We start from the raw sequence: 57,671 nt of genomic DNA, 5'->3' as shown, positions 1-57,671 counted from the left end.
TTAAAATTGAAGCGTATATAAAGTAATCATTACATAGTAGTAGGTATTAGTTTAGGGGAAAAGCCTCTCGTTTAATTACGAGAGGCTTTTCATTTATAAGAGGCTCATACTATTAAATATTTTTATTCTATAGGTAATTATTTTTAGCATATCTCCTATTTTTGCAAGATGCAAAGTTCGATATCTAATCACATTTCAGAATATATCTCTTTAACTCCAGAGGAAAAGTCTTATTTTTTTAGTCTTTTGACTCCGCTTACTTTAAATAAAAAAGAAACTCTAATTAATGCAGGCGACGAAGTGGATGCTCAATATTTTGTTGTAAAAGGATGTTTAAAAGCCTATGAAATAGACAGCCAAGGCGACGAACATATTTTACAATTTGCTATTGAAGATTGGTGGATTAGTGATTTCAAAGCTTTTTTCCATGAACAGAAGGCTACTCTCAATATTGATTGTATTGAAGATGTAGAGTTATTAAAAATTACGAAAGCCGATTTAGAATTGCTATTTGAAAAAGTACCTAAATTCAATAAATTCTTCAGAATAAAACTTACAAACGCCTTTTTAGCTATGCAAGACAGAATTTTATCTGCCTTAGATAAAGACAGTGCAGAAAGGTATCTAGATTTTCTAAACACATATCCTACTATTGAACAACGCGTTCCAAATTATCTAATTGCAAACTATCTAGGCATTAAGGCGGAAAGTTTGAGCAGATTAAGAAGGAAATTAACAAATCTCTAGTTTATAAAAACAAGTAAGCAAAAAGGAAACTTGAATGACTTACATTCAATTAGGAGTCAGCTTTTATAAAATAGTCTAATAGTATTTATAATTTTGCAAAATCTGATTATTAACGCGTATCTTTTAAATTATATTTACATTTATAAAAAAATCCAGAATCGCATGAAAAATATAACCCTACTTATACTTACTCTTATTTTTATTTCAAGTTGTAAAAAAGAAAAAGAAGTAACCGCTGCTGCTTATAATCCATTAGAGGAAATTGCATACGCTAATGGTTTTGAAAACTGGGATACTGTTGAAGAAATAAAATTTACTTTCAACGTAGACCGAGACACCACCCATTATGAAAGAAGTTGGATATGGAAACCTAAAAAGAATGATGTTACCTTTATAAAAGATGGTGAAGAATTAACTTTTAATAGAAGTCAGATTCTTAGTGATGCTGAACTTTCTGCCGACAAGAACTTTATAAATGATGTATATTGGTTACTTGCTCCATACAAACTTATATGGGATGACGGCATTGAATATACAGAGCCTGTTATGGAAATTGCTCCAATAAGCAAAGATTCTCTTCAAAAGGTAACAATTACTTACAGCAATGAAGGAGGATATACTCCTGGAGATGCTTATGATTTTTATGTTGATAAAAATAAAGAAGTAAAAGAATGGGTATATCGTGAGAACAATAGCACATCAAAATGTATGATGACTACTTGGGAAGACTACAAAGATTTTAATGGTATCAAAATAGCTACGATGCATCAAAATGAAAATGGCATTTTTAGACTGTACTTTACAAATATTGATGTAAAAACAACTAAGGAGTAAACTATTTTTTCTTTTGTTTCAAATAAAATGCCGTAAGAAAGACAACTCCTGCGGCAAATAGTAATACAGTATAACTAAGTCTCAATGAAGATATATCTGCCAAAAAACCTAAAATAACAGGGCCAGATAAAAAACCAACATAGCTTATTCCTGCAATAAAAGATATTCCTTTTGCAGGCTCAACTCCCTCTACTTTTCCTGCTAAACGGAATAATTCTGGGATAATTACCGAAAACCCAAGTCCAACGAGACCAAAGCCTAATAGTGCTGCGTATGTATTTGCGGTTAGTACAAAAGCATAACCTAAAACTCCAATAAAAGCGCCTCCAATTATTATTTTTAAGGCTCCATATTTATCGCTCACATAATCTCCAAAAAACCGACCAATAGTCATTGTAGCAGAAAAAATGGTATACCCCAATCCCATTAAAATTGTGGAGTTAGTAAGTGTGACATTTTCAAGGTAAAGACTACTCCAATCTGCAATAGCTCCTTCACTGGCTAAAATTAAAAAACCAATAACACTCAATCCTATTAATGGTTTTAAATATTTAAGCTCTAATCTTCCACTTGCTTCTGTAGAACCTTTTACATGAACATAATATTTAAAAAGTATCAGGTTTGTAAGAACTACAAAACACATTACATACATTATATGATGTAAGGGCGCATCTAAATACAACTTTAAGAAACTCCCTATCCCTGCTCCTATAACACCTCCTAAGCTAAAAAAACCATGTGAAGCTGACATAAAGGTGACATTCTCGTCTTTTTCAACTTGAGATACTAACGTGTTCATTGCAATATCTGTAAATCCAGAAGTTAAACCTACCACAAAAAGAGAAGCCCCCAAAATAAAATATGAATTTGCCAAAAAAGGCAACAAAAAGGAAATAGCATAAAGTGAAACGGCAATAATTGTTGCCCTTCCCAAGCCTAACTTTTTTATTATAATTGGAGTCATAGGAATAAAAACTAAAGTCCCTAGAGCGAAAAAGAATAAAGCTATACCTAATTGCCCTTCTGAAATAGCCAATTTCGATTTTATATCAGGAATATAAATTGCCCAAGTACCAAACATTATATTTAATGATGCAAACACCCATGCTGGAGCAAAATATTTCTTATTGCTTAGAATTAATTGCAATGAATTCATTTATATATTGATTTTTCAGGGTGTTTATAATACTTTTAAAGACTTTTCATTGTGTAAGAAAATCTACAATTTTACGTCTAAATAACAGTAAATATAATTAAAAAGAGATGAAAACAACATTATATAAAGCAGACACTAGAGGACATGCTAATCACGGTTGGTTAAACGCATACCATAGTTTTAGTTTCGCTAATTATTTTGATCCAAAACGAATGAATTTTGGAGTTTTAAGAGTTTTAAATGATGACACTATTGCTCCAGGAATGGGGTTTGGAAAGCATCCTCATGATAATATGGAGATCATTACCATTCCACTATTTGGTGATTTGGAACATGAAGACAGTATGGGGAATAAAAAGGTCATAAAAGAAGGTGACGTACAGTCAATGTCGGCAGGAACTGGTGTTGTACATAGCGAGTATAATAAAAATCGCGATAAAGAGGTAAAACTTTTACAAATATGGCTAATGCCGAAAAAAAGAAATGTAACTCCTTTTTACGATCAGATCAGTTTAAAACTAGAAGACAGAAAAAATAAATTCCAGCAAATAGTTTCTCCAAATAGTGATGATGATGGTGTAACTATTAATCAAGATGCATGGTTTAATATTACTGAAATGGATGCAGGAAAGGAATTGGAATACAATTTACATAATCCAGAAAATGGAGTTTATGCTTTTGTTTTAGAAGGAGATATTTCTATAAATAATGAAAAATTAAACCGTAGAGATGCCTTAGGAATCGAAGCATCTGAAAAGTTAGAAATAATTGCAGATACTAATGCTAAATTACTTTTGATGGAAATCCCTATGGCTTAACACATCCTAAAAGCTCAAAAAAAACACCCCAAAAAGGTTGAAAACCTTTTTGGGGTGTTTTTTTTGAGTATGTCCATCTTAAAATAAAGATACAGATTACTTAAGGCCAGACAGTATTACTATTTAGTTTCCTAAAATTCCTTGCTTTAGAATTTGACCAAAACGATACATCTCTTCAAAAGAGTTATAAAATGGTGTTGGCGCTAACCTTATAACATTAGGCTCTCTCCAATCGGTTATTACCCCATTTTCCATTAAATAATCAAACAATGCTTTCCCTTGACCGTGTAAAAAAACCGACAATTGGCAACCACGATCTTTAGGTGTTATAATTTCAAATGTATTCGAAGTTCCTAATTCAGCATCAATTGCCTCCAAAATAAACTCTAAATAAGCAGTAAGAAGCTTACTTTTATCTATTAAAGCATCCATATCTACCTCATCAAATAAAGATAGAGAGGCTAAATAAGGCGCCATAGCCATCACTGGAGCATTGCTAATTTGCCAAGCTTCGGCATTTGACATAGGATCAAATTCAGGTTCCATTAAAAAACGGGTTTCCTTTTTTGTTCCCCACCAACCTTCAAAACGAGGGATATCTTTTCTTCCTAAATACTGCTCATTTACATAAATCCCAGAAGCATTCCCTGGGCCGCTATTCATATACTTATAACTACACCAAGCAGCAAAATCTACATTCCAATTATGCAGTTCTAATTTTATATTTCCTGCTGCATGAGCTAAATCCCAACCTACAAAAGCGCCTTGCTTCTTACCTGCTTCTGTGATTTTTTGCATGTCAAAGACTTGTCCGTTGTAGTAATTCACTCCACCAATCAGTACAAGCGCTAATTCATCTCCAACCTCTTCTATGGTTTTTACCACATCTTCGGTGCGCCAAGAATGTTCTCCTGCTCTCTTTTTAACCTCAACAATGACATCTTTTGGGTCGAAACCATGAAAACGAGCTTGACTGGCTAGCATATATTGATCTGAAGGAAAGGCCTTCTCTTCACAAATAATTTTATAGCGCTTCTTTGTAGGCCTATAAAAAGAAACCATTAGCAAGTGAAGGTTTACAGTAAGCGTATTCATTACAGTTACTTCTTCTGGCTTCGCCCCTACTACTTTTGCTAAAGGTGCAGCTAAACGCTCGTGATAATCCCACCAAGGTTTTTCTGCTTTGAAATGACCTTCTACAGCTAGGCCTCCCCAATCGTTCATTACATCGTTTACAAATTTCTGACTCCTTTTAGGCTGAAGTCCCAACGAATTTCCAGTAAAATAAATTACTTCTTTCTGATTTATAACAGGAAAAATAAACTCGTTTTTATATGCTGCCAGCTTGTCTTTAGCGTCTAATGACTTTGCAAACTCGCTTGTATTTTTAAATTCCATCGGATCGAGGTTTTTACAAAAATAATGACTTAATTCGGAAGCGCGAAGTTAAAAAACCTAAGTTGCCTAAACCTATATTATGTATTACATTTACAAAAATACACCTACAAAACTTACTAGCCCTGATTGAGGCGACTACCCCGATTGGCTAGTAAAACTAGACAGGCGTGTAGTGACGAAAGCAGGCAACAACACTAGCTATTACACAACATATAATGAGCTTCAAAAAAATAAAAACAATGAAAATATATCATTTACTAAGCATTTCAATTTTCACACTTTTCGTCCACAAAGCAGGTATAGCTCAAGAAAAATATAGCGAAGAGATCCTTATTGGAAAAGGAAACCCAGAATTATTTGGAGACGGAATAGGCTTACAAGACCAGGCCTACAAAGCATTTTTAGAGATGCAATCTGCAGCAAAAAAAGACGGAATTTCGATAAGAGTTGTCTCAGGATATCGAAACTATAGCAGACAAAAAGCTATTTATGAGCGTAAATATAATTTGTACACCAAAGATGGATTAACCCCTGAAGCTGCTATTGAAAAAATAATTAGATACTCCACAATTCCGGGTACATCGAGGCATCATTGGGGAACGGATATTGATATTATTGACGGTTCAAAAAAAGTAACTGGCGATGTTTTAGTACCTAGTAAATTTCATGGTGAAGGTCCTTTCTGTAAGCTAAAAGAATGGATGGATAAAAATGCCAGTGATTATGGTTTCTACATTGTTTACACAGATAATCCGAATAGAAAAGGCTTTAAATATGAGCCTTGGCATTACAGTTATCAGCCAATTTCTAAACCTATGCTGGATGCATATTTAAAGCTCGATATTATAGAGATTTTAAAATCTGATAATCTTTTAGGGAGTGAATCTCTTACCTCAGAATTTATGAATACTTATATAGAAAATAACGTGTCGGATATTAATCCTGCGCTAAAATAACAGCTTTTTTTTCGTAAATTTATAATGTTTATTCGCTTCTAATTAATTCTTAAAAAATGCGAGGAAAAAGTAGAATTAGGCTTTTTATTGGGCTTGCTATAGCCTTATTTGCGGTTATTAAATATTGTGCATCTTCTGATGAGAACCCTTATACGGGCAAAGATCAACATATTACTTTATCTCCTGAAGAGGAGATTGCAATTGGTTTACAAAGCGCCCCTCAAATGGCACAGCAATATGGAGGTTTGTATCCAGACAATAAATACCAGGCTCATGTAGATGCTGTTGGTGAAAAGTTGGTAAAATATAGTATTGCTTCTGAAAGTCCCTATCAATTCGATTTCCATCTCTTAGGAGATTCGGAGGTAATAAATGCATTTGCTCTTCCTGGAGGGCAAGTTTTTATCACTTACGCATTGTACTCTAAATTAGAAAATGAAGATCAATTGGCTGGCGTTTTAGGTCATGAAATTGGTCATGTCGCAGGAAGGCATTCGGCTGATAGAATGTCTAAACAAGGACTTACACAAGGTATTTTAAGTGGAGTTGCTGTAGGGAGTGAAAGTTTATCTACAACACAAATAGCAGCTATGATTGCCAATGTTGTTAATATGAAATACGGTAGGGATGATGAATTAGAAAGTGATAATCTTGGAGTAAAATTTATGATTGAAGCAGGGTATAAACCTGAAGAAATGATAAGTGTTATGAAGATTTTAAAAAGTGCTTCCGGACCAAATAGCGTTCCTGAATTTCAAAGTACACACCCTGATCCTGAAAATAGAATCGAGAAAATCCAAGAAGCAATAGAAATGTATAAAACCCTATAATATTGCATTTTAACTAGAAATATTGTACCTCAACGTTTCTTAAACTTTAACACTTTTTATCTACATTAAAATACTTTAGTTTTATGGGAGTAAACCAATTTTTAGTCCCTACACTCTAACTCTGTAATAATCTATTTAAAGCTAAAAAATCATTTATTAATTAGTTTTAAATATTTTGTATGACAACACTTCTACTCTTAAAAGAGCTATATCGTAGTTCTTTTTCTGATCTAGAAAATGCTTTTGCCGCCAAAATTTTAAAAGTCTTCGCATGGTTATGCTTTGCTTTTATTTTGGTTGCTATCTATGCATTTTTCTATCGCTTATTTACCGGATTCCCAATGTAGCATGAGCTATATTGGAAGAAACTGCTTTGTTGGTAAGAACTGGCAAGGAAGTTATTAAAAAGAAAAATCCCGCTCATTGCGGGATTTTTTAGATCGCTAAATCAAATAAATTAAACTCTGAGATTAAGAATTTAATGCTTTCTCCAGCACAGCTTTTGCATCTTTAGCATTAGATAGCTCTGCATAATCCATGGCTGTAAATCCTTTTCCTGAACATTTAGTTTTTAAATTTGCCTCATTAGAAATAAGCAATTCTAAAATGTCTACACGATTAAATTTTGCTGCATACATTGCTGGTGTTAATCCGTTAGATTTAGAATTTACATCCGCTCCTAAATCGATTAACTTTTTAACTGTTTCAAAATCTCCCTTTACAATAGACATACAGAAAGGTGATACTTTTGGTGTTGTCTTAATTAGCGAAACCTGATGAGTAGTTTCTAATGCTTTTTCGTTTTTTGATGTGTGTGCAAATGTTACTCCTACTACAAGGAACAAAGTGGCTACAAATACTAACTTTTTCATGATTACTAGTTTTACTGGTTATATTGAAAAGACGCACGGAGAATTATAATGTTTCACCAAAAAGAAGGGTTTAACGTATCTTTAACTTTAATGCTAACAGATTGTTACATAACTATTGATTCTTTAAAATTATTTTAAAGTTTGCCATGTTTTGTAACAAAGGGGCTTCCAGCTTTCCATAAAATCTATTATAATGCTATCTTTGAGTTATAATAAATTATGAAATGGAAAAAAAAGTAATACTTATGATTTTGGATGGATGGGGAAAATCTCCAGATCCAAAAATATCAGCAATAGAAAAGGCAAATACTCCTTTTATAGACTCTTTATATAAAAAGTATCCTAATGCAAACCTTCTAACTGACGGAATGAATGTTGGTCTTCCTGAAGGGCAAATGGGAAATAGTGAAGTTGGACATATGAATTTGGGAGCTGGTAGAATTGTATACCAAGATCTTGCAAAGATAAATCTAGCTGTAGAAAAAAACACTTTAGCTAAAGAAGAGGAGCTTAAAAAAGCTTTCGAATACGCTAAAGAAAACAACAAAAAAGTACATTTTGCAGGTCTTTTAAGTGATGGTGGAGTACATTCTCACATTAAGCATTTGGAAGGGCTTTTAAACGCTACTAATTCTTACGGATTAAAAGATGTATATGTTCATGCTTTTACTGATGGCCGCGATGTAGATCCGCAAAGTGGTAAAGGTTTTATTGAAGAAATCCAGAAACATTGTGCTAAAACAAACGCAAGATTAGCGTCTGTTATTGGTCGTTATTATGCTATGGATAGAGATAAAAGATGGGAACGTATAAAATTAGCGTACGATCTTATGGTAAATGGTCAAGGTGCTGCTTATAAGAATGCACTAGAAGCGATACAAGAAAGCTATGATAATGGTGTTACCGATGAGTTTATTAAACCAATTTCTCTTCAAGATGCAGATAATAATGCAATAGCAAAAGTAGAAGAAGGAGATGTTTTAATATTCTTTAATTTCCGAACTGATAGAGGAAGACAATTATCGCAAGCACTTACTCAGCAAGATTTTCCAGAAGAAAACATGCATAAGTTAGATTTATATTTTGTTACGATGACAAATTATGATGAGACTTTTAAAAATGTTCATGTCGTTTATAATAAGGACAATATTGTCGACACGCTAGGAGAAACAATCGCTAATGCTGGTAAAAATCAGATTAGAATTGCTGAAACCGAAAAGTATCCTCATGTTACTTTCTTCTTTAACGGAGGTCGCGAAGAGCCTTTTACTAATGAGAAGCGCTTACTTTGTCCTTCTCCAAAAGTTGCTACTTACGACTTAAAACCAGAAATGAGCGCTTACGAGATTCGTGATAGCATTGTTCCAGAACTTAAAAAAGGAGACGTAGATTTTGTATGCTTGAATTTTGCAAATCCAGATATGGTAGGACATACCGGAATTATGGAAGCTGCTGTTAAAGCTTGTGAAGCGGTAGATAAATGTGCACAAGATGTAATTACTACCGCTACAGAAAATGGATACACTACAATTGTAATTGCCGATCATGGAAATTGTGATACAATGATAAATCCAGATGGGAGTCCAAATACAGCACACACTACAAATCCAGTGCCTTTAATTTTAGTAGATGAGAATATTAAAGAAATTAAAGATGGTGTTTTAGGAGACATTGCTCCTACAATTTTAAAGCTGATGGGAATTGAACAACCAAAGGCTATGACAAGACACGCATTGGTATAAAAAATAGTTTCAGTAACTTAGAAATATTATCCCTAAGGCTATAATAAACTAAAACCATATCTCTTTGAGTGGAGTTGAATAAGTTTTACTAAAATTAGTAATTAGTAGGTTTTCGATTCCACTCAATCTGATGGTTTTAAAAGGTAAAATTACAACATACAAGCCTATTAACTATCTTTTTTAAATGTAAGGTTCTAAGCTTTAAAAAGACTGTATATAGGAATCTATTATGTTTCTTTTTTCAGAAGAAAAACAATAAAAAATTTTATGAAAAAGCAATTTTTAATATTAGCATTGGCAGCAATTACATTTTCATGTGGTACGAAAACTAAAAAAGCTGAGAATGCCACCCCCAATACTACAGTAGTTCAAGAAGAAAATACTGAAGAAGATATCCTCATAGGATTTCACACTAGAGAAGACCTAAAAGAAGAACCGCATAACGAATGGTTTGAAAGTACTTACAGTGAATACACTCCAGATGAAGAAACTGTAAATGCACTAAAACCCTTGGTGAAAAATCAAGAAATTAAAATTTTTATGGGTACTTGGTGTAGTGATAGTCAGCGCGAAGTTCCTCATTTTTTTAAAATAATGGATCAAGCTGGTTACACATATGATGATTTTAAATTAATAACAATGTCTCGTGAGAAAACTACTCCAGACAATTTAGAAAAAGGATTAAACATCACTAATGTTCCTACAATAATATTTTATAAAGACGGTAAAGAAATAAACCGAATTGTAGAATATACTATCGATAGTTTAGAAAAAGATATGCTTAATATTCTTGAAGGAAAGGATTACAAGAACGCTTACGCCGAATAATTTAATTTGATTCGTTAAAAGTTTTTATTTTTGGTAATAAACTTCATTATATTTGTAATGACTTAAAGGTCGACAAAAAACAAAAAGTATGTTTTTATTTATTAGCGGAGGAGAAGTTGTATTCATCCTATTTTTAGTAGTGATGATTTTTGGTGCGGACAAAGTCCCTGAAATCGCAAGAGGATTAGGAAAGGGTATGCGTCAACTTAAAGATGCAACTAATGAGGTAAAGTCTGAGATACAGAAGAGCGCAGACAAAAATGGAGTCGACACTAGTTTTACAAAAGACATTCAAAAAGAAATAGGGCAAGTAAGAGACGATATTGAAGACTTTTCTGGTTCTGTAAAGCGTAAACTTTAATGCTAAAGAAACTCCTGGAATATGACCGGGATGTTCTCATTTTCTTAAACAATCTCGGTGTTGAAGATCATGATGGGTTTTGGAAAATCATAACAGAGCCCCTTACATGGATTCCCTTTTATATATTTATTATAATCTTAATTTCCCTTACTTACAAGAAAGCTCGATTATATAAAACACTATTTTTAAGCCTTGCTGTTGCTCTTACTACAAGCGGATTTACACATCTTGTAAAAACTACAATTGGAAGAATTCGCCCTACTGGAAATGATGAATTTTCTGAAGCGCTACGAATCATCATAGAACCTACATCTTATAGCTTTTTCTCTGGACATGCAGCCAATTCTTTTGCTGTTTGTACATTCTTTGTACTCATCCTAAGGCATAAATATAAATGGATTTACATTTGCTACTTGTGGCCTATTTTATTTTCAGCTAGTAGACTTTACCTAGGAGTTCATTACCCATCAGATATTTTAGTTGGTGCCTTGGTTGGTGTATTAATGGCTTTAATATTTAATAAAATTCATCAAAAATGGGTTTTAGAGAACCCTGCTTAAGGTAAGACCGTCTCTAATAGGCAGCAATACCGTTTCTACTCTTGGGTCTTCTTTTAGTCTTTTGTTGTATTCTAGTAGTGCCTCTGTACTTTTATCTCCCTTTTTGAGCTCCTCTACCACTTTTCCACTCCATAATACATTGTCTGATAAAATTATACCTCCAGGATTCATCTTATCTATAATAAGATCAAAATAATTTACATAATTTGGCTTATCTGCATCTATAAATACAAGGTCAAATTTAGTATCCAGCTCAGGAATAATTTCCAACGCATCTCCGACGTATTGCTTTATCTGATCACCAAAACCGCTTTTGTCAAAATATTTACGCTGTAAATCGTGTAACTCCTCATTGATATCTATCGTATATAGCGTACCATTTTTCGCCATTCCTTCCGCCAAACAAATAGCAGAATACCCTGTAAAAGTTCCTATCTCTAAAATTGCTTTAGGATATATCATTTTAGATAAAAGACTTAAGAAACGACCTTGGAAGTGACCACTTAACATTCTTGGCTGCAAGGTTGTTAAATTTGTTTCCCTATCCAATTCTTTTAAAACTGCAGGTTCGTTCTCAGAATGCTTGGTAACGTAATCTTCTATATCGTCTGATAAAAAATGCATAGCTAAATTTTATTGCAAAAATAATGGTTTTTACGAAAGCAAACTAACCAATAGAAGTGGTTTGGAATTCCTAAAAAGCTTTAATCATTAAATAATGAAGTCCTACTTTAGGGACTATAAAAGAATCTCCATAGATCTCGTACCCCATTTGCTTATAAAAGGGAACTGCAATTTCTCTTGCATTGAGCCAAATAAAACGCCCTCCACGCTCTTGCATGATTTCCTCTGCTTTATTTACCAATAAAACCCCTAATCCTTTTCGCTGCTGATCCTGTAAAACTGCCATCCCACGAAGTTGGTATTGATTATCAGCAGAAAAAATAGCATTCACTTTTTTAATTAAAGTGACTGTACCAACTGGTTTCCCATCAATAGTTACACCTACATGAAAAGTATCCTCATAATCATCATCAGGAAAAATAGCAGATTCAAAAGGTTTCCCTTCTCGTAAAACTGGATGGCGTACTGTATGCGCTTCCGCCGAACTAATTTCTCTTACTGTATACAAACTAATCTATTTAAACGAGTATGTCGTGATATTCCTTATTCTTTTCGATCTGTGCTTTTGCAAACGGACATAGTGGAATCACTTTTATGTTTCTACTTCTTACATATTCCACCAATGCAGCTAATAACTTATGCCCTACTCCCTGTCCTCTTAGTGTTTCACTCACATCAGTATGATCTATAATTATCTTATCTGTACCAGCCACAGAATATGTCATTTCTGCCAATGTTTTATTACCTTCTTCAATATAGAATCTACCTTTACTGGCCGATTCTTCTTGCTGAATATTAAATTCCATGATTTTTAATTTTAAAACTTATTAAAGGTAGTGCTATTCTTTAAAATGTAAAATACATAATCAGCAATATATAGCATTGGAAAGATTTTTTTCTTCTGAAAAATGATAAGCATCCATAAAACAGCACGTATTCATTCCAAATTCAGATAAAACCCATTAGACGTATAATTTTAATCTACAAGCAGTTGACTAATTTTATCTTTTAAATAATTAAAAACAATTGATATTCTTTAAAAAAAATCACGATTTTCTTTGGATAGAAAAGAGGAGTTTCTTTATATTTGCCCTCACGAATGCGAGAGTAGCTCAGTTGGTAGAGCGTCAGCCTTCCAAGCTGAATGTCGCGAGTTCGAACCTCGTCTCTCGCTCTAAAAGCCTAACTTAAAAGTTGGGCTTTTTTTATGGAAAATATGTACCTTTAAGGGATATGGAAAAGGAAGTAACAAGAATCAATAAGTATTTAAGCGAAGTAGGCTACTGCTCTCGTAGAGCTGCCGATAAACTTATCCAACAGCGACGTATTACCGTAAATGGATCCATACCAGAAATGGGAACTAAAGTTAGCGCTGATGATGAGATTCGTGTTGACGGTAAACTTATTGCAGAACCTAAAGAAGATTTTGTATATATCGCTTTCCATAAACCTATCGGCATTGTTTGCACTACCGACACCCGCGTTGAAAAAGATAATATCATTGATTATATAAACTACCCAAAGCGCATATTTCCTATCGGGAGGTTAGATAAACCTAGTGAAGGACTCATCTTCCTAACTAATGATGGAGATATTGTAAATAAAATTTTACGTGGTAGAAATAAACACGAAAAAGAATACATTGTTACTGTCGATAAAATAGTAACGGATGACTTCATTAAAAGAATGGGAAATGGAATCCCGATTCTAGATACGATTACTAGAAAATGTAAGGTCGAAAAAATAGACTCCAAAACCTTCAAAATCATCCTCACACAAGGATTAAACCGACAAATTCGTAGAATGTGTGAGTTTTTAGGCTATAATGTAACTGCTTTAAAGCGTACTCGCATTATGAATGTATCGTTGGATATTCCCGTTGGAGAATGGAGAGACCTTACTAAAGAAGAGCTTAGCGAAATAAATAGGCTCGTAGCTACTTCTTCAAAAACAAATCAGATTAATTAGAGTTTATAGCTAACTTTAAATAATACCATTCTAGGAAGAATAAACGTTCTTGAATCTGAGATTAAGAAGTCTGAAAAAGAGTTTGTTCGCTTGTACTGCACATCAAATAAGTTTGTAGCCTTAATCTCAAAACCCCACGCACTATCTTCTTTCTGATAATACAAAGAAGTATTTCCTATATCAAAAATGTTCTTTATGTCCTCTTCTTTATTTTGGTATTTAGCCCTAGAATAATCAAAAGTAAATTTAAAATCCTTTAAAAAATCATATTCTAATTCTCCAAAGAATTCATCGTTCGTAAACTCTGTATTAAAGCTAGGTGTTTTATAATTATTAAAATCTTTTGTGTATCCCACATTTAATTCTGGCCAGTGCTTATTAAAATATGTATTTATACTTGCTGTAAAAGAAGTCTGTTCAGAGTTATTTTGGGTAGTTATATCGTTTACTAGCTGATAAAAATCATTATAGCTATAACTTGCCCTTATTGTATATTTTAAACTATTTATTTTTTTACTAATTCTACCATTTGCTGTAAAATTATTCTCAGGATTCGTAAACATTACCAATGTAGAGTATTGTTCTATCCCGTCTAAAATAGTTTGACTCTTAAATGATTTCTCCTTTCTATTATACCCTAATCTCCCATTTATCATTAAATTTTTATATAAGCTAAACTTATAATAACTCAATGAGAAAGAGTGATAAAGGCTATTTTGTAAAAGTGCATTCCCTCTAAAAACAGAATTAAAACTGCTTAACCTATTTCTATCTGCTAACTCACTCGCCGATGGAAAACTTGCTTTTAGTCCATACTTAAAATTCACCTTTTCACTATTCCTTATTTCAGCTTTAAAAGTAAACTGAGGCAATAAAAGTCCTTTTGAATTATTTTCACTATCAACTTGATAGGTCTGCCAATTATAAAAATGATAATATAATGCAGGTTTAAATATATATATTCCACGTTGGAATTTATATTCCATTCCTATAAAAACATCTGAAAAATTAAAATCAATATCATTCCCAAAACTATTATCTACAAAACTATTTTCTTCTCCAGAACTTACTCTTTGATATTCATCTGAGAAAAAATTGCTACGTTCAAATTTCATACCTAAAGAGGTATATAAATGATTGAAATTATTTAATACCCAATAGTCTTTCACAGCAGCATCGAAATTAAACCGTTGACTGTTTTTATTTTGAATGATATTGTATAAAGAATCATTTTCTAACGGCAATATTCCTTGAAGAATTTCTTGATTTGTCAACCAATTAGTTGTTGGAGTGCTTTCATTATAATTAAAGTTAGATTGAAGTGTTCCCGTGTGATCTTTACTTAACTTTCGTGTATAACTAATATCTTGTGTAAAATCAATACTTTCAATAGCTGTCTTAGTTGCTATTTCGTTGTTTTGAAAAGGATTTACCGTAGTGATTGCTCCATCTGCATTACTCTTAGATAATTTTATAGTACTATTAAGTTTTAAATCTTCTTCATAAGAAGGCTCATAATCTAATGTTACTTTCCCTAACAAAAAAGAATTATCAATGCGGTTTTGATTATTTCTTTCCTCTAAAAACTCCTCTTCAGACGTATACTCATTAAAGGTCGTTGTTTGCGTCTCTGTTTTTGAATCCGATGCTATCACATATGCATTAACATCAGTTACATCGCTGAATGACTGCCTAATATTAAAACCTCCAAAGTTATTAGTATTACTTTTATAGTCCTGATTACTCAAATACTTAGCAAAATCGCTGTTATAAAGATCAAAAGAAGCCCCACTATCGCTCATTAGACTTGCATAGCCACCCTCAAAATCTATATAATCTTTAAAAGTGAAGCTTTTCTCCCCCGTATTATTAAAATCCCCTATTACGTTCACATTTGTTTTTGGACTGTAATAAAATAAATTAGGATGCACTACGTAGCGATCTTTTATACCTCCACCTACTTCTATATCCCCAAAAATAAAGTCTTTCTTATCTTCTTTTAGCTTTATATCCATTGCCATTTCATCGGAATCTTGCAAGCCTTTTAGCATCGGTATCTCGCTGTAATTATCGAGGACTTCCACTTTATCTACCGCATCTGCTGGTATATTGTTTACAGCCAACTTACTATCTCCAGTAAAAAACGTTTTACCTTCTACCAATACTTTAGTTACTTTTTTACCCTGCACAGTAACATTCCCCGCTTTATCAACCTCCACTCCTGGTAGTTTTTTCAGTACTTCTCTAAGCTTGCGTTCTTTGCCGTCTGTAAAACTCTCTACGGAATATAGAAGTGTATCTTTTTTTACTACTAGGGGTATCTTATAATTAAGTACTACCTCATCAAGCTCGTTTGCGCTTTCTTTTAATATAAAATCTTTTATAATGTTTTCTTCAGAAGTAGTTACAGAAAACTTAATAGGATGATACCCCAAATAACTAATTTGTAATTCATAAGAAGCATTTGCTTGTAATGTCAATTCATAAACTCCATTTTGGTTGCTTATAGCAAAAGTCATTTTTACATTTTCGCTTGACGGAATTGCCAAGATATTGGCATTGGGTAAAGCATTTAAACTATCTTTTATAAACCCACTTACTTTTATCTCTTGAGCTGAAAGCACGAAAGAAAACCCTAACAAAAATATTAGGGTTGTATGAAATTTTAAAATAGAATAATTCTTATTTTGCATTAATCTCTTCCGTAACTTTCTCTGAACCCTGCAACCTTATCTTCTGCCATTTTCAGAAATTCAGTCTCCGTAATCTTAATCCCCTGTGTAGGTGGTTCTATCTCCCCTTTCTTTAAACTCTTAATTTCTGCCAATTGAAAAGTTGTATTTTGAATAGATAACTCAATAATTAAGCCCGGAAGCCCTACAAAGCCTAAAGGCCCATGGTTCATTGCTATTTTTGGGGTATACCACGCTTCCACATCTCCTTCCTGTAAACCATTCGAGCCTATAAAGGTTCTTGTTGTTTTTGCCTTATATGCTTTGTAACCTCCAATTATTTTAGTTTCGTTTGTTAAAACCCATGGACTCTCTTCAATGTTATTACTTATAAGGAATTTTTCACCAAAAATCTCTCTATAACATAATTGAATATTATTGGAGGCATCAAAATACCATTGTTGGTCAGCATGGCACATAGCTATAGCGATTAAAGATATTCTTTCATTATTAGAGTCATTATCCAAACTTTTTTTCTTCTTAAAAGTAGATTGATTTTTATTAACTACCAATTCGAATTCATAGTTTGAAATTTCATTTTCAACCTCTAGCATCATTTCTTTTACTTGATTTATCTTAATTTTCCCAAAATCTATATTTGATGTAACACCATAAGTAATAACATGTGTTTGTTGGCCATATATTGAAAATGTAAAAATTAAGAGTACTACATTAATATAATTCTTTAACCTCATTCCTTCATTTAATTAAAATTAGGTGCTAATGAGATTACAAATCAAGAGCACCTAAGTTAAGATTTATTGCTGACTCCAACATGCATCGAATGCTGCTGCAAAAACTACATGATTTTGTGCTCCTCCTGAACATGCGGCTTCTGCCGCTTCTGCTACAGCCCAACAGTCTGTACTTTGCATTACAACAGATGCACTCAAACTACTACTAGAAAACAATACTACTGCCAAAATTCCAAATACTTTTTTCATAATTTCTAAATTTAAAAGGTTAATTAAATAATTATTAAACCATCTATAAAGTGCACTTTTATTAATGAATTACTCAAGCTTAAAAAAAAAAACGAATTAAGAAAATTTTAAGAATCAAATTTAGTATATTTTCGAAAAAAGGGCGTTTTTCCCCTAAAAACACAAAATAAACATACATTCTTATGGTATTTTAAAACTTCACCTCGCTCCCACTAGCTATTTCATAAGGCTCTTTGCCTTGCTCAAAGATTCTAGCTTGCAATGTCCCTCTCAAATAAATACGTTCATCTTTTACTTCCAACCAACTCCCTTCTCGGAGGCCAATTACAGGTTGCGTATTAATTGTATGAAATTCTTTAATTCTAGTTTCTCGAGTTTCCCCTTTATGAGTGCTCTTGGTATCAGGATCTAAATAATGCGGATTTATATTAAAAGGTACCGCTCCTAAAGTCTTAAAACTCGGAGGATAAATAATAGGCATATCGTTGGTAGTTTGCATCGTTAGCCCAGTTATATTAGCTCCTGCACTGGTTCCAAAATAATGCATCCCTTCAAAAATACGCGCTCTTAAAACTGCCATTACATCATTTTTATAAAGCTGAGTTACTAATAAGAATGTATTACCTCCCCCTGTAAATACTGCTTTTGCTTCCTTTAGAGCTTCAACTGGATTAGAAAAGGTATGAAGTCCTATAATTTTTTTACCTATTGTAGCAAATCCCTTCTGGGCTACCGCCGTATATTCATCATGAGAAATTCCCCCTGGGCGAGCATACGGAATAAAAATAATCTCATCTATATCTTTAAAGAATTCTGATAGGTCGCTTAAAATATATTCTAAATAACTGCTCCCATGCACGGTAGAAGTACTTGCTATAAGTAAATTTTTCATGTTTTTTGCTTGAAGATTTTTTGTAAATTTATGTAAGAACTTTTATAAACCTTTTTAATTATCTAAAAATATCTCTGTAACTGTTATTTTCGGACTAGAATTCACACTAATACATATAGCGTGATTTAACAAAAGATTACCACGACTTTCTTTTATATTTCATCGGGATATGATTTATTTACTTAACAAAACTAAACTAATGCAAAAACAATTACTATTACTTCTATTCGTTTTAAGTCCTATTTTTATCTTCTCTCAAGATGGAGCAACTACGTTATTAAGAGGAAAAGTACTTTATAGAAATACAAGTGTTGCGAATGAAAACGTAATTAATATATCTACTGAAAGAGCTACTATTACAAATGAGCAAGGGGAATTTGAAATAAGAGTAAAAAATGGAGATAAGCTTGCTTTTACAGCTATGAATTACCAAATGAAAACGGTAGAAATTACGGAAGAAATCCTAAAGAATAATCGTTTAGTAGTTGAAGTAAATGAGAAAATAACAGAATTAGATCAAGTAATTGTAACTCCAGAAGACAGACAGGCATACATAGAACTGAAGAATGAAGAATTTAAGCAAGTAGATTATTATACGGATAAATCTACTGAGGTAACAAATTATGCAATTCCTGTGAGCCAGAGAGGGATGAAAAATGGAATCAATTTTGTAAACATCTACAAAGCACTATTTAATTCTAACAAAGATAAAAACCAGGACCAGTCGAAAGTATTACTACCAAGCCAAGTATTAAGACAGGTGTATGATGACGAGTTTTTTGTGATGGATTTAAACATCCCACAAGATCAGATTGATGAATTTCTATTTTATGTAGACGACAAACTTCCGTCACAGACATTGATGAAAAGGAGTCATGAATTTGAACTCATCGATTTTTTAGTTGACCAAAGCAAAGATTTTAACACCCTTAAAGCCTCTGAAGAATAAACTATCCTTTATTTTCCTTTTTGCATGTAGCATTGCTTCCGGACAAATTTTTAAAACGAGTTTGAAAGGTAAAATCACGAATTCTAATTCGGAGGTCGAAGGTATTTATATCCTTAATAAAACAGCAAATATTTCAACGATTACCGATCATGAAGGAGTTTTTGAAATCGATGTGAGTGCTAAAGACACTCTAGTATTTTCAGCACTTCAATACAATATCAAAATAATTCCTGTTACGGAAGAAATACTAGAAAGTAATTTTTTAGAAGTACTACTTTCAGAAAAAATAAACGAACTATCTTCAGTAACCATTACTCCATATAGTTTGTCTGGAGATTTATCAAAAGACATCAATAACAACCCAATAGAAAACCCCATAAATTCTGTATCACTAGGCCTTCCAAACGCTACTGTAAAAAAGAAAACACATGCGCAAAGAATGCTATACACTGCGTCTAGCGGTCCACTAGATCTACTCCTAAATACTATAAATGGGAAGATTAAAAAAATAAAAAAACTTATAAAACTTCAGAAACTAGATGCCAAGACCGCAGATACAAAAGAGATTTTTGAGGTTGACTTTTATGTTAAAGATTTAGAAATTCCAGAAGACTATATTGATCGCTTTATGTACTTTTGTGCTGTTGACCCTATTTTTGAAGAAATTCAAGATAAAGACGCACTTACCATTTTGGAATATATGAAAGCCAAAAGTTATGACTTTAGACTTTTAAATGAATTAGAATAGAAATGAAAAAATATATAGTTCTCTTATTAATCCTTCCTTTACTTAGTTTTGGTATCTATCATAAGTTTTATCTAAGTGTAACAGATATAAACTACGCTGAAGAGGATCAAGCTATACAGATGATATCGCGCTATTTTATAGACGACTTAGAAAAGCTCTTTAAAGAACGCTACGGGATCGATGCGCAACTAAAAACTAAAGAAGAACTTAAAAATATAGATTCTTATATTGAAAAATACCTTCATGAAAAGTTTATTGTCTCTATAAATGGAGAAGAAGTTACTTGGAATTTTATTGGAAAAGAATACGATGTAGATGTTATGAAATGTTATCTTGAAATTCCGAAAATAAAATCTAAAAAAATAAAATCTATCAGTGTAGAAAGTAAAGTTTTATTTGATGTTTATCCAGAACAACAAAATGTAGTACACATTAATATCAATGACCATAAGAAAAGTTTTATGCTGATAAAACAGAATGATAAAGCTATGTTAAAACTGTAAGTTTAGCCCTATAAAAAGTTCAAATTATTTAATTTTCAATCCTAATTTATTTCTAAACAAACTATGCACAAATTCAAGTACCTATTAGCAGGCTTTTGCTTCTTGTCTTTTAGTATTGTTTTCGCTCAAGAAAACGGTAATAAAGAACGAGAACAAGGCCACACAAACACAAACAAATTCCGACAAATGTATGAGGAGTTTGCAACTCCAAATATGTACCGTACTGGTTCTGGAGCTCCAGGTCCTGCTTACTACCAACAGCAAGCAGACTATAAAATGGATATCGAATTAAACGACGATACTCAGAAGCTTACCGGAGAAGAAACTATTACTTACACAAATAACTCTCCAGATAAATTAGAGTTTTTATGGGTTCAGTTAGATCAAAACGTAAGAGCTAAAGATTCTAAATCTCCACTTAGAGATGGTGGCGGTGTTCCTCCAGCAGAAGAAACTGCTAGTTTCGCTAGTAAATACTACAAAGCTCCTTTTGATGGTGGTTTTAACATCCAACATGTAAAAGACACAAAAGGTAAAAACTTACCATACACAATCAATCAAACGATGATGCGTGTAGATTTAGACAAGCCACTTGCGCCAGGAGAAAAATTCTCTTTCGAAATTAAGTGGTGGTATAATGTAAACAACCACCTTGTAGATAGAGCAAGAAGTGGATATGAAGAATTTCCTGATGGAAATAAAAACTACGTAATCGCTCAGTTTTTTCCACGTATGGCTGTTTATAACGACGTAGAAGGATGGCAAAACCATCAGTTCTGGGGAAGTGGAGAATTTGCACTTCCGTTCGGAAACTACGAAGTTAATATTACGGTACCTTCAGATCATATCTTAGATGGTACTGGAGTACTTCAAAATCCTAAAGATGTACTTTCTGATGCGATGTATGATCGTTATGAAGATGCTAAAAAATCATACTCAAAACCTGTTTTTATCGTTACTGAAAGCGAAGCTAGACAAAACGAAAAAGGACATTCTACTGATAAAAAAACTTGGAAATTAAAAGCAGAAAACGTTCGTGATTTTGCTTTTACTACTTCAAGAAAATATATTTGGGAGCAGCAAGCTGTTAAAATGAATAATGGAAAAACAGTAATGGCTGTTTCTATTTATTCTAAGGAAGGGAATCCACTTTGGGAAGAATATTCTACAAAAGCAGTTGTTCAAACATTGAAAACATATTCACACCACACATTCGATTATCCTTATCCTAAGGCTATTTCTGTTCATGCAAAAAATCAAGGAATGGAATATCCTATGATTTGCTGGAATTATGGTCGTCCTGATGAAGACGGAAACTATAGCGACCGTGTGAAGTACGGAATGATAAGTGTTATTATTCATGAAGTAGGACACAACTATTTCCCAATGATTGTAAACTCAGATGAGCGTCAGTGGGGATGGATGGACGAAGGTATCAATACTTTCTGCCAGTATTTAGCAGAGCAAGAGTTTGCAAAAAACTATCCAGAAGCTGTTGGTCCAGATGGAAAATATCCTTCTAGAAGAGGAGAGCCATCTAAAATTGTAGATTATATGAAAGGAGATCAAGATTTTATCGCTCCAATCATGTCCAATCCAGAGAACGTTTACCAATTGGGAGCTAATGCATACGGAAAACCTGCTACTGCTCTAAATATACTTAGAGAAACAGTAATGGGACCTGAGTTATTCGATTATGCATTCCAGACATACGCACAACGTTGGATGTTTAAGCATCCTACTCCAGAAGATTTCTTTAGAACTATGGAAGATGCTTCTGCAGTAGATTTAGATTGGTATTGGAGAGGATGGTTCTACAGCACAGACTTTGTAGATATCGGTGTTCAAGATGTTAAGAAATACTATGTTTCTTCAACTCCAAACGCTCGTATCAGAGAGATTTTAGAGCAAAGAGGAATGTCAGAATCTGAACTTCCAGATTTAGTTTACCTTGTTGCTGAAGATAGTGATGACTACAAAAATGAAGTTGCTAAAAAATCTGAACAAGAAAACTTCAAGTCTGTTAATGAGTATTTAATGGATAATTTCACTCCACAGGAAAGAAATAACATGGAAGCTCCTAAGTACTTCTACGAAGTTACTTTTAACAAACCAGGAGGAATTCCAATGCCACTTATCGTAGAATATACTTACGAAGATGGTACTACAAAAAACATTACATATCCTGTAGAAGTTTGGAGAAAGAACGACAAAGAGGTTAAAAAAGTGATCGCTACAGACAAAGCAATTACAAGCATTGTGGTAGATCCAAAAGCAGAAACTGCAGATATCGATACGGAGAATAACTCATGGCCTAAAAAACAAGGAGATTCTGATTTCGATAAATTCAAAAAGAAAGTACAGAACTAATACTTTCTATAACTAATTTTAAAGGACTATTTCAATTTGAGATAGTCCTTTTTTTATACCCTTTTGCTATATATTTTCAGCTTTTATAAGGAGCCCTAACATACATAATACAGCAGAAGCTGTTGCCTGCCTTCACCACTACACGGTAGTTGGCTCTGTCAGGGCTATAAGCAATCGCTTGCGAGTCTATCTAGCTTTTTTAATTGTTACCGCCATACTCATTCAAAACAAAAAATAATACTTATTTTTGCACCTTGGTATGAGATTAACAATTCAGAAAATAATTCTCAGTTTAAAAAAACGCACTATGATTCAGATAAAATCACTCGAGGAAATTGAATTAATGAGAGAAAGCGCCCTTATTGTTTCTAAAACATTAGGAATGTTGGCTACAGAGATAAAACCGGGTGTAACTACGAAACATTTAGATAAAATTGCAGAGCAATATATAAGAGATCAAGGAGCAGAACCTGGGTTTTTAGGTTTATATGGTTGTCCATCTACCCTACTTACAAGTACAAACGAAGCGGTAGTTCACGGACTTCCAACCGATGTTCCATTAAAAGAAGGAGATATAGTTTCTGTTGATTGCGGAGCTTTAAAAAGTGGTTTCTATGGAGACCACGCCTATACCTTCGAAATAGGAGAAGTAGCACCAGAAACCAAAAAACTTTTAGATATCACTAAAGAATCTCTTTACGTTGGAATCCGAGAGTTTAAAATAGGTAATCGCGTTGGCGATGTAGGTTTTGCTATTCAGAATTTCTGTGAAAAAGAAGGCTACGGTGTTGTTAGAGAACTTGTAGGCCATGGCTTAGGTAAAAAGATGCACGAAGATCCAGAAATGCCAAACTATGGTAAAAGAGGTCGCGGTAAGAAATTTGTAGAAGGAATGGTAGTTGCTATCGAGCCAATGATAAATTTAGGAACACACCGCATTAAGCAATTAAAAGACGGTTGGACAATAGTTACTGCAGATGGTAAACCAAGCGCTCACTTTGAGCACGATGTAGCATTAATAAACGGGAAACCTGAAATTCTTTCTACTTTTAAATATGTCTATGATGCTTTAGGAATTACAAGCAACGAAGAAGACGAATTTAAAAATGTAGTAACCGAATAGATTCTCTTTTGAAAAAGCTCTTCAAATTCGTTTTAAACACGGTTCCCAGACCTTTACTAATTAGACTAAGCTATTGGGTACGCCCACTTATTGTAGCTATTTATAAAGGCAATACATATACAGATCCAATAGACGGCAAAAGCTTTAAATCGTTTTTGCCGTATGGATATGGCCAACAAAGAAATAATGTGCTAGCCCCAGGAACATTGTCTTTAGAAAGACATCGCTTGCTATGGCTTTATTTAAAAACAGAAACCGATTTCTTTTCTAAGCCTTTAAAACTTTTACACTTTGCCCCCGAACAAGCGTTTTACAAACGTTTTAAAAAGCTAAAAAACTTAACGTATACAACTACAGACATAGAATCTCCTTTAGCAGATGTTAAAGCAGATATTTGTGATCTTCCCTTTGAAGACAACTCTTACGATGTTATTCTTTGCAACCATGTTTTAGAACACATTAAAGACGATAAAAAAGCGATGGAAGAGCTTTTTAGAGTCCTAAAACCTGGAGGTTGGGGTATTTTTCAAATTCCTCAAGACATCCAAAGAGAAAAAACCTTTGAAGACGATAGTATTGTAGATAGAAAAAAACGTGCTGAAATTTTTGGGCAATACGATCATGTGCGTGTATATGGCCTAGATTATTTTGATCGACTTAGAAATGTAGGTTTCGATGTCCATGAAGTTCATTATGCCAAAACAGAATTGACCCCAGAACAGGTAGAAAAGTATGCCCTTAATCCAAATGAGATTATTCCCGTTTGCTTTAAGCCTATCAAATAATTTAAAGAAGTTGCTTCTTTACTCGATAAGTAGCTCTTGGAATCCTTTTGTTTTATACTCTACAAGATCTCCATCTCTATCTGCACTAATCATATAGGCTTCGATTTCTGGAGTCTCTTTTAAAAGTTCCTTTGCTTTATCTAAAGGCATTACCATTAATGCTGTAGCATAAGCATCTGCTACCATACATGTTTTTGCAACTACAGAGACACTTAACACATTACTTTTTTGAGGATATCCTGTAAGCGGATTTATAATGTGCACATAATGCTCTCCTGTTTCTTTATCCACTCTAAATTTTCTGTAATTCCCGCTTGTAGCCATCGCCTTATCTTTTAATTGCACTTTGGCAATTAAAACACGCTGTTCATTATCTTGAACTGGACTATCTATAGCTACAACCCAATTTTTTATTTTGTTCGTTTTCTTACTGTTTCCTCTAGTTAGAATCTCCCCTCCTAGTTCAATTAAATAGTTATCTACACCATTTTCATCAAACATTCTCCCTATTAAGTCGATAGTATACCCTTTGGCTAGTGCATTAAAATCTAAGTAGATATCTTTATTTTTCTTAACCACTGTATGCCCTTCAGACATAAAAACTTTATTAAAACCCGTTAATTGCAACAGACTATCAACCTCATGAGCTTCCATATGATCTATTGCCATCTCAGGACCAAAACCCCAAGCATTTGCTAAAGCACCGATTGTAGGATCAAAAAAACCACCTGTTTTTCTCCATACTTCTTTTGCCTTCATAAAAACTTCTACAAAATACTTATCTACCACAACAGTGGTATCTCCTCTATTGATTGCAGAAATATCTGAGGTTGGTAAATAGGTAGACATTGATTTATTTACCGTATCAAAAACGGCCTCTATCTGAGGTTTAAGACTTACACTATCGTTTTCAATCTCATATTTTATAGTATATGTAGTCCCTAAAGCATAGCCTTGTTCTGTTTTAAAATTAGGCTCACTCTCTGTCTGCGAACACCCTATAAAAAATAAACTTAATATAAATATTAACGAAAAGCCCCAGTTAGATTTCAATGATCCCATTATAATTAGTTATATATTTTTCTCCTTTTTTAATTGGCGCCTCATAATCTTTTGCATTTGCAATTCCCACTCCAGCAAAAAAAGTACGCGCCTTAAATTTTAACGCATGCGCACGCATGGTTTCCATATAAGTAACGTTGTATTTTTCAGGATTATCAGGATAAAGAATAGCTTTTACAACTATAAAATGAAGCTTCTTATTTTTTAAACATACAAATTGAGGATCCTTTTTAAGCTGGCTATTTACAGAGATAAACTCAAACCCTTGCTTCTCTATATCTTTACCAACAACATTCATAGCTAAATTATGAAGTTCTTGTTCTGTAAATTCCTCTAACATAATAATATCTTTTCAGTATACTGATTTATTGCGCTATTACTATTGCCTTTTGCACATATAAAATATGTCGCAAAAATACATAAATCTTTCTGATATACTCCCAATTCTATTTGCTCCGTAGCAAACTTTTTTAATAATCCTTTTCACACAAGAAACATTCGCATTTTTTATTTGGCACAATACTTGATTTTCCTCAATAAACTGAAAATCTTTATTTTATGAAACCATTATACATTCTTCTATTCTCACTAGCCACTACTTTAATGAGTGCGCAGACAAAAACTATAAGCGGAAAAGTAACCGATGCAAATGATGGCACAGGGCTGCCGGGGGTGAATATTCTGATAAAAAACACTAAAACAACTGCTCATACAGACTTTGATGGTAATTACACTTTAAAAGCTGAAACTGGAGATATTTTGGTATTCTCCTATATTGGGATGCTTACAAAAGAGGTGAAAGTAAAATCTAATGATAAAATTATAAATGTAAAACTCGAAGCTGATCAAGTAGAACTAGAAGAAATTGTAACTATAAATGATCAAATTAGAACTACCCCTCCACCTCCAAGAGCTTCTGAAGCAATCGTAGTCGTTCAAGACCAAAAATTGATGAAACAAAGCTTAATTGGCTATGAAACGCAACCTGTAAACACTGAAAGTTATGCTGAAATAAATGAAAATGGATTTCTTCAAGTAAACTATAAACCACTTTCTACATTTTCTATTGATGTAGACAAAGCTTCGTATAGCAATATGAGAAGAATGATAAATAACGGAGAGGAAATCCCTACAGACGCTATAAAAACTGAAGAGCTTATTAATTATTTTAATTACGATTATAAGCAACCTAGCGGGAAAGATCCTTTTTCTATTGAAACAACTTTAAATAAAACTCCATGGAATGAAAAACATGAGCTAATCAAAATAGGAATCAAAGGAAAAGAAGTCCCGTTAGAGAATATTCCAGCTTCTAATTTAGTTTTTCTAATAGATGTCTCTGGATCTATGAATGCTAGCAATAAACTTCCATTATTAAAATCAGCATACAAACTATTGGTTAATCAATTAAGACCAGAAGACATGGTTTCCATTGTTGTATATGCAAGCGCATCTGGTTTGGTATTACCTCCTACATCGGGTAAGGATAAAAATAAAATTTTGGAAGCTTTAGACAAATTGGAAGCTGGAGGTTCTACAGCTGGCGGCGAAGGTTTATCACTAGCTTATAAAACTGCGGAAGAGAATTTTATTAAAAATGGGAACAATAGAATTATTCTAGCAACAGATGGAGATTTTAATGTAGGCCCGTCGAGCGATAAGGAAATGGAAGATTTAATAGAAGAGAAACGTGAAGGTGGCGTATTCTTAACTTGTTTAGGATTTGGAATGGGAAATTATAAAGATTCTAAAATGGAAACATTAGCAGACAAAGGAAATGGAAATTATGCATATATCGACACCATGCAAGAAGCGCAACGCGTATTGGGAACAGAATTTGGCGGTACACTGTATACAATTGCTAAGGATGTAAAAATACAAGTGGAATTTAATCCTAATAAAGTAAAAGCATATCGTTTGATAGGTTATGAAAATAGACTGCTAAACGATGAAGATTTTAAAGACGATACAAAAGATGCTGGAGAACTTGGGAGCGGACATACAGTAACGGCTTTATATGAACTTATTCCTGCTGGAGTAGATAGTAAATACTTAAAAGGTATAGATAGCCTTAAATACACTAAAACAAGCCCTACAAATAAATATAATGACGAATTGTTAACCGTACGCTTTAGATATAAAAAACCTGATGGCGATACTAGCAAAGAAATTATAGAAACCGTAAAGGATGAACATACAAAGACTAATAGCGATTACAATTTTGCAGCAGCTGTTGCAATGTGGGGAATGTATTTAAGAGATTCTGACTACCTTAACGGAGTTACAAAAGATGAAATTATTAATATAGCTGAACAAAACAAAGGAAAAGACAACCAAGGATACCGTTCTGAATTTATTCGTCTTATGAAGAGTTATAATTACAATCCAAAACAGGAAACCAAATAAAAATAGCATTAGCTACTAGCCCCGATTGAACGTGCTACCCCACCAGACTTTTTTTAGTCTGGTGTGTAGTAGGAAAAGCGGGCAACAGCAACTGCTAATACAAAACAAACATCATGCTCCCATAAAATAAAGAGAGAGTAACTACTACAGGTGATTATTAAAAACAAAATCGGCTACTATTTCTAGTAGCCGATTTTAATAATTTATATACTTTGTTTATCCTCCAAAGTCATCGAAACGTACATTCTCTGGTGGAACACCAAAATCGTCGCACATTTTTTCAACGGCTTTGTTCATTAAAGGAGGTCCACAGAAATAGAATTCTATATCTTCTGGAGCTTCATGATGATCTAAATAGTTGTTTATTACCACTTGGTGAACAAACCCTACAAATCCATCTCCTTCATCGTCTATATTTTCTTTTACTTTCCAGTTATCTTCCTCTAAAGGTTCTGATAAAGCGATGTAAAATTTAAAGTTAGGGAAATCTCTCTCTAAAGCTCTAAAGTGCTCAGTATAGAAAAGCTCTCTTTTAGAACGACCACCATACCAGTAAGTCACTTTTCTACCCGTTTTTAATGTTTTGAATAAGTGATACAAGTGAGAACGCATTGGCGCCATACCTGCTCCACCACCTACATAAAGCATTTCTGATTCACTTGGATTGATGAAGAACTCTCCATAAGGTCCTGAAATTGTAACCTTATCTCCTGCCTTCTTAGAGAAGATAAAAGATGAAGCAACCCCTGGGTTTACATCCATCCATCCATTTTTATTACGATCCCATGGTGGAGTCGCAATACGAACGTTCAACATGATATCTCTTCCTTCTGCAGGGTAAGAAGCCATTGAGTAAGCTCTCTCTACAGTTTCACTATTTTTCATTTTTAATGGCCATAAGTTAAACTTATCCCACTCCAATTGAAATTTCTTAGGATCGTCATGCTCCTCTGGATGCGCAGTAATATCGAAATCTTTAAAGTCTACTTCTACTGGTGGTATTTCAATTTGAATATACCCTCCTGCTTGGTAGTCCATTTCTTCTGGAAGACGTACTACAAACTCTTTAATAAAAGAGGCAACGTTCCAGTTACGAACAACTTCTGCTTCCCATTTCTTGATACCGAATACCTCTTCAGGAACTTCGATTACCATGTCTTGTTTTACTTTAACTTGACATCCAAGACGCCATCCTTCTGCTATCTCTTTACGTGTAAAGTGTGGAGCTTCTGTAGGAAGGATTTCTCCTCCTCCTTCTTCTACAACACATTTACATTGGATACAAGTACCACCACCTCCACATGCAGATGGTAAGAATATTTTATTGTCTCCTAATGTTGATAATAACGTTCCTCCTGAAGAAACCTCAACATCTTTTTCTCCGTTAATTTTTAAGGTAACAGGACCAGAAGGTACCAGCTTGGCCTTGGCAAGTAATAATATAATAACCAATAAAAAAATTAGTGTTAAGAATACTATTAAACTTGCTATGATTACTGAATAATCCATATGCTTTTACTAATAAGATTTATAATTTAATTCCCATAAAACTCATGAAACCAAGTGCCATAAGTCCTGTTATGATAAAAGTAATTCCTAATCCTCTTAATGGAGCTGGAACATTTGAGTATGTTATTTTCTCTCTAATTGCAGCAATTGCAAGAATTGCCAAGAACCAACCCACTCCAGAACCTAATCCATAAACAGCAGCTTCGGATACTCCTCCGAAATCTTTCTGTTGCATAAATAAAGAACCTCCAAGGATTGCACAGTTTACCGCAATAAGTGGTAAGAAAATACCTAGGGCTCCATAAAGTGCTGGTGCAAATTTCTCTACAATCATCTCTACTAACTGTACCATGGATGCGATTACCGCAATAAACATGATAAAACTTAAGAAACTCAAGTCGATATTTGCATATTCTGGACTTAACCAAGTTAAAGCTCCAGGTTTTAATAAATAGTTATCTAACAAGAAGTTTATTGGTACTGTGATTGCTAAAACGAAAATTACAGCAGCTCCTAAACCTACTGCAGTTTTTACTGTTTTAGAAACCGCTAGATAAGAACACATCCCCAAGAAATAGGCGAAAATCATGTTCTCAATAAAAATACTTCTTACAAAAAGGTTTACGTATTCCATTTTATTATTTTTTGATAAGCGTGCTACTTAATTTTTTTCGATTAGTTCTCTATTTCTAGAACGTTGGATCCAGATGATCACCCCTACTACTAATAGAGCCGCTGGAGATAACAACATCAATCCGTTGTTTTCATACCCCATAGCATATAATCCTGTAGATTCTGCTACTGTAGCTCCTTTATGTCCTAGAACTTCAAATCCTAATAATTTTCCTGACCCTAATAGCTCACGGAAAAAAGCAACGATAATAAGAATTAAACCGTAACCTGCTGCATTCCCTATTCCATCTAAGAATGATCTCCATGGTTTGTTTGCTAAAGCGAAAGCTTCTAAACGTCCCATTACAATACAGTTGGTTATAATAAGTCCTACGAATACCGAAAGTTCTTTACTCACATCGTAAGCATATGCTTTAAGCACCTCGTTTACCAAAATTACCAAAGCCGCAACAATTACCAACTGAACGATAATACGAATACGATTTGGAATTAGATTTCTAATTAAAGAAACGATAACGTTACTACAAGCCATTACCACCATAACGGCAATTGCCATTACAATAGATGGTTTTAATTGAACCGTAATTGCTAGTGCAGAACAAATTCCCAATACCTGAACAGTAATCGGGTTATTATCATTTAAAGGATCCGATAATAATTTTCTGTTTTTCTTAGAGAAAAGTGGCTCTTTTTCTTCAGCTACAAAAAGCACCACAGGTGATTTCTCTTTTTTGTTTTTAGTATCAGCCATCATAATTATTTTAAAGCTACTTTAGAATTCTCTTTTTTAAGATAAGAAAGGTAATACTTTAACCTTTTTTGGATCATTTGCGTAACACCATCTCCAGTAATTGTTGCTCCGGAAATAGCATCTACAGCATTATCATCCTTGTCATTACCTCCAGAATATCCTTTCTGTACAGTGATTCCAACGAAGTTACCAGACTCATCATAAATCTTTTCTTCCTCAAATCTCTTTTGAAACCAAGCTTGTGTAATTTCTGCACCAAGTCCAGGAGTTTCCCCTTTATGATCAAAAACTGCTCCTTTTACTGTATTGATGTCTGATTCTAAAGATACATATCCCCAAATAGCGTCCCATAGTCCGGCACCTCTAAGTGGAATAACATAATATTTCTCTCCTTCAACATCTGCAACATACAACGGAAAACGCTGTTTGTCTTCGTCTTTTTTAACCTCTTTGGCTAAGTCAATTTTAAATGCTTCCACATCTGTTTTAACTTCACCTTTGTTATCTAATGCAATCTCTTCTTTAATATACTTATGGTATGTTTCTTCTGCCTCTTCTTTAGAAGCTTCGATACCAATAGTAGCAAGAATGTTTTGCATTTTTTCGATTTTTATATTCTTAGCTTGAATAGGCTGTAAAGATGTTGCAGCAAAGGCCAAAGCCGAAGCAACAATAACAACCATAATTCCTGCGAATATAAAAGTATATGCGTTACTATCTCTATTCATAATTAAGCTGATTTAACCGTAGCGGTAGATAAACGTTTCTTTCTTCTAGTGATGCTTGATTGAATAACATAATGATCTATTGTTGGAGCAAATACATTCATCAGTAAAATTGCCAACATTACTCCTTCTGGATATGCTGGATTAAATACACGAATCATGATACTAAAGATTCCAATCAATATTCCATAAATCCACTTTCCTTTTAGTGTTTGAGCTGCCGATACTGGATCTGTAGCCATAAACACAAGTCCGAAAGCGAAACCTCCAACTAGCATTTGTTGATACCAAGGAAAAGCCATCAAATCGTTAGCACTCCAAAGGTTGAATAAGAACCCCATAAATGCAGCTCCAATTGCTCCTCCTACCATAATTCTCCAACTTCCAATTCCTGTAAGGATCAATATTGCAGCCCCCACTAATATCCATAGTGTTGATGTTTCTGAAATAGACCCTGGAATTGCTCCAGAGAACATAGACCATGAGTTATATGCTACTTCTTTCCCAGCAGCTAACGTTCCTAATATTGTTTCTCCAGAAATAGCATCTACATTAGTTGCTTCCGAAACCCATACTTTGTTACCCGACATAAATGTAGGATATGCAAAGAATGCGAATGCTCTTGCTGTTAATGCTGGATTTAAAATATTCATTCCAGTACCTCCAAAAGCTTCCTTTCCAATTAATACTGCAAAAGCTACAGAAACAGCTACCATCCAAAGTGGAATATCTACAGGCATAATCATTGGGATTAACAACCCAGTAACCAAATACCCTTCATTCACTTCGTGTCCTCTGTAAATAGCAAAAACGAATTCTATTCCTAGTCCTACTATATAAGATACAGCTACCATTGGTAATACTTTCCATGCTCCATGAGCAAAAGCATCCCAAAAAGTAAATGCTTCTCCTAACTGAGAGAAGTGTTGGTAACCTGCATTATATATTCCGTAAATTAAAGCTGGTATTAGCGCTAAAACTACGGTGATCATTGTTCTTTTTAAATCTACTGCATCACGAATATGCGCCCCTTGTTTGGTTGTATGATTTGGCACAAACAAAAAGGTATCGAATGCATTAAAAGCAGGTGCCATTTTCTCCCACTTCTCACCTTTGTTAAAAGGCTTTTTTAGTTGATCTAACTTTTTTCTTAAAGCGTTCATATCTTAGTTTTTATTAACCAACTTCTTTTATCATTACATCCAAAGCTTCTCTAATAATAGCTTGTGCTTCAAGTTTGGAAGTACTTACATAATCTACTAATGCAAAATCTTCAGGAGCTACTTCGTAAATCCCTAAGTTTTCCATTTTTTCAATATTAAGTACCATACACTCTTTAAGAAGTTGCATAGGATATACATCCATTGGTAATACTTTTTCCATTTCTCCAGTAACAACTAAAGCTCTCTCTTCTCCATTTAAGTTGGTATTAACCGTATATTTCTTATTTGGAAATAACCAAGAAAGTGATGTTTTAGACATACTAGGAATATTATTATCTTTAAATGGCAACCATCCAAACATTCTATAATTATCCCCTTCTGGAATTAAAGTAATTGTATTGCTATAATACCCAACAAAAGCATCATTAGCTATCTTATCTCCTGTAAGGACATCTCCGCTAATAATTCTAACATTTGCAGGTAATTGACCAACTACATCTTTAACATTAGATCCTATTTTAAGCCTGTAATATTGAGCTTTAGGCGCTTCTGTTCCAGCTACGGCAACTACACGAGTTGCATCGAATTTTCCGGTTTTAAACAACGAACCAATAATAGCTACATCTTCAGGATTAATTACCCAAACACGTTCTCCAGCATTTATTGGATCTATGTGATGTATTTGAACCCCAACATTCCCCGCAGGATGTGGACCAGATACTTTATGCATCTGCACACCTTTTACCTCATTAAAAAATGAAGCCGATCTTTTATCAATCGAGAGATGTGTTTTCCCTGTAGTTAGTTTTGAAATTGCATTCAATCCAATTTGGAATTCCTCTTTGCGTTTTCCTAATGCAAACTCAACATCAGCTGCCAATGGCGCTGTTGCTAAACCTGAAATAAAAATCGCCTTAGGGGCATCATCTGGATTTGCTACAATATCGTAAGGTCTTTGCTTAATAAAAGGCCAACACCCGCTATCTAGGATGTGTTGTTTAACTTCTTCTCCAGACATACTTTCGATGTCTTTTGAACCAAAATCCTTGTACGTATCCGCTGCATCAGCTTCTACAACAACCTCTAAAATTCTTCGCTTTGCGCCTCGCTTTACTTCTTTTAAAGTACCACTTACAGGTGAAACAAATTTCACTTGCTCATTGTACTTAGAATAAAAAATAATATCTCCAGCTTTTACAGACTCTCCCACTTTAACAACCATCTTTGGTGTTACACCATGGAAGTCAGTTGGCTTAATAGCGAAGTTTTTAGATCTTGGCGCATCAGAAATTAATTTTTCCGCCTCACCTTTCAGCTTAATATCTAAGCCTTTTCTAATCTTAATGTCGTTTGACATGCTATCTATCTAATGAAATTAGTTAACTCAAAAATTCGTGCAAATTTAATAATTAAAACATAGTTCGCATAATAAAAACCTATATTTTTAAGGAGCATCTTACTACATTGTAGCCTTGGTAGGTATTTTATGTATATTTATCCTCAAATTTTTTTACTAATGAAATTCAACTATAACCTTTTCGTTATACTTTTTTTTATAGGAAACATCTCTTTTTCTCAAGTACAAATCGAGATGCCGCCTCCTGAAAATATCAAGTCTATTGTGCTTAAATCTAGCGCAGAAGGAGACCAGTTTCCTATCGTAAAAGTTGGAGAAACTATCACTCTTACTTTTGATGATTTATACGCTGACGAAAAAGATTATTATTATGAAATTGAACATTGTAATTACGACTGGACACCTTCTAAACTCCTAAAATCACAATTTCTAGTTGGGGTTGATGATCAACGAATTATAACATACGATAATTCTTTAGCCACCATTCAGCCATACACCAATTACCAACTCACACTCCCTAACCAACAGACGAAGCTTCGTGTTACCGGAAACTATATTTTAAAAATAAAAGATAATGCTGGAAACCTGATTTTCTCTCGCCGATTTATTGTTTACAAAGACGCTGTTAATGTTGGTGTTATAGCAAAACGGTCGAGAAACATGAAAAATATTGACAAATTACAGCGCCTTGAGTTCCTTATTAATTCTCCAGATTTCGAAATTATTAATCCGCAACAAGAGGTTAAAGTAGCCATCTTACAGAACAGCAATTTCAATTATGTAATCACTGGAATTAAACCTCAATTTATGTCGCAAAACCAGCTTATTTACAAATACGATATCGAAACTTCTTTTGAAGGCGGCAACGAGTATTATTGGTTTGACACTAAAGAAATAAGAGTTGCCAACAACAGCATTGCAAGAGTAAACCTCACTAACAGATATAATCATTATTTATACACAAACGAACCTCGAAAAGAACTTGCTTACACCTATAATCCAGATATTAACGGAGACTTTTATATCCGCACAATAGATGGCGACAATCAAGATGTAAACCGAGAAGCAGATTACTCTTTTATACGCTTTAGCCTAGCCTACGACAACACCATAGGATTGGATAAAATATACGTTTACGGGAAATTTAATAATTACGAATTATCAGACGAAAACCTACTAAAGTTAGACCCAAAAACAAACACGCTAAAAACTGCAATCCTTCTTAAGCAAGGGTTTTACAACTATAAATATGTGAAAGTTTCAGAAAATGGCATTGCAGACTTAAACTTTATTAGCGGCAGTCATTGGGAGACGGAAAATAACTATACAGTCATTGTATACTATAGAGATTTTGGAGACATTTATGATAGCGTTATTGGTGTTGGAAGCGCTTCTTCTGTCAACATATCTAATTAGTTTTTTTACTGAATGGAAAAGAGACACGCACCTTCTTTAAAACACAGAACAAACAAGTGCCTTAATTGCGAGATGCCTCTCGACAAGAGCGATGCTTTTTGTCCTAACTGCGGACAAAAAAATAGTTCCAAGAAGCTTTCTATATTTCATCTGATTGAAGAGTTCCTATCTAGCATTTTCTCTTACGATTCTAAGCTCCATAAAACCCTCGCCACATTAATTTTAAAACCAGGAAAAATAACAAGGGATTACGTAAATGGAAAGCGAGCAACCTACACCAATCCTTTTCGGTTTTTTCTTAGCATCACTATTTTATACTTTTTAATGATAAGTTACAGTAGCGATTTTGACCAAGCAAACAATACAATAAATGAATCTATTATAAAAGACAGCCTATTCATTGAAAATACTGTCAATTCTCTTAAGAAAACAATGATTTCTGAAAATGAGAAAAATACAATTGACTCACTTTTAAAAAAATACAGTCCAAAACGAGAGATTAACACTACGGACCCTCCATCTGTTTTTTTTGAAAAATTAAACGAAAAGCTTTTCATAAAAAGGATGTATGAAAAAACGGAATATTTTTATGAAGACATCCAAAGGGATAAGTATTTTAACTACGATAATGCTATTACCCAACTAAAGATTTCTCCTTCAATAGAAAACAGAGTAACTTTTAATATTGCAAAAAGTGCTCACAAAACATATCATAATCCTGGAAGTTTTTTTGCTAATTTAATATCAAAACTTCCTTTCATTATTTTCTTCTTTTTGCCATTTTACTCGATCTTTATATGGATTATTTACTCATTCGAAAAGTACCAATACATAGACCATTTAATCTTTAGTTTTCATACACAAACACTATTTACACTTTTACTAATAGTATGCCTAATCACAAAATGGGCATTTAATCAAGATTTACACATTATAGCTTTCCTCGCCTTTCTCATCTACCTTTACAAGTCCATGAGGGGTTTCTATAAAGAGTCTAGAATTAAAACAATTGTTAAATTCATTTATATTAATACAATTTTCCTTATTTTAGCTACAATATCAATAGTAACAATAGTTCTAGTAGGCATTTACACATACTAATTTACATGATTACACAAATAACTAAAGGCATAAAAATTTCTGTCAAGACTAGTTTTGAAGGTGCATTCTTCAAGAACTACAAGATGCATTATGCTTTTGGGTATAAGATTACTATTGAAAACCAAAGCAAGGATTCTGTACAACTTACCTCTCGCCACTGGCAAATATTCGACGCGCTTAATGACGTTGAAATCGTTGACGGAGAGGGTGTAATAGGGAAAAAACCAGTTTTAAAACCTGGAGATTCACACACTTACACTTCAGGCTGCTTACTAACCTCTCCAATTGGAGCTATGAGAGGTCATTACAACATGGTAAATTTCACTTCTACAAGAAAATTTAGAGTTATTATTCCTACATTTAAATTATGCGCTCCTTTTGCTCTTAATTAGGGATATATTCTTTAACATTATTTTACTTTTTAAACCCTTCTGCATTTAGTACCTTTGATTAAATTATTTAATTCAATAAATACAGAAAGTATGGGTAAAGGCTTTTTTAATGTCCCTCCGGCAATCAACGAACCTGTTAAAACTTACGCTCCAGGATCTCCTGAGAGAGAATCAGTACTAAAACAGTACGATGAAATGTTTAACAGCACAGTAGACATCCCACTTTACATTGGAAGTGAAGAAATTAAAACAGGAAACACCAAACCTCTGTCTCCTCCACACGACCATCAGCATATAGTTGGTAAATACCATCTTGCAGAAAAGTCTCATATTGATAAAGCTATAGCTAACAATCTTGAGGCTAGAAAAAAATGGGCTGCTTTAAATTGGGAACAACGAGCTGCAATTTTCTTAAAGGCTGCAGATTTAATCGCTGGCCCTTACAGAGCTAAAATAAATGCTGCTACAATGATAGCGCAATCGAAAAATATTCATCAAGCGGAGATAGATTCAGCTTGCGAGTTGATCGATTTCTTGAAATTCAACGTAGAATATATGGCAAAAATCTACAGCGATCAGCCAAAATCTGATGATGGAATTTGGAATCGTGTAGAATACAGACCGCTTGAAGGTTTTGTATACGCTATTACTCCTTTTAACTTTACTGCTATTGCTGGAAATCTTCCTGCTAGTGCAGCTATGATGGGGAACGTTGTTTTATGGAAGCCTAGCGACAGTCAAGTATATTCTGCAAAAGTAATTGTAGATATATTTAAAGAAGCTGGATTACCAGACGGTGTGATTAATGTTGTATATGGAGACCCAGAAATGATTACCAATACTGTTATTGAAAGTCCAGATTTTGCTGGAATTCACTTTACAGGTTCTACAAATGTCTTTAAAGGAATTTGGAAGAAAATTGGAAATCATATCGACATCTATAAAACATACCCGAGAATTGTTGGAGAAACAGGAGGTAAAGATTTTATCATTGCTCACCCTTCTTCTAATCCAAAACAAGTAGCTACTGCTATTTCTAGAGGTGCTTTTGAGTTCCAAGGACAGAAATGTAGCGCTGCTTCTCGTGTTTATTTACCTAAATCTATTGCTGATGAAGTTCTAGATTACGTAAAAACTGACGTTGAGTCTTTCAAAATAGGAGCTCCTAATAATATGGAGAACTTTATTACTGCCGTAATTCATGAAGGTTCTTTTGACAAGCTTGCTAGTTATATCGATCAAGCTAAAGAAGATAAAGACGCTAGAATTCATGCTGGTGGTACATACGATAAATCTAAAGGATACTTTGTTACTCCAACGGTTATCGTTACTACAGACCCAAAATATAAAACAATGACTACCGAGCTTTTCGGACCAGTTGTTACTATATATATTTATGAAGATGATAAATGGAGTGAAACACTAGAATTAGTAGATGGAACTTCTGAATATGGTTTAACTGGTGCTGTTTTCTCAGCATGTAGATATACTATTGAAGAAGCAACAACTGCATTACAAAATTCTGCTGGAAACTTCTATATCAATGACAAGCCAACAGGAGCTGTTGTAGGACAACAACCATTTGGAGGAGCTAGAGCTTCAGGAACAAATGATAAAGCTGGTTCATCACAGAATTTATTACGCTGGGTATCACCTAGATTAATAAAAGAAACTTTTGTTAGTCCAGTAGATTATAGATATCCTTTCTTAGGAGAATAAATTGGCATTACATATAATTTTAAAAGCCCTTGAAAGTAAACTCAAGGGCTTTTTTAATTTACACAAACAACTGATTATCAGAAATAAAATATTTCTAATGTTAACTTAATGTTACCAAATTGTGTCTTAATTGTAAATTATGTGTATCTTTGTGTTTAAACAAAAAAGCTGAAGATGATGAAAGATGAACAAAAAAGATGTATTCTGAGTATCAAATACTCAATACTAGATACTACAAAAGGTAATAAGAGAGAAACTACAGAAGTAGAACGTGTGTTTATTGCAAAGAATAAAAATACGCTCTTAAGAAAGATCGAAGCTTTCGAGGATAAGCTTAGAAAAAAAGCACGCCCTAGCTTCCTAAAAAGAAAGACACAGTATGTGAAGCACTTTTTAGAAAGTTGGCGCTATACGTATAACTCAATGTTAAGAATGTAATTTTTATTTACCGGTATATTTTAAAGGAAGGTGAACCACTTTTTTGGTTTCGAAGAAATCTTCCTCAAAATAGTCAGGCAAGTTGAAGATCTTAGCCGTTTTATAAATGGCTAGCTCTTCACTTAAATCCCCACCCTTTAAATATAAAATTCCATTTTTAAGAGTGTGTTGAGAATTCTTTTTCACTTTTCCTTTTACCCATTTTACAAAATCTGGCATATTTGTAACAGCTCTACTCACTATAAAATCAAATTCAGATTTCACCTTTTCAGCACGAATTTGCTCTGCAGTTACATTTTCAAGTTTCAAGGCCTGTGCTACTTCATTTACAACAGTAATTTTTTTACCAATTGCATCAATTAAATAGAATTGAGTTTCTGGAAATAAAATAGCAAGTGGAATTCCAGGAAAACCACCACCAGTACCTACATCTAAAATAGAAGATCCAGGAAGAAAAGGTTGCACTTTGGCAATACCTAGAGAATGCAGTACATGTCTTACATATAACTCATCTATATCTTTCCTGCTGATAACATTAATCTTACTATTCCAGTCTTTATACAAAGCTTCAAGTTTTAAAAACTTAGCAACTTGATCTTCAGTTAAAGAAGGAAAATACTTATCTATAATCGCTACTGACATTATTTTCTGAAATTTTAACAAAAATAGGGAATAATACGCGCACTTTTCAACTTTTTAAGACGTTAAACACTTAATTAATGTCTATTTTTGTTTACTACATTTCTTTACACAAAACCTGTCAAAGAAAAAATGAATAAATGCTTATGAACGCGAGTAAGAATATTAGGTTTTCTAGAAAAGACCCAGCAAAGTTTTTTAAAACTTTAAACACAAGAGTTAACAATTATTTCCACGAAAACAATATTAAAAAAACTGGAAACTGGAAACTTTATCTCAAAACGGCGATAATGTTTGCTATTTTCTTAGTTCCATATTTTTTAATCCTAACCATAGACATGAACCAATGGTTACAATTATTGCTTACAATTGTAATTGGAATTGGAATGGCAGGAGTTGGAATGAATGTTATGCATGACGGAAATCATGGATCATATTCATCTAAAAAATGGATCAATAAAGTAATGGGAGCCAGCATCTACATCCTTGCTGGAAATGTATATAACTGGAAGGTACAACACAATGTACTTCACCATACCTACACAAATATCCCTGGTCATGATGAAGACTTAGATGCAGGAAGAATCATAAGATTCAGCGAGCATTCTAAATGGAGTAAAATGCATAGATTTCAACATTACTATTCTGTATTCCTATATGGACTTCTAACGCTTAACTGGGCTATAACTACCGACTTTAAACAAATGAGAAGGTACATGAAGAAAAAATTATCATACGGTAAATTTCCGAACCCTGCCAAAGAATGGAGTGTATTAATCATTACAAAAATTATCTACATAACTGTTTGGATTGCTATCCCAATGTTTTTTATCGATTTAGCATGGTGGAAAGTATTAATCGGATTCTTCGTTATGCATTACACTGCTGGATTAATATTAAGCATGGTATTCCAATTAGCACATATCGTAGAAAATGCAGACACAGTATTACCAGATGAAGCGGGAACTGTAAAGAATACTTGGGCAATACACCAGTTATTTACAACTACTAATTTTGCTACAAAAAACAAGATTGTAAATTGGTTTACTGGAGGTTTAAACCACCAAGTAGAGCATCATATTTTTCCTAACATTAGCCACATACATTACACAAATATTGCTAAAATTGTTAAAGAAACTGCGGGAGAGTTTAATTTACCATACTACGAGTATGAAACTACAAGAAAAGCTATAATTTCGCATTTCAAACATTTAAAAGCATTAGGTGAAAAACCTACGTATGTTTACAACTAAACACAATTTCATTTTATGACACAATTATTATCTGAAAGAGTTTTAAACATGGCAACTTCTGCAACACTTGCCATGGCTGCAAAAGCAAGAGAACTAAAAGCCGAGGGTAAAGATATAATAGGCTTAAGCCTTGGAGAACCTGACTTTAACACTCCAGAATTTATTAAAGATGCTGCCAAGCAAGCAATTGACGACAATTACAATAGCTACTCTCCTGTAGATGGTTATGCTGACTTAAAGGCTGCTATTATCAATAAATTTAAAAGAGATAACAACTTAACATATACACCTAACCAGATTGTAGTATCTACAGGAGCTAAACAATCGTTAGCTAATGTTGCTCTTACAGTTATAAACCCAGGAGATGAAGTTATTCTTCCTGCTCCATACTGGGTAAGCTATTCAGATATTGTAAAAATTGCTGAAGGAGTTCCTGTTGAAGTACAAACTTCAATTGAAAACGACTTTAAAATGACAGCAGAACAACTAGAAGCTGCTATCACTCCTAAAACGAAAATGATTTGGTACAGCTCACCTTGTAATCCAAGTGGATCTGTTTACAGTAAAGAAGAATTAGAATCTTTAGCTGTAGTTTTAAGAAAACACCCAAATATTATTATTGTTTCTGATGAAATCTATGAACACATTAACTTCGGTGATGGTCATACAAGTATAGCTTCTATAGACGGAATGTACGACAGAACTGTTACTGTAAATGGTGTGTCTAAAGCATTTGCTATGACAGGTTGGAGAATTGGATATATCGGAGCTCCTGAGAAGATAGCAAGAGCATGCAACAAAATGCAAGGTCAGATTACAAGTGGTGCAAACTGTATTGCTCAGAGAGCTACTATTACTGCATTAGAAGCTCCTGTTAGCGAGATAAAATACATGATTGATAAGTTCCACGAAAGAAGAGACCTTGTATTAGGTTTATTGGGAGAGATAAAAGGCTTCCAACTTAATGTTCCTGAAGGTGCTTTTTATGTATTTCCAAACATCTCTGATTTCTTCGGAAAAACAATAAGAGGTAAAAAGATTGAAAATGCATCAGACTTTTCTTTACTACTTCTAGAAGAAGCTAATGTAGCTACAGTTACTGGTGAAGCTTTTGGAAATCCAAACTGTATTAGAATATCTTATGCTGCTTCTGAAGAAAGCTTAATAGAAGCTATAAAGAGAATAAAAGAGGTGCTTTCTTAAGGAAAACACTTTTACATATTATTATAAAAACAAAAAAGCGAAGTCTCCACTTCGCTTTTTTTAAACTTAATTCCCTCAAATTCTCATCATTGCTTATTGAGAAATGTAGGGTGTAAATATATAAACTTACCTAATTAATTATAAGGGGGAAAACCCCCTTTATACATTGTAGGCGTATTGATTCTTCTAAATATAATTTAAGTACGCTTCCAGAAAAAAGGAGAAAACAGTATTAATACTGTAAACAATTCTAACCTCCCTAAAAGCATCAGAAAAGAACACCACCATTTACCAAGCATCGGTAGTGAATCAAAATTTGTAAGCGGATGTAACGAACCTAAACCTGGCCCTATATTCCCTAATGAAGATGCAGAACCTCCAATTGCAGATTCAAAATCCAATCCTAAAGCTCCTAAAACCACCGCTCCCGTTATAAAAAGTAGCATGTAAATAATAAAGAACCCTAAAATATTATAAATGATATTCTCTGGCACCGTTTTTCCGTTATATCTCACAGGAATAATTGCATTTGGGTGTAAAGTTCTTTTAAACTCCAACAAACCATTTTTTATCATAAGTAAATGCCTCACTACTTTCACCCCCCCTGCAGTAGAGCCAGCTGATCCTCCTACAAACATCAATCCGAAGAAAACAATAGTTAGAAAAGGAGTCCAACTTGTAAAATCTGCAGTTACAAACCCTGTAGTCGTAATTACAGAAATCACTTGAAATAAAGCATGTCTAAATGAGCTTTCTGCCATTCCGAAAACCATAGGGTGGTACTCACTAACCGGCACATTCGCCTTAAAATAAATAACCAAAGTAGCTATAACAGTTACACAACCAACTAATAATGCGTAAAACCGAAACTCATAATCTTCAATTATTTTACGGACTTTCCCCTTAAACATAAAATAACTTAAAACAAAGTTTGCTCCAGCTACAAACATAAAGAAGATAACAATATACTCTATTAACGGATTATCATTCCAATAAGCTAAACTAGCATTCTTTGTAGAGAAACCTCCCGTAGAAAGCGTTGCCATTGCATGGTTTATCGCATCAAAGAAATTCATTCCTGCAAGCTTTAGAAGCAACGTTTCCGCCAATGTGTACCCAACATAAATAAACCACAAACGTTTAGCTGTGTCTGTAATCCTTGGGTGTAACTTATCTGCACTTGGTCCAGGAGCTTCCGCTGCAAAAAGCTGCATCCCTCCTATTCCTAATAAAGGCAAAATCGCAATAGCCAAAACTATAATTCCCATTCCCCCTATCCAATGCGTAGTACTTCGCCAAAACAAAATCCCTTCAGGAAGCACTTCAATATCATTTAAAATAGACGCCCCTGTGGTAGTATAACCACTCATTGTTTCGAAAAAAGCATTGGTAACAGATGGGATCGATCCTGTAAAAAGATAAGGCAACATTCCAGAAAGCGTCATAAAAACCCATCCGAAGGAAACAATCATATATCCTTCTCTTTTCTTAATTTCCTTTTTATGTTCTTTAGTAACATACATTAAAAGGACTCCTAAAAAAACGGTTGTAATTCCAGCAAAACTAATTTCCAACGTAGCTCCATCTTTATACAACCCACTAACAATAGCAGATAGGATCATAAAGCCACCATTACAGAGCAATAAAAGCCCCATAAAATGAAAAATTATTTTAGTATTTAGTCTTTTCATAAAGATTAGAGAAATAGTTTTTCTACTTTGGAAATTGATCTTGGCAAGCAGCAAACCACGACTCTATCTCCTGCTTTTATTTGGAAGTCTCCAAGAGCAATAATACCTTCTCCGTCTCTTACCACTCCTCCTATAATTGCAGATCTAGGAAAACTTATATCTTTTATTATTTTTCCTGTAACAGCAGAAGTTGGTTTTACTATAAACTCAAGCATTTCTGCATTTAAGTTATTCAGCTTGGTAAGTGCTACCACTTCACCTTTTCTTATATGTCTAAATATATTATTTGCAGCTAAAAGCTTTTTATTAATCAGTGTATCTATTCCTATAGACTGAGAAAGTTGGAAGTAATCCATATTCTCCACCAAAGCTATGGTTTTCTTAATGTTTTTAGATTTAGCCATCAAGCAAGACATAATATTCGTCTCCGAATTTCCTGTAACCGCTATAAAAGCATCCATCTCACTAATATCTTCTTCCTCCAGAAGGTCTACATTTCTTCCGTCTCCATTGATTATCAAAGCATTTGGAAGGTCATCAGCTATATCAAAAGCTTTACTTTTATCTTTTTCAATAAGTTTAACTCTAAACTTACTACTACATAAATCTCTAGCAGTTTTAAAACCTATTTTACTTCCACCGAGAATCATAACATTTTTAATCTCCTCACGTGTTTTTCCAGTAAGCTTATAAAGTTCGTCTACTCCTTCTTTTAAGGTAACAAAATATGCCTGATCTCCTTCTTTAAAAAAGGTGTCTCCACGTGGAATAAGAGTATATTGCGTACCAAAACGTTGGATTGCAATCGGCACAAAATGTAATTCAGGAAAAATATTTGCAGCCTCTTGTACAGATTTCCCAACAAAAGGAGCCGTACGCTGAAGAGATGTTCCCACCATTATTAGAGCGCCATCTTCAAACTCATAACTATCGTTAAATGCAGATTGATCCAATAACAATTGAATCTCTTCCGAAGCTAACTTTTCAGGAGAAATTAATTCATCTATTCCAAGAGTATCAAACTTAATCTCGTCTTTATAATGAATAAACTCAGTATTAGAAATCCTAGCAATGGTACGTTTACAACCAAGTTGCTTCGCCAATAAACACAATGTTATATTTGTTGTTTCTGAAGAAGTAACACCTATCATTAGGTCCGAAGAATCTATTCTTGCTTCTTTCAATACAGAAACCGAAGTAGCATCACCTCTTAAAACTTTAATATCCAAATGAGTATCTGCATAATTCAGACTCTCTTTGTCATTATCTATAAGGGTTATGTCTTGAGATTCGTAAGAAAGTAGTTTTGCTAAATGAAACCCTACTTCGCCAGCACCTGCAATAATTATTTTCATTGAATTACGTAGACTATTTTAGGATACAAATATATATTAAATAAAATTAGATTTAAAGGTTAAGACCACTATATAAATACCTCTTTATTAATGTATTTGAATCCTTATAATTGTTAAAATATCTTTTATTAGAAGAAAAGTTGCTCCCCTTTCCACATCCAATTATACTGAATTTAATATAAATAGGGTCATAGGATACTATTAGTATCTTAGGATTTAACTCGACTAGATAAAATCTAAGTATTATATTTACCAAAATTTTGTTGATGGAGAAGAAAGTAACACCATATAAGGATTCCGAATTAGGAAAAAAACAACAGGTAACTCAAATGTTTGATACCATTTCTGGTAAATATGACGGTTTAAATAGGGTTATATCCTTTGGTATTGATATAAAATGGAGAGAAAAAGTAGTTGCTTTGGTAAAAAATACCAAGCCAGCTACAATTCTAGATATCGCAACTGGAACAGGAGATTTAGCTATTAATATGGCCCTTAAAATAGATGCTGAAAAAATTACAGGTCTAGACATCTCCCAAGGAATGCTTGAAGTTGGAAAACTTAAGGTAAGTGAAAAAAAATTATCTGATAAAATAGATATGGTTATTGGTGATAGTGAAGCTTTACCTTTTGAAGACAATTCTTTTGACGCTATTACCGTTGCTTTTGGAGTAAGGAATTTTGAAGATCTTGAAAAAGGATTGGCAGAAATTTACCGTGTACTTAAAAAGGGAGGAATTTTTGTAGTTTTAGAAACGTCAAATCCTACAAAACCACCTTATAAACAAGGGTATAACGTTTACACCAAATCGATCCTTCCTATAATCGGAAAACTGTTCTCAAAAGACCGCTCAGCGTATGCTTATTTATCAGAATCTGCATCTGTTTTTCCTTTTGGTGAAGAATTCAACAATATTTTACGTAAAATTGGGTTTACTAATGTGGAAGATAAGCCACAGACTTTCGGAGTTGCAACTATCTATGAAGCATATAAATAATATGCCTTAAACATTACAAACTTAACCTCGATGATGAAAAAATTAGTCTTTTTAATACCTGCTTTACTTTGTTTCTGCCAGATGGTTTTCCCTCAATTTAATGAAAATCCAATCTTAAATTTAGAAAACGAAGATAAAAAGCGTCTCAATTGGGGATACTTTTTAGGTTTTAATCAATATAATTTTAAGTTTGATTATATAGATAATGCTTCTACAACTGACCAAACAGATGTTCAAGTAGGAAAAAGTCTTGGTTTCAATGTTGGGCTAATTGGAGAGGTTAGACTGAATGATTACTTTGATGTTCGTTTGGAGCCAGGTCTGTACTACACACAAAGAGATTTGCTTTTCCCTGGGTTTAGTGATCCAAATGATGCTATTAGAGAAGTAAAATCTACCTATATACACGTGCCTCTTTTAATAAAAGCTAGCACGAAAAGACTAGGTAATTTTAAACCCTATATAGTTGGAGGAGTATCTACTTCTTTTAACCTAAGTAGTAGTGAAGATAGTGCTAAAGATAATAGTGCAGGCACTTTTAGAATGAAAAAAAATACTCACTATTATGAGTTAGGCTTCGGAATAGATTTCTACTTGCATTATTTTAAGTTCTCCCCTTCCATACGTGGAGTTTTTGCTTTAACAGATGAATTGGTTCAAGACAATAATCCTAATAGCCAATGGACTTCTAACATTAACAATATGTATTCAAGAGGGGTGTTTATTAATTTTACTTTTGAATAATTCGTTAGGTGAAATAAGCATTTTGTTTATAACAAAATAAATAACCAAAATACATCATTATTTTCAACTACCTCCTTTTAAACTCACTTAAAAGAATAGCTGTTGCAGTAGCTACATTTAGGCTTTCTGTTGCTTGAATGTCTCCAAAACGCGGAATACTTATTTCGTTTTTAATTAAAGAAAGAATAGAGTCAGAAATTCCATTAGCCTCATTTCCCATTACCAAAATAGCATCTTTAGGAACTTCCGTTTTATAAATATTTGCCCCCTCCATGGTTGCACAAAATATAGGACAGTTTGCATTTTTCAAATAACTTTCTAAATCTGTATACACAACATTTACTCTCGTTAAAGATCCCATTGTTGCTTGAATAACTTTTGGATTATAATTATCTACTGTATGTTCGCTACACACAAGTGTTTTTATTCCAAACCAATCGCACATCCTTATAATAGTTCCCAAATTTCCAGGGTCACGAACATCATCTAAAGCAAGTATCAATCCCTTTTCTTCAATTTCTGAAGGAGGTTTCATATAAAAAACAGCGAGAACAGGACTTGGTGTTTTCAATCCACTAATCTTTTTAAGAATCAGTTCTGAAACTAAATTTACTTTTTCAGGATTTATATCCACCAGATCCTCTTTAAGAGCATAAATTTTATGAAGCTTAAAGTCAGATTTCAAAAGTTCATTAATTACTTTTACACCTTCAGCAATAAAAAGTCCCTCTTTATTTCTGTACTTTTTTTGATGTAAGCCCGTTATAAGTTTTATTTCGCTTTTGCTAACCATTCAAATAATGTATTTTTGACGTTAAATTAATTAATTACCCGATTGAAACAATTTTTTGTAAAAATAACAGTATTATTTATTGTAATACTATTTATATCCTCTTGTAATGCCATAAAAAGGGTTAAAGATGGTCAATATCTCCTTACAAAGAATAATGTTTTAGTTAATGACGAGAAAATTAAGAACGATGAAGTTCAAGGACTTCTCTCGCAAAGACCTAATAATCTAGGTAGATTAGCACTTTATAATCTGGCTAAAGAAAACCCAGACTCTTTTTACGTAACTAGACTTGATAGCACATTAAAGGATATCAATATCTTTGAACGTCTAATTTCAAAAAAACAACTAGTACAAATTGCCGATTATAAGATTAATTTTAATCATTGGCTAAAGAAAACTGGTGAGGCTCCCGTAATTATCGATCCTGCAAAAACTATAAAATCCGCAGAACGATTAACCCAATATTATGAGACAAAAGGATACTTTAATAATACAATACAAGTAGAAGTAGATACTGCAGAACAGAAAGAAAAAAGGGCTGTTGTGAACTACAAACTTACTACCGGTCCTACCTATTATTTAGATAGTATTACTACACAGATTACATCTAAAGATTTAGATTCTATCTATGATAAATACAAGCGATTTTCTAGAATTCGAGAAGGACAAAAATTTGATCTTGATAATTTTCAGAATGAAAAAGAGCGTTTAAACACCTTATTTGCCAATTCTGGAATTTATAAATTTCAACCCAACGCCATTACTTTCGACATTCATAGAGATACCACAACTGGAAAAGATTATAAAATGCCAGTTAGTGTATCGATTAATACGGTTGCAGATCAACAAGGTGACTCTGCAAAAAATGTAGAATACAAAGTGCATCATATAAATAAGGTAAATATTTTTGCTGATTATTCTTTTAATAATATGGATTCCCTTCAATCCATCGAAAATGACGGCTATACAATATATTATAAGGACAAATTAAAATATAGACCGAATGCATTAACAGATGTTATTGCCATTATCCCTGGAAATGTATACAAAGATTCTGAACGTGCTTTAACCTCTAAACAGATTAATAACCTTAAGGTTTTTAAGTATCCTAACATTAATTATAGTTATGTAGACAGCACGGATAATCAACTAAATACTAATATTTATTTAGCTCCAAGATCAAGGTTTTCACTAGGTTTTAGCACCGATGTTCTTCATTCTAACATTCAGGATATTGGAATTTCCTTTAGCTCATCAATCATTAGCAGAAATATATTTAGAGGGGCAGAAACTCTAGATTTAGCATTTAGAGGTACAGTAGGGTCTTCTTCAGATTTTAAAAATAGCAGTAGTAGTTTTTTCAATTTAGCAGAATTTGGAGCCGATATAGGTTTAAATTTTCCTCGTATATTTTTTCCAATAAATACAGACCGATTTATTCCGAAATCTATGTCACCAGAAACTAGATTTTCTATTGGTACTACTATTCAGAAGAATATTGGATTAGACAAACAAACTTTTAATGGTATTTTACGTTATAAATGGAGCCCTACCAGTCAACGGAAAAATATATTCGAACTTTTAAATATTCAGTATGTAAAAAATTTAAATATCGACAGGTATTATGATGTATACGATAATAGCTATGGAGATTTAAATAGTGTTGCTAGTGATTATATACAAGTTGCAGATACGAGTTATTATGATCCGAATGGTAATTTAATTATTCCTGATGGAACCTCTGGTTTTACAAACGATGTACTTGATGGAACTATTCCAGCTTCAAGTGATGATGTTAGTGAAGTGTCACGCTTAGAAGACCGAAGAGATAGACTTACCGCCAACAACTTAATATATGCGAGTAATTATACTTATTTTAAAAATAATCGTAGAAATGCTAATGACAATAATTTTTTCCAATTTAGAGGAAAGATAGAATTGGCAGGAAACTTACTTTCTGCAATTGCTCCTTTAGTAGATTTCGATCAAAATGAAAATGGAGACAATCTTATTTTTGGAGTTCAATATTCTCAATATGTAAAAACAGAATTAGACTATATTAAATACTGGAGGCTATCCAGAAGTAATGTTCTTGCTTTCCGAAGCTTTCTTGGTGTTGCTATTCCTTACGGAAATGCAGATAACATTCCTTTTATACGAAGCTATTTTGCAGGAGGATCAAATGACAATAGAGCTTGGCAGCCCTATTCTCTTGGTCCTGGGAGAACAGACAATGTAAATGATTTTAATGAAGCCAATCTAAAAATAGCTTTCAATTTAGAATATCGATTTAATTTAATTGGTGATTTTAAAGGTGCTCTTTTTGCTGATGCAGGAAATATTTGGAACTTTTTAGATGATGTAGAAGAAGAAGCAGCAGTTTTTGAGGACTTAGGATCCTTAAAAGAAATTGCATTAGGTACAGGCTTTGGTCTGAGATATGATTTTAATTTCTTTATTTTACGCTTCGATATTGGTTTTAAGACCTTCGATCCATCTTATGAAAAGAGCAAAAGATGGTTTACAGATTACAACTTTGGTAATGCTGTATATAATATTGGTATTAATTATCCTTTTTAAGAGAGGTAAATTTATTATTTTTGCGTACGCATTATAAAAACAACTGAATATAAATTAGAAACTTAAATTTTATGAGCCATAATATCAAACCAGGTGTAGCTACAGGAGATGAAGTACAAAAAATCTTTAACTACGCCAAAGAAAAGGGATTTGCACTCCCAGCAGTAAACGTAATAGGAAGTAGTACAATCAATGCAGTATTAGAAACAGCTGCAGATTTAAATGCACCTGTTATTATTCAATTCTCTAATGGAGGAGCACAATTTAATGCAGGTAAAGGACTTTCTAACGACGGACAACAATCTGCTGTTGCAGGAGCTGTTGCCGGAGCTAAGCATGTTCACGAATTGGCAGTTAAATATGGTGTACCTGTAATTTTACACACAGACCACTGTGCAAAAAAATTATTACCATGGGTTGATGGAATGTTAGATGCTAGTGAAAAGCATTTTGCTGAAACAGGAAAACCATTATTCAGTTCACATATGATTGACCTTTCTGAGGAAGATATCAAAGACAACATCGAAACATGTTGTGGATACTTACAAAGAATGGAAAAAATGGGAATGACTCTAGAAATCGAATTAGGGATTACTGGAGGTGAAGAAGATGGTGTTGATAATACAGATGTAGACGATTCTAAATTATATACACAACCAGAAGAAGTAGCATTTGCTTATGAAGAGCTTTCAAAAGTATCTTCTAGGTTTACAATTGCAGCTGCTTTTGGAAACGTACACGGGGTTTACAAACCTGGAAACGTAAAACTTACTCCAAAAATCTTAAAGAATTCTCAAGAATATATTTCTAAAGAGTACAATGTACCTGCGAATACAATCGACTTTGTATTTCACGGAGGTTCTGGTTCTACTGTAGAAGAAATTAGAGAAGCAATTGGTTACGGAGTTATAAAAATGAACATTGACACAGACCTTCAATACGCTTACTTAGAAGGAATTAGAGATTACATGAGTGAAAAAGCTGATTACTTAGCTGCTCAAATTGGTAACCCTGATGGTGACGATGCTCCAAATAAAAAGCATTATGACCCAAGAGTTTGGATTCGTGAAGGTGAAAAAACTTTCATCACTAGACTTAAGAAAGCTTTTGAAGATTTAAACAACGTAAATACGTTATAATAAACCGCTTTAACATTCATAAAATGTTTTATGAATATTATTAAATTATACTAAGAATATGGCTTGGTTCAAAAGAAAAGAAAAAGGTATACAAACCACTACCCAAGAGAAAAAAGATACCCCCAAAGGACTGTGGTATAAATCACCTACAGGGAAAATTGTAGAAGCAGACGAGCTTGCTAAGAACTTCTATGTAAGCCCTGAAGATGATTATCACGTTCGTATTGGTAGTAAAGAGTATTTTTCGATTTTATTTGATGACAATAAATTCAAAGAATTAGATCCTAACCTAGAATCTAAAGACCCTTTGAGTTTTGTTGACACTAAAAAATATTCAGACCGCTTAAAGCAAGCTCAAGAAAAAACTGATTTAAAAGATGCTGTTAGAACAGCAACTGGAAAATCTAAAGGAAAAGAACTTGTTGTAGCCTGTATGGATTTCTCTTTCATTGGAGGTTCTATGGGAAGTGTTGTTGGAGAGAAAATAGCAAGAGCGATTGACTATTCAATAAAAAAGAAATTACCTTTTGTAATGATTTCTAAGTCTGGTGGAGCAAGAATGATGGAAGCTGCATTATCTTTAATGCAATTAGCTAAAACATCTGCTAAATTAGCGCAGTTATCAGAAATTGGAATTCCTTACATCTCACTTTGTACAGATCCAACTACTGGAGGAACAACTGCTTCTTACGCAATGTTAGGAGACATAAACATTGCAGAACCAGGTGCATTAATTGGTTTTGCTGGTCCTAGAGTTGTAAAAGAGGCTACTGGAAAAGATTTACCAGATAACTTCCAAACATCAGAGTTTTTATTAGAGCATGGTTTCCTTGACTTTATAACACACCGTAAAGAGTTAAAAAATAAGATTAATTTATATATTGATCTTATTCAAAATCAAACGGTAAGAGCTTAATTATTAGTTTTCAATATTATAAAAAATCCGTAACGATATATATTGTTACGGATTTTCTTTTTTTACGTAAATAACCTTAGACAAAAATAGCTGATAATTAAATTATTACTATCTTTGCGCCCAATGATAGAAAATCTATCAAATACATAAGAATCATTTAAATAATATTGGCATGTATTTAGCTAAAGAAGTAAAAGCAGACATATTTAAACAATATGGTGGTGATGCTAAAAACACCGGATCTGCAGAAGGACAAATTGCTTTGTTCACTCACAGAATTAATCATTTAACTGGACACTTAAAAAACAATCGTAAAGATTTTAATACAGAGCGTTCATTAGTTATGTTAGTAGGTAAAAGAAGAAGCCTACTTGATTATTTGAAGAAAAAACATATCGAAAGATATCGTGCTATCGTCAAAGAATTAGGATTAAGAAAGTAAGATATAAGGGAGCAATTTGCTCCCTTTTTTATTTTAAATATATTTAATAAGCTAATAATTATTCTCTAAATCATCTGTTACAGAATTTATTACAGAAATTCGAAGTATAATTATTACCTTTAACCATTATAAATAATTATAGATCGTTTAATCACTTTCTAAACATATAAAAAAGCTTAAGATTAATAGTTTTTCATTGGGACACAACAACTACAACAACACAACTACCTCCGTTTATAAAACGGAACCCATTGTTTAACAGCCTGTATTAAACAGGAAAATTAAAAAACTATATGATTCCAAAAGTATTTAAAGAGGTCATAGACCTTGGTGACGGTAGAGAAATTACTCTAGAAACTGGAAAACTAGCAAAACAAGCACACGGAAGTGTTGTAGTTCAATCTGGAAAATGTATGTTACTATGTACAGTTGTTTCCAATTACAAACAATCTGACGTAGACTTTTTACCTTTAACAGTAGACTATAGAGAAAAATTTGCTGCTGCTGGTCGCTATCCTGGTGGTTTCTTCAAAAGAGAAGCAAGACCTAGTGATGGTGAGGTATTAACTATGCGTTTAGTAGATCGTGTATTACGCCCATTATTCCCAAAAGATTATCACGCTGAAACTCAAGTGATGATTCAATTAATGTCTCATGATGAAGACGTTATGCCAGATGCAATGGCTGGATTAGCTGCTTCTGCTGCTATTCAATTATCTGATTTCCCATTTGAATGCCCGATATCAGAAGCTAGAGTTGGTCGTGTAAATGGAGAATTTATCATCAACCCAACAAGAGCACAGTTATTAGAATCTGATATTGATATGATGATCGGTGCTTCTGCAGACTCTGTTATGATGGTTGAAGGTGAAATGGATGAGATTTCAGAAGAAGAAATGGCTGAAGCAATTAAATTTGCTCACGAAGCTATTAAAGTTCAATGTGCAGCTCAAGTAAAATTAGCTGAAGCATTTGGAAAGAAAGAAACTCGTGAATATGAGCCAGAAAGAGAAGATGAAGACTTAGCTAAAAAAATTCATGATTTAGCATATGATAAAGTATACGCTGTAGCAAAAGCAGGATCTTCTAAACACGAAAGAGGAGCTGCATTTGCGGAAATCAAAGATGAAATAACTGCTTCTTTTTCTGAAGAGGAACAAGAGGAATTCGGCGGACTGATCTCTAAGTATTATAGCAAAGCTGAAAAGGCTGCTGTTAGAGATTTAACGCTAAATGAAGGTTTACGTCTTGATGGTCGTAAAACTGACGAAATCAGACCTATTTGGTGTGAAGTAGATTATTTACCATCTACACACGGATCTGCAATTTTTACTCGTGGAGAAACACAAGCTTTAGCAACTGTTACTTTAGGAACAAGTAGAGAAGCTAACCAAATAGATATGCCATCTTTTGAAGGTGAAGAGCGTTTCTATTTACACTATAACTTCCCTCCTTTTTCAACAGGTGAAGCACGTCCAATTAGAGGAACGTCTCGTCGTGAAGTTGGACACGGTAACTTAGCGCAACGTGCATTAAAAGGAATGGTTCCTGAAGATTGCCCTTACACAGTACGTGTAGTATCAGAGATATTAGAATCTAATGGTTCTTCTTCTATGGCTACAGTTTGTTCTGGTACAATGGCTTTAATGGATGCAGGTGTACAATTAAAGAAACCTGTTTCTGGTATTGCTATGGGATTAATTTCTGATGCAGAATCTGGAAAATATGCTGTTCTTTCTGATATTCTAGGAGATGAAGATCACTTAGGAGATATGGATTTTAAAGTAACTGGTACCGCTGATGGTATTACTGCTTGCCAAATGGATATTAAAGTAAAAGGATTAAGCTATGAGATTTTAGTAAATGCACTAAAACAAGCTCGTAACGGTCGTTTACATATTTTAGACAAGCTAACTGAAACAATTGCTACTCCAAATGCAGATGTTAAAGGACATGCACCTAAAATGGTTACTAGACGTATTCCTAATGAATTTATTGGAGCTTTAATCGGACCTGGTGGAAAAGTTATCCAAGAGATGCAAAAAGAAACTGGAACTACAATCGTAATAAACGAAGACCCAGTTACAGAAGAAGGTATCGTTGAGATTTTAGGAGTTGGTAGCGAAGGAATCGATGCCGTAACTGCAAAAATAGATTCTATACTATTCAAGCCTACAAAAGGAGAGGTTTACGAAGTAAAAGTAATTAAAATGCTCGACTTTGGTGCAGTAGTAGAATATACAGCCGCTCCTGGTAATGAAGTATTATTACATATTTCTGAACTGGCTTGGGAACGTACAGACAACGTTACTGATGTTGTAAACTTAGGAGATGTATTTGAAGTTAAATATTTCGGGGTAGATCCTAAAACAAGAAAAGAAAAAGTATCTAGAAAAGCGATTTTACCAAAACCAGAAGGTTTTGCTGAAAGACCACCTCGTGAAAGAGATGGAAACCGCGATAATAGATCTAGAGATAATAGAGGTGATAGAAAGCCTAAAAGAGATTAGATATTGATATTTATTTAATTTTAAAGTGTGGTAAAAAGTCCGGTATTAATAGTATACCGGACTTTTTTTATACCACTGTTTATTCTGAATATGCATCAAAAAAAAGGAAGCTTAGCTCCCTTTTTTTAGTTTGAATCATTTATATATATCTAAGAGACTAACGTGTTCTTCCTTCAGCAAGGGCATTTTCTAAAGCCTCTTTTAATTTAGCTACTTTTTCAGGATGTTTTTCCGCAATATTATTAAGCTCCTTTGGATCTTCTTTTAAGTTATATAACTGCACCTCTTCACTATTACCTGTCTCCTGTCCTCCTTCAACATCTATTGCCCAGCTAAGTCTCTTAGCACCCTTTTTTGGCTGAATATACTTCCATTCGTTTTCTAAAAAAGCTAAAGTTCTAGCATGCTCAATCATTGTAGATCTACCTTCTGTAGAAATTCCTACAAATGCATCCCAAATATTAAAACTATCAACAGCATCCTCTTTATCAAGTGGAACACCAAAATAATCAGCAAATGACGCTAAGAAGTCAACTTGACTAACCATCGCATCAGAAACAGACCCTGCTTTAATTTTATTAGGCCATCTTATGATTGTTGGTACTCTAGTACCTCCCTCAAAAATGCTGTACTTTCCAGAACGGTAAATACCAGATGGCTTATGTCCATTAATTTCTGTAATAGCTCCATCTACATAACCGTCATCGAGTATTGGTCCATTATCACTAGAGAAAATAACGATCGTATTATCTTCGATATTTAAATACTCTAATAACCTCATAATCCTCCCCGTAGTATCATCTAATTGTAAAACAGCATCACCACGATAACCTAAACCACTTGCTCCTTTAAATCTAGTATCTGGCATTCTAGGAACATGAATATCACTTAAAGAGAAAAATAAAAAGAAAGATTCTTCTTGATTATTTATAATAAAATCTTCTGCTTCACTATAAAAATCATGAGCTAATTCTTCGTCTGTCCAACGAGATCTTGTTCCACCTTCCATAAATCCCATTCTAGAAATACCATTTACAATAGTACCATCATGACCTAAACCTGGAGTATAAGGCATTTTTAATAATTCAGGATTCTCTTTACCTGTAGGCTCATCCCCTATTTTTTTTCTATAACTAACAGCTATAGGGTCGTTATCTTCTAACCCTAAAATATCATGATTTTTTAAGTAAACAGTTGGTACTCTATCTGCAGTAGCTGGAAAGATAAAAGAGTAATCAAAGCCTACTTCATTAGGACCAGGTTTAATAGATTGATTCCAATCTATAGCGCCACCATCTCCGAGTCCTAAATGCCATTTACCAACAACAGCCGTTTTATATCCTTTATTTTTAAACACTTTTGGAAGTGTCATTTTATCTGTTGGAATTATTAGACCTGCATCACCATTAAGTACTCCTGTACCCTTTTTTCTAAAAGCATAATTACCGGTTAGCATTGCATATCTTGAAGGTGTACATGTAGCTGAAGCACAATGTCCGTTAGTAAACATTAAACCTTCATTGGCCAACTTATCAATATTAGGCGTATTCAATGCTTTAGCTCCATAGGCACTTACATCACCATAACCCAAGTCATCCGCATAAATAATAATAACGTTTGGTTTATCGTGGTTTACTTCGGAAGAGTCTGCTAATAAATCTTCCTTCTTATTATTGCTTTCATTACAAGAAAACAATAAAATACCTATTAATAATAATTGTGAGATTTTAGTCAAGTTCATTGTTAGTTAATTATAGATTTATACGTTTAAAACTTACACCCTTCATAAGTATCAAAAGCACAAAGCAGATTGACATTAATGTGAAAGTTAAATTCAGTCCTAAAATAAGTAAAAAAAGTAAAATCTACAATTAAAATAATAATACGTAAATAAAAGATGTGTAAATTCTTATTTATTGAAGAAAAACATAGAAGATTAAAGTGTTAGGCGAAGTAGTAAAGAGTTAAATATTAATTCATATAACTACAACATTCA

Annotated in this window: 55 protein-coding genes and 1 tRNA gene; 33 read left to right on the top strand and 23 right to left on the bottom strand. The window is 33.5% G+C overall.

The features are described 5' to 3' along the window. Positions 1–168: 168 nt before the first annotated feature. Positions 169–747, top strand: coding sequence for a Crp/Fnr family transcriptional regulator (locus JM658_RS13515; RefSeq protein WP_236959809.1), 579 nt, complete (start codon positions 169–171; stop codon positions 745–747). Between the two features lie 162 nt (positions 748–909). Further along, the gene (locus JM658_RS13510) at positions 910–1,581 is read left to right on the top strand and encodes a hypothetical protein (protein WP_236959808.1); all 672 of its coding nucleotides are present in this window, start codon (positions 910–912) and stop codon (positions 1,579–1,581) included. A gap of 1 nt (position 1,582) precedes the next feature. Here JM658_RS13510 and JM658_RS13505 read toward each other — a convergent pair whose 3' ends face one another. Then, positions 1,583–2,737 (bottom strand): MFS transporter, encoded by a 1,155-nt coding sequence (locus JM658_RS13505; RefSeq protein WP_236959807.1) that lies wholly within the window; start codon positions 2,735–2,737, stop codon positions 1,583–1,585. 107 nt (positions 2,738–2,844) lie between these two features. Between JM658_RS13505 and JM658_RS13500 the strand changes: the two genes are divergently transcribed. Then, on the top strand, positions 2,845–3,555 hold the full coding sequence (locus tag JM658_RS13500; RefSeq protein ID WP_236959806.1) for a pirin family protein: 711 nt from the start codon (positions 2,845–2,847) through the stop codon (positions 3,553–3,555). Positions 3,556–3,678: 123 nt separating this feature from the next. Here JM658_RS13500 and kynU read toward each other — a convergent pair whose 3' ends face one another. After that, complete coding sequence (kynU, locus tag JM658_RS13495) at positions 3,679–4,953, bottom strand: kynureninase (protein ID WP_236959805.1); 1,275 nt, start codon at positions 4,951–4,953, stop codon at positions 3,679–3,681. 239 nt (positions 4,954–5,192) lie between these two features. On the opposite strand from kynU, the gene JM658_RS13490 reads away from it, so the two are divergent. The 3 genes from JM658_RS13490 (at position 5,193) to JM658_RS17230 (ending at position 7,086) form a co-directional block, all read left to right on the top strand. Beyond that, entirely contained in the window at positions 5,193–5,909 is a 717-nt protein-coding gene (locus JM658_RS13490; protein WP_236959804.1) for a M15 family metallopeptidase, read from the top strand. Positions 5,910–5,965: 56 nt separating this feature from the next. Then, positions 5,966–6,739 carry a M48 family metalloprotease gene (locus tag JM658_RS13485; RefSeq protein WP_236959803.1) on the top strand — a complete coding sequence of 258 codons (774 nt, stop codon included), beginning with the start codon at positions 5,966–5,968 and terminating at the stop codon, positions 6,737–6,739. Between the two features lie 179 nt (positions 6,740–6,918). Beyond that, positions 6,919–7,086, top strand: coding sequence for a DUF6747 family protein (locus JM658_RS17230; RefSeq protein WP_317207879.1), 168 nt, complete (start codon positions 6,919–6,921; stop codon positions 7,084–7,086). A gap of 123 nt (positions 7,087–7,209) precedes the next feature. On the opposite strand, the gene JM658_RS13480 is transcribed toward JM658_RS17230, so the two are convergent. Continuing rightward, positions 7,210–7,611: an ankyrin repeat domain-containing protein gene (locus JM658_RS13480; protein ID WP_236959802.1), complete on the bottom strand. Its 402-nt coding sequence runs from the start codon at positions 7,609–7,611 to the stop codon at positions 7,210–7,212. Between the two features lie 224 nt (positions 7,612–7,835). On the opposite strand from JM658_RS13480, the gene gpmI reads away from it, so the two are divergent. The 4 genes from gpmI (at position 7,836) to JM658_RS13460 (ending at position 11,102) form a co-directional block, all read left to right on the top strand. Then, the gene (gpmI, locus tag JM658_RS13475; RefSeq protein WP_236959801.1) at positions 7,836–9,353 is read left to right on the top strand and encodes a 2,3-bisphosphoglycerate-independent phosphoglycerate mutase; all 1,518 of its coding nucleotides are present in this window, start codon (positions 7,836–7,838) and stop codon (positions 9,351–9,353) included. Positions 9,354–9,620: 267 nt separating this feature from the next. After that, entirely contained in the window at positions 9,621–10,181 is a 561-nt protein-coding gene (locus tag JM658_RS13470; protein WP_236959800.1) for a TlpA family protein disulfide reductase, read from the top strand. 88 nt (positions 10,182–10,269) lie between these two features. Beyond that, positions 10,270–10,542 (top strand): Sec-independent protein translocase subunit TatA/TatB, encoded by a 273-nt coding sequence (locus JM658_RS13465; RefSeq protein WP_236959799.1) that lies wholly within the window; start codon positions 10,270–10,272, stop codon positions 10,540–10,542. Next, positions 10,542–11,102 carry a phosphatase PAP2 family protein gene (locus tag JM658_RS13460; protein ID WP_236959798.1) on the top strand — a complete coding sequence of 187 codons (561 nt, stop codon included), beginning with the start codon at positions 10,542–10,544 and terminating at the stop codon, positions 11,100–11,102. The genes JM658_RS13465 and JM658_RS13460 overlap by 1 nt, the downstream gene beginning before the upstream one ends. Here JM658_RS13460 and JM658_RS13455 read toward each other — a convergent pair. From JM658_RS13455 to JM658_RS13445, 3 genes are all read right to left on the bottom strand, one after another. Continuing rightward, positions 11,085–11,726 carry an O-methyltransferase gene (locus JM658_RS13455; protein WP_236959797.1) on the bottom strand — a complete coding sequence of 214 codons (642 nt, stop codon included), beginning with the start codon at positions 11,724–11,726 and terminating at the stop codon, positions 11,085–11,087. The genes JM658_RS13460 and JM658_RS13455 overlap by 18 nt on opposite strands. 70 nt (positions 11,727–11,796) lie before the next feature. After that, positions 11,797–12,234 (bottom strand): GNAT family N-acetyltransferase, encoded by a 438-nt coding sequence (locus JM658_RS13450; RefSeq protein WP_236959796.1) that lies wholly within the window; start codon positions 12,232–12,234, stop codon positions 11,797–11,799. Positions 12,235–12,244: 10 nt separating this feature from the next. Beyond that, positions 12,245–12,532, bottom strand: a complete 288-nt coding sequence (locus JM658_RS13445; RefSeq protein WP_236959795.1) for a GNAT family N-acetyltransferase — start codon at positions 12,530–12,532, stop codon at positions 12,245–12,247. 295 nt (positions 12,533–12,827) lie between these two features. Between JM658_RS13445 and JM658_RS13440 the strand changes: the two genes are divergently transcribed. Beyond that, positions 12,828–12,900: transfer RNA gene (locus JM658_RS13440), tRNA-Gly, on the top strand. A gap of 59 nt (positions 12,901–12,959) precedes the next feature. Continuing rightward, on the top strand, positions 12,960–13,694 hold the full coding sequence (rluF, locus tag JM658_RS13435) for a 23S rRNA pseudouridine(2604) synthase RluF (protein ID WP_236959794.1): 735 nt from the start codon (positions 12,960–12,962) through the stop codon (positions 13,692–13,694). Here rluF and JM658_RS13430 read toward each other — a convergent pair. The 4 genes from JM658_RS13430 to pepE all read right to left on the bottom strand — a co-directional run bounded on the left by JM658_RS13430 (position 13,691) and on the right by pepE (position 18,262). Further along, positions 13,691–16,336, bottom strand: coding sequence for a carboxypeptidase-like regulatory domain-containing protein (locus JM658_RS13430; protein WP_236959793.1), 2,646 nt, complete (start codon positions 16,334–16,336; stop codon positions 13,691–13,693). The genes rluF and JM658_RS13430 overlap by 4 nt on opposite strands. A 50-nt stretch (positions 16,337–16,386) precedes the next feature. Continuing rightward, positions 16,387–17,121, bottom strand: coding sequence for a GLPGLI family protein (locus JM658_RS13425; protein WP_236959792.1), 735 nt, complete (start codon positions 17,119–17,121; stop codon positions 16,387–16,389). 63 nt (positions 17,122–17,184) lie between these two features. Next, on the bottom strand, positions 17,185–17,370 hold the full coding sequence (locus JM658_RS13420) for a hypothetical protein (protein ID WP_236959791.1): 186 nt from the start codon (positions 17,368–17,370) through the stop codon (positions 17,185–17,187). A gap of 190 nt (positions 17,371–17,560) precedes the next feature. Beyond that, a complete protein-coding gene (pepE, locus tag JM658_RS13415; protein ID WP_236959790.1) occupies positions 17,561–18,262 on the bottom strand; it encodes a dipeptidase PepE in 702 nt (233 codons plus the stop codon). A 199-nt stretch (positions 18,263–18,461) separates the two neighbouring features. Between pepE and JM658_RS13410 the strand changes: the two genes are divergently transcribed. From JM658_RS13410 to JM658_RS13385, 6 genes are all read left to right on the top strand, one after another. Next, the gene (locus tag JM658_RS13410) at positions 18,462–19,211 is read left to right on the top strand and encodes a carboxypeptidase-like regulatory domain-containing protein (protein WP_236959789.1); all 750 of its coding nucleotides are present in this window, start codon (positions 18,462–18,464) and stop codon (positions 19,209–19,211) included. 61 nt (positions 19,212–19,272) lie between these two features. Beyond that, complete coding sequence (locus JM658_RS13405) at positions 19,273–19,959, top strand: carboxypeptidase-like regulatory domain-containing protein (RefSeq protein ID WP_236959788.1); 687 nt, start codon at positions 19,273–19,275, stop codon at positions 19,957–19,959. A gap of 2 nt (positions 19,960–19,961) precedes the next feature. Then, positions 19,962–20,462, top strand: a complete 501-nt coding sequence (locus JM658_RS13400; RefSeq protein ID WP_236959787.1) for a DUF6702 family protein — start codon at positions 19,962–19,964, stop codon at positions 20,460–20,462. Positions 20,463–20,525: 63 nt separating this feature from the next. Then, complete coding sequence (locus JM658_RS13395; RefSeq protein ID WP_236959786.1) at positions 20,526–22,832, top strand: M1 family metallopeptidase; 2,307 nt, start codon at positions 20,526–20,528, stop codon at positions 22,830–22,832. A gap of 307 nt (positions 22,833–23,139) precedes the next feature. Beyond that, complete coding sequence (gene map / locus JM658_RS13390; RefSeq protein WP_236959785.1) at positions 23,140–23,955, top strand: type I methionyl aminopeptidase; 816 nt, start codon at positions 23,140–23,142, stop codon at positions 23,953–23,955. Between the two features lie 8 nt (positions 23,956–23,963). Further along, on the top strand, positions 23,964–24,740 hold the full coding sequence (locus tag JM658_RS13385; protein ID WP_236959784.1) for a class I SAM-dependent methyltransferase: 777 nt from the start codon (positions 23,964–23,966) through the stop codon (positions 24,738–24,740). A gap of 18 nt (positions 24,741–24,758) precedes the next feature. Here the strand turns inward: JM658_RS13385 and JM658_RS13380 are convergent, their stop codons facing one another. Next, positions 24,759–25,802 (bottom strand): FAD:protein FMN transferase, encoded by a 1,044-nt coding sequence (locus tag JM658_RS13380; RefSeq protein ID WP_236959783.1) that lies wholly within the window; start codon positions 25,800–25,802, stop codon positions 24,759–24,761. After that, positions 25,783–26,142 (bottom strand): Na(+)-translocating NADH-quinone reductase subunit F, encoded by a 360-nt coding sequence (locus tag JM658_RS13375; RefSeq protein ID WP_236959782.1) that lies wholly within the window; start codon positions 26,140–26,142, stop codon positions 25,783–25,785. Before JM658_RS13375 ends, JM658_RS13380 begins: the two co-directional genes overlap by 20 nt. 218 nt (positions 26,143–26,360) lie before the next feature. Here JM658_RS13375 and JM658_RS13370 point away from each other — a divergent pair, with 218 nt between their 5' ends. Then, a complete protein-coding gene (locus JM658_RS13370; protein ID WP_236959781.1) occupies positions 26,361–28,208 on the top strand; it encodes a vWA domain-containing protein in 1,848 nt (615 codons plus the stop codon). A 216-nt stretch (positions 28,209–28,424) separates the two neighbouring features. Here JM658_RS13370 and nqrF read toward each other — a convergent pair whose 3' ends face one another. From nqrF to JM658_RS13340, 6 genes are read right to left on the bottom strand one after another with little or no spacing between them, the layout of a single operon-like run. Next, on the bottom strand, positions 28,425–29,717 hold the full coding sequence (gene nqrF / locus JM658_RS13365) for an NADH:ubiquinone reductase (Na(+)-transporting) subunit F (RefSeq protein ID WP_236959780.1): 1,293 nt from the start codon (positions 29,715–29,717) through the stop codon (positions 28,425–28,427). A gap of 19 nt (positions 29,718–29,736) precedes the next feature. Next, complete coding sequence (gene nqrE, locus JM658_RS13360) at positions 29,737–30,351, bottom strand: NADH:ubiquinone reductase (Na(+)-transporting) subunit E (RefSeq protein WP_178951583.1); 615 nt, start codon at positions 30,349–30,351, stop codon at positions 29,737–29,739. Between the two features lie 27 nt (positions 30,352–30,378). Further along, the gene (locus tag JM658_RS13355; RefSeq protein ID WP_236959779.1) at positions 30,379–31,101 is read right to left on the bottom strand and encodes an NADH:ubiquinone reductase (Na(+)-transporting) subunit D; all 723 of its coding nucleotides are present in this window, start codon (positions 31,099–31,101) and stop codon (positions 30,379–30,381) included. Positions 31,102–31,106: 5 nt separating this feature from the next. After that, positions 31,107–31,829, bottom strand: coding sequence for an NADH:ubiquinone reductase (Na(+)-transporting) subunit C (nqrC, locus tag JM658_RS13350; protein ID WP_236959778.1), 723 nt, complete (start codon positions 31,827–31,829; stop codon positions 31,107–31,109). A gap of 2 nt (positions 31,830–31,831) precedes the next feature. Further along, positions 31,832–32,989: an NADH:ubiquinone reductase (Na(+)-transporting) subunit B gene (locus tag JM658_RS13345; RefSeq protein ID WP_236959777.1), complete on the bottom strand. Its 1,158-nt coding sequence runs from the start codon at positions 32,987–32,989 to the stop codon at positions 31,832–31,834. 13 nt (positions 32,990–33,002) lie between these two features. Continuing rightward, positions 33,003–34,346: a Na(+)-translocating NADH-quinone reductase subunit A gene (locus JM658_RS13340; RefSeq protein WP_236959776.1), complete on the bottom strand. Its 1,344-nt coding sequence runs from the start codon at positions 34,344–34,346 to the stop codon at positions 33,003–33,005. Between the two features lie 159 nt (positions 34,347–34,505). On the opposite strand from JM658_RS13340, the gene JM658_RS13335 reads away from it, so the two are divergent. From JM658_RS13335 to JM658_RS13315, 5 genes are all read left to right on the top strand, one after another. Next, entirely contained in the window at positions 34,506–35,762 is a 1,257-nt protein-coding gene (locus tag JM658_RS13335; RefSeq protein ID WP_236959775.1) for a type IX secretion system plug protein, read from the top strand. A gap of 12 nt (positions 35,763–35,774) precedes the next feature. After that, positions 35,775–36,863 carry a DUF3667 domain-containing protein gene (locus tag JM658_RS13330; protein ID WP_236959774.1) on the top strand — a complete coding sequence of 363 codons (1,089 nt, stop codon included), beginning with the start codon at positions 35,775–35,777 and terminating at the stop codon, positions 36,861–36,863. A 5-nt stretch (positions 36,864–36,868) separates the two neighbouring features. After that, positions 36,869–37,255 carry a Co2+/Mg2+ efflux protein ApaG gene (gene apaG / locus JM658_RS13325; RefSeq protein WP_236959773.1) on the top strand — a complete coding sequence of 129 codons (387 nt, stop codon included), beginning with the start codon at positions 36,869–36,871 and terminating at the stop codon, positions 37,253–37,255. Positions 37,256–37,345: 90 nt separating this feature from the next. After that, a complete protein-coding gene (pruA, locus tag JM658_RS13320) occupies positions 37,346–38,974 on the top strand; it encodes an L-glutamate gamma-semialdehyde dehydrogenase (RefSeq protein ID WP_236959772.1) in 1,629 nt (542 codons plus the stop codon). Between the two features lie 174 nt (positions 38,975–39,148). Next, positions 39,149–39,412: a hypothetical protein gene (locus JM658_RS13315; RefSeq protein WP_236959771.1), complete on the top strand. Its 264-nt coding sequence runs from the start codon at positions 39,149–39,151 to the stop codon at positions 39,410–39,412. A 3-nt stretch (positions 39,413–39,415) separates the two neighbouring features. Here the strand turns inward: JM658_RS13315 and rsmG are convergent, their stop codons facing one another. After that, positions 39,416–40,054, bottom strand: a complete 639-nt coding sequence (gene rsmG / locus JM658_RS13310) for a 16S rRNA (guanine(527)-N(7))-methyltransferase RsmG (protein ID WP_236959770.1) — start codon at positions 40,052–40,054, stop codon at positions 39,416–39,418. A gap of 143 nt (positions 40,055–40,197) precedes the next feature. Here rsmG and JM658_RS13305 point away from each other — a divergent pair, with 143 nt between their 5' ends. Continuing rightward, on the top strand, positions 40,198–41,304 hold the full coding sequence (locus JM658_RS13305; RefSeq protein ID WP_236959769.1) for a fatty acid desaturase family protein: 1,107 nt from the start codon (positions 40,198–40,200) through the stop codon (positions 41,302–41,304). 15 nt (positions 41,305–41,319) lie between these two features. Then, the gene (locus JM658_RS13300) at positions 41,320–42,507 is read left to right on the top strand and encodes a pyridoxal phosphate-dependent aminotransferase (RefSeq protein ID WP_236959768.1); all 1,188 of its coding nucleotides are present in this window, start codon (positions 41,320–41,322) and stop codon (positions 42,505–42,507) included. Between the two features lie 197 nt (positions 42,508–42,704). On the opposite strand, the gene JM658_RS13295 is transcribed toward JM658_RS13300, so the two are convergent. After that, positions 42,705–44,198 carry a TrkH family potassium uptake protein gene (locus JM658_RS13295; RefSeq protein WP_236959767.1) on the bottom strand — a complete coding sequence of 498 codons (1,494 nt, stop codon included), beginning with the start codon at positions 44,196–44,198 and terminating at the stop codon, positions 42,705–42,707. Between the two features lie 5 nt (positions 44,199–44,203). Next, positions 44,204–45,553: a Trk system potassium transporter TrkA gene (gene trkA, locus JM658_RS13290; protein ID WP_236959766.1), complete on the bottom strand. Its 1,350-nt coding sequence runs from the start codon at positions 45,551–45,553 to the stop codon at positions 44,204–44,206. A gap of 266 nt (positions 45,554–45,819) precedes the next feature. On the opposite strand from trkA, the gene ubiE reads away from it, so the two are divergent. Both ubiE and porT read left to right on the top strand, forming a co-directional pair. Then, complete coding sequence (gene ubiE / locus JM658_RS13285) at positions 45,820–46,551, top strand: bifunctional demethylmenaquinone methyltransferase/2-methoxy-6-polyprenyl-1,4-benzoquinol methylase UbiE (RefSeq protein ID WP_236959765.1); 732 nt, start codon at positions 45,820–45,822, stop codon at positions 46,549–46,551. 33 nt (positions 46,552–46,584) lie between these two features. Next, positions 46,585–47,295, top strand: coding sequence for a type IX secretion/gliding motility protein PorT/SprT (gene porT, locus JM658_RS13280; RefSeq protein ID WP_236959890.1), 711 nt, complete (start codon positions 46,585–46,587; stop codon positions 47,293–47,295). A 67-nt stretch (positions 47,296–47,362) separates the two neighbouring features. On the opposite strand, the gene JM658_RS13275 is transcribed toward porT, so the two are convergent. Beyond that, positions 47,363–48,088: a TrmH family RNA methyltransferase gene (locus JM658_RS13275; protein ID WP_236959764.1), complete on the bottom strand. Its 726-nt coding sequence runs from the start codon at positions 48,086–48,088 to the stop codon at positions 47,363–47,365. Between the two features lie 42 nt (positions 48,089–48,130). Here JM658_RS13275 and tamL point away from each other — a divergent pair, with 42 nt between their 5' ends. The 5 genes from tamL (at position 48,131) to JM658_RS13250 (ending at position 55,675) form a co-directional block, all read left to right on the top strand. Continuing rightward, positions 48,131–50,668 carry a translocation and assembly module lipoprotein TamL gene (gene tamL, locus JM658_RS13270; protein WP_236959763.1) on the top strand — a complete coding sequence of 846 codons (2,538 nt, stop codon included), beginning with the start codon at positions 48,131–48,133 and terminating at the stop codon, positions 50,666–50,668. A 71-nt stretch (positions 50,669–50,739) separates the two neighbouring features. Beyond that, positions 50,740–51,807, top strand: coding sequence for a class II fructose-bisphosphate aldolase (gene fbaA / locus JM658_RS13265; protein ID WP_236959762.1), 1,068 nt, complete (start codon positions 50,740–50,742; stop codon positions 51,805–51,807). 58 nt (positions 51,808–51,865) lie between these two features. Continuing rightward, positions 51,866–52,723 (top strand): acetyl-CoA carboxylase, carboxyltransferase subunit beta, encoded by an 858-nt coding sequence (gene accD / locus JM658_RS13260; RefSeq protein ID WP_236959761.1) that lies wholly within the window; start codon positions 51,866–51,868, stop codon positions 52,721–52,723. Positions 52,724–52,895: 172 nt separating this feature from the next. After that, positions 52,896–53,165, top strand: a complete 270-nt coding sequence (gene rpsO / locus JM658_RS13255; protein ID WP_236959760.1) for a 30S ribosomal protein S15 — start codon at positions 52,896–52,898, stop codon at positions 53,163–53,165. A gap of 293 nt (positions 53,166–53,458) precedes the next feature. After that, a complete protein-coding gene (locus JM658_RS13250) occupies positions 53,459–55,675 on the top strand; it encodes a polyribonucleotide nucleotidyltransferase (protein WP_236959759.1) in 2,217 nt (738 codons plus the stop codon). Between the two features lie 157 nt (positions 55,676–55,832). Here the strand turns inward: JM658_RS13250 and JM658_RS13245 are convergent, their stop codons facing one another. Beyond that, the gene (locus tag JM658_RS13245; protein WP_236959758.1) at positions 55,833–57,416 is read right to left on the bottom strand and encodes a sulfatase family protein; all 1,584 of its coding nucleotides are present in this window, start codon (positions 57,414–57,416) and stop codon (positions 55,833–55,835) included. Between the last annotated feature and the right edge of the window lie 255 nt (positions 57,417–57,671).

The sequence above is a fragment of the Joostella atrarenae genome, assembly GCF_021764745.1.
In the GTDB taxonomy this organism is placed as follows: Bacteria; Bacteroidota; Bacteroidia; order Flavobacteriales; family Flavobacteriaceae; genus Galbibacter; species Galbibacter atrarenae.
The sequence above is the reverse complement of the archived record's forward strand: the minus strand, read 5'-3'. Positions and strand labels throughout refer to the sequence as shown.

Coding starts and splice junctions, on each gene's coding strand:
- JM658_RS13345 (WP_236959777.1), bottom strand. CDS start 32,989: ATGAACGCTTTAAGAAAAAAGTTAGATCAACTAAAAAAGCCTTTTAAC.
- porT (WP_236959890.1), top strand. CDS start 46,585: ATGAAAAAATTAGTCTTTTTAATACCTGCTTTACTTTGTTTCTGCCAG.
- kynU (WP_236959805.1), bottom strand. CDS start 4,953: ATGGAATTTAAAAATACAAGCGAGTTTGCAAAGTCATTAGACGCTAAA.
- JM658_RS13275 (WP_236959764.1), bottom strand. CDS start 48,088: ATGGTTAGCAAAAGCGAAATAAAACTTATAACGGGCTTACATCAAAAA.
- JM658_RS13335 (WP_236959775.1), top strand. CDS start 34,506: ATGAAATTCAACTATAACCTTTTCGTTATACTTTTTTTTATAGGAAAC.
- apaG (WP_236959773.1), top strand. CDS start 36,869: ATGATTACACAAATAACTAAAGGCATAAAAATTTCTGTCAAGACTAGT.
- JM658_RS13510 (WP_236959808.1), top strand. CDS start 910: ATGAAAAATATAACCCTACTTATACTTACTCTTATTTTTATTTCAAGT.
- JM658_RS13490 (WP_236959804.1), top strand. CDS start 5,193: ATGAAAATATATCATTTACTAAGCATTTCAATTTTCACACTTTTCGTC.
- JM658_RS13315 (WP_236959771.1), top strand. CDS start 39,149: ATGATGAAAGATGAACAAAAAAGATGTATTCTGAGTATCAAATACTCA.
- JM658_RS17230 (WP_317207879.1), top strand. CDS start 6,919: ATGACAACACTTCTACTCTTAAAAGAGCTATATCGTAGTTCTTTTTCT.
- JM658_RS13300 (WP_236959768.1), top strand. CDS start 41,320: ATGACACAATTATTATCTGAAAGAGTTTTAAACATGGCAACTTCTGCA.
- JM658_RS13420 (WP_236959791.1), bottom strand. CDS start 17,370: ATGAAAAAAGTATTTGGAATTTTGGCAGTAGTATTGTTTTCTAGTAGT.
- JM658_RS13375 (WP_236959782.1), bottom strand. CDS start 26,142: ATGTTAGAGGAATTTACAGAACAAGAACTTCATAATTTAGCTATGAAT.
- JM658_RS13515 (WP_236959809.1), top strand. CDS start 169: ATGCAAAGTTCGATATCTAATCACATTTCAGAATATATCTCTTTAACT.
- nqrF (WP_236959780.1), bottom strand. CDS start 29,717: ATGGATTATTCAGTAATCATAGCAAGTTTAATAGTATTCTTAACACTA.
- fbaA (WP_236959762.1), top strand. CDS start 50,740: ATGAGCCATAATATCAAACCAGGTGTAGCTACAGGAGATGAAGTACAA.
- JM658_RS13380 (WP_236959783.1), bottom strand. CDS start 25,802: ATGGGATCATTGAAATCTAACTGGGGCTTTTCGTTAATATTTATATTA.
- JM658_RS13460 (WP_236959798.1), top strand. CDS start 10,542: ATGCTAAAGAAACTCCTGGAATATGACCGGGATGTTCTCATTTTCTTA.
- JM658_RS13425 (WP_236959792.1), bottom strand. CDS start 17,121: ATGAGGTTAAAGAATTATATTAATGTAGTACTCTTAATTTTTACATTT.
- JM658_RS13340 (WP_236959776.1), bottom strand. CDS start 34,346: ATGTCAAACGACATTAAGATTAGAAAAGGCTTAGATATTAAGCTGAAA.
- JM658_RS13370 (WP_236959781.1), top strand. CDS start 26,361: ATGAAACCATTATACATTCTTCTATTCTCACTAGCCACTACTTTAATG.
- JM658_RS13445 (WP_236959795.1), bottom strand. CDS start 12,532: ATGGAATTTAATATTCAGCAAGAAGAATCGGCCAGTAAAGGTAGATTC.
- JM658_RS13250 (WP_236959759.1), top strand. CDS start 53,459: ATGATTCCAAAAGTATTTAAAGAGGTCATAGACCTTGGTGACGGTAGA.
- accD (WP_236959761.1), top strand. CDS start 51,866: ATGGCTTGGTTCAAAAGAAAAGAAAAAGGTATACAAACCACTACCCAA.
- JM658_RS13455 (WP_236959797.1), bottom strand. CDS start 11,726: ATGCATTTTTTATCAGACGATATAGAAGATTACGTTACCAAGCATTCT.
- nqrE (WP_178951583.1), bottom strand. CDS start 30,351: ATGGAATACGTAAACCTTTTTGTAAGAAGTATTTTTATTGAGAACATG.
- JM658_RS13470 (WP_236959800.1), top strand. CDS start 9,621: ATGAAAAAGCAATTTTTAATATTAGCATTGGCAGCAATTACATTTTCA.
- JM658_RS13355 (WP_236959779.1), bottom strand. CDS start 31,101: ATGGCTGATACTAAAAACAAAAAAGAGAAATCACCTGTGGTGCTTTTT.
- JM658_RS13485 (WP_236959803.1), top strand. CDS start 5,966: ATGCGAGGAAAAAGTAGAATTAGGCTTTTTATTGGGCTTGCTATAGCC.
- JM658_RS13305 (WP_236959769.1), top strand. CDS start 40,198: ATGAACGCGAGTAAGAATATTAGGTTTTCTAGAAAAGACCCAGCAAAG.
- rsmG (WP_236959770.1), bottom strand. CDS start 40,054: ATGTCAGTAGCGATTATAGATAAGTATTTTCCTTCTTTAACTGAAGAT.
- trkA (WP_236959766.1), bottom strand. CDS start 45,553: ATGAAAATAATTATTGCAGGTGCTGGCGAAGTAGGGTTTCATTTAGCA.
- JM658_RS13295 (WP_236959767.1), bottom strand. CDS start 44,198: ATGAAAAGACTAAATACTAAAATAATTTTTCATTTTATGGGGCTTTTA.
- JM658_RS13245 (WP_236959758.1), bottom strand. CDS start 57,416: ATGAACTTGACTAAAATCTCACAATTATTATTAATAGGTATTTTATTG.
- JM658_RS13480 (WP_236959802.1), bottom strand. CDS start 7,611: ATGAAAAAGTTAGTATTTGTAGCCACTTTGTTCCTTGTAGTAGGAGTA.
- JM658_RS13330 (WP_236959774.1), top strand. CDS start 35,775: ATGGAAAAGAGACACGCACCTTCTTTAAAACACAGAACAAACAAGTGC.
- ubiE (WP_236959765.1), top strand. CDS start 45,820: ATGGAGAAGAAAGTAACACCATATAAGGATTCCGAATTAGGAAAAAAA.
- JM658_RS13500 (WP_236959806.1), top strand. CDS start 2,845: ATGAAAACAACATTATATAAAGCAGACACTAGAGGACATGCTAATCAC.
- JM658_RS13400 (WP_236959787.1), top strand. CDS start 19,962: ATGAAAAAATATATAGTTCTCTTATTAATCCTTCCTTTACTTAGTTTT.
- pepE (WP_236959790.1), bottom strand. CDS start 18,262: ATGAAAAATTTACTTATAGCAAGTACTTCTACCGTGCATGGGAGCAGT.
- JM658_RS13395 (WP_236959786.1), top strand. CDS start 20,526: ATGCACAAATTCAAGTACCTATTAGCAGGCTTTTGCTTCTTGTCTTTT.
- JM658_RS13410 (WP_236959789.1), top strand. CDS start 18,462: ATGCAAAAACAATTACTATTACTTCTATTCGTTTTAAGTCCTATTTTT.
- nqrC (WP_236959778.1), bottom strand. CDS start 31,829: ATGAATAGAGATAGTAACGCATATACTTTTATATTCGCAGGAATTATG.
- gpmI (WP_236959801.1), top strand. CDS start 7,836: ATGGAAAAAAAAGTAATACTTATGATTTTGGATGGATGGGGAAAATCT.
- JM658_RS13465 (WP_236959799.1), top strand. CDS start 10,270: ATGTTTTTATTTATTAGCGGAGGAGAAGTTGTATTCATCCTATTTTTA.
- map (WP_236959785.1), top strand. CDS start 23,140: ATGATTCAGATAAAATCACTCGAGGAAATTGAATTAATGAGAGAAAGC.
- pruA (WP_236959772.1), top strand. CDS start 37,346: ATGGGTAAAGGCTTTTTTAATGTCCCTCCGGCAATCAACGAACCTGTT.
- rluF (WP_236959794.1), top strand. CDS start 12,960: ATGGAAAAGGAAGTAACAAGAATCAATAAGTATTTAAGCGAAGTAGGC.
- JM658_RS13505 (WP_236959807.1), bottom strand. CDS start 2,737: ATGAATTCATTGCAATTAATTCTAAGCAATAAGAAATATTTTGCTCCA.
- rpsO (WP_236959760.1), top strand. CDS start 52,896: ATGTATTTAGCTAAAGAAGTAAAAGCAGACATATTTAAACAATATGGT.